This window comes from Acinetobacter sp. ACIN00229, assembly GCF_016106645.1.
Lineage (GTDB): Bacteria > Pseudomonadota > Gammaproteobacteria > Pseudomonadales > Moraxellaceae > Acinetobacter > Acinetobacter oleivorans.
Genome location: NZ_JADWOM010000017.1, coordinates 57,672 through 108,223, shown reverse-complemented (window position 1 = coordinate 108,223; position 50,552 = coordinate 57,672). Strand labels below are relative to the sequence as shown.

Here is a 50,552-nt window from a genome sequence, read left to right as displayed (position 1 = left end):
CATTATTAATATCAAACATAAACCTTTAATAAAAACTTCTTTATATGCTAGATTAGATTAAGAATTACCCAACCTAAGGGTAAATTCATACATTACAAATAATCAAATATAAGAATATTAAACATGACAAGGATTTAAAATCATGAAGAGAAATTATTATATTTTAGGAACTCTATTGTGTGGTATGAGCTTAACGACTCATGCTGACTCACTACGAATGAGTGCCACGGAGTTTGCAAAAGATCCAGCCAAAGTAAGCGCATTACAAAAGGGTCTGGAAAAAATGCGAGCAAATAATAATGCTCCCCCTTTATCACCGGAGTTTCGTACAAGCTTTAATTACTGGGCCAATACACATGGCTATTTTGGTACAGGTAAACATGCAACAGACAAAGATTATTATGTTAATCAATACCGTATGCCACAGTGTTTGGAGGTATATAGTAAAGCAGTATGTGACAGTTATTATAAGCATATTCAAAATTCACCAGTCCCAAATGATGGCTTTACCGATGAAGTTTGGGGTACATGCCAACATGGCAATCTAAATTTCTTACCTTGGCACCGTATGATGCTTTATTTTTATGAGCGAACAGTACGTAAATATGTTGGGCAAGATTACTCTCTTCCTTATTGGGACTATTACCAAGAAAAAGCTGCTAATGGTAAAGGCTTAGCACTCCCTCAATTGGTCCGCGGTAAACAAGCAGGTACCTTATATGATCAGTTTCGTACACCGGGTTTAAATGCAAATATCAGCGCCATAGATCCAGACAATGCCAGCGCTGCTCAAGCCTTTAAATGGGATAACTTCACAGATTTCTCTAACCAATTACAGTCTCAACCCCATGGTGTCATGCACTGTGCAGTCGGTAAAAACTGTGTGCTACCGGATATGGGATTTGTACCTATTGCAGGCTTAGACCCCGTATTTTATATGCACCATGCAAATATCGACCGCTTATGGCAATGTTGGTTAAATAAAAAAGCAAATGGACAACCAATTACGCTTGAATGGGCTAAGAAAAATTTAGGTATGCCTGATAGTTGGTATGACACCCGATATACTTTTGCAGATGAAAACGGCAACAAAGTCACCATGACCATTGCTGATGTATTCACCCCCGGTAAAATTCCAGTGCGATATACCAATGAAAATGCTTGTAAAGTTGAAGCTACGGTCATGAGTAGTAAAGGTGCTGAAAAAGCAAACCTATTTAAAATGAATCATAAACCAGTCAGCAGTAATAAAAGCATTAGGCTTATGGGTGTAACTCAAAAAGTAGCTTTAGCCCCTCAAACTGCAAGTTTCCTAGAGAACTCAAGTCAACTTACTCAAACAAAGCTCTCATCAGGACAAACCTATTTGATCTTAGATAATGTCCAAATGATTGGTAATCCAAATCTAACCTATAAGATTTATCTATCTCCAAAAAATAAACCAGACCAAAAAATTTATGTTGCCACAATTAACTACTTCGGTGTGTTAGATCATGACCACGGCGGACACCCAGGTCATATTGGTCAATTGGTCTACCAAGTCAGTGATCAAGTTAAGCAATTGGGAATGGCTGCTGAAGACTTAGAAGTTCAGTTTGTTGCTACTGATTTGACGCTTGATCAAGTGAAAGAAAAAGTAAGCTCTCAAGGCTTGAGTATTTCTCAAGTTCGCTTAGAAACTTCAAAATAATAATTAAGGGAGAGGCCTGATTTTTTCAGGCCTTTCTTTAGACCAAACAATATGCCTAAGAGCTACTCAAATAATTTAATACTGGTTACAGCTCAATCAGCATCAAGATAAATAAGTCGTTATAATCCGCCCACCACCTGACAAACATTCTTTTCTGATGCTGACCCAATCATCCTTCTGGCGTAGTCTTTACCGTTTAATTCATATTTATGCTGGTATTTTTATTGCGCCATTTATCTTGTTCGCAGCAATCACTGGTTTACTCTATGCCATTACGCCTCAAATAGAGCAAGCGATTTATAAAGATGTTCTATATGTTGAGCCACTGAAGCAACCGCCACATATGCTGAGCCAGCAAATTGAAGCCGCAAAGCAAGTAATGCCTAAGTCTGCACAGGTGATTGAAGTTAGGCCAGCCCCAAGTGCTGACCAAACAACTCGTGTAATTTTCTCAGATCCTATACATGATTTTACGAGTGAAGCCGTTTTTATTGATCCTTTTACACTTAAAGCCAAAGGCCATCTAGCGGTTTATGGTACCAGTGGGGTTCTGCCATTTCGAACGACACTCGACCAGCTACATAGCAATTTATTACTAGGAAAATGGGGTCGCTTTTATAGTGAACTGGCAGCAAGCTGGCTAGCTATTTTGACTTTAACTGGACTATATAATTGGTGGAAACGTCGCCAAAATCTTAAAATCAGACAAACAGCAAAAAATAAATTATTGAAATGGCATAGCACGTTGGGTTTAGCGTTATTCCCTCTCTTATTAATCATCGCCATTACAGGTCTTACATGGTCTGAATGGGCTGGAGATAATATTCGGGTTGCTCGTCAATGGCTTAGCTGGAAAACCCCAACATTGGCAACTTCGCTTCAAGAAGATAATTTACCTACAGTGATGCACCATGAACATCACGAGATGCCACATAGTGAAAACCTTAATTTAAATATTATTTCGACTGAGTACGATAGCGCTCTTTCAATAGCAAGAGCACATGGCATTGATGCAGCACAAATACAAATCAAACCACCAACTAGTGGAAATCAAGCTTGGACGATAGCCGAAATTCAGCGCAAATGGCCAACTCAAGCAGACAGTATCGCAATTGATATGGAACAACATAAAGTCATCGATCAACTTGCTTTTAAAGACTATTCACTGGTGGCAAAGCTCACTCGTTGGGGAGTTGATGCGCATATTGGTGTTTTATTTGGCTGGATAAATCAATTGGTACTGGCACTTTATGCTTTCGTGCTGTGCATTATGATTATTTATGCATATAGAGCTGCGTTTAAAAACTCGAATTTAAAACTCATGACGAGCCACTTTGTTGGGCAAAGCCTATTAGTTTGGAACCGTGCAACTGGCTCACAAAAAATAGGGTTAATATTGGTGGGTCTCGTGTTAGGGCTAAGTTTACCTGTTTTTGGTTTCAGTATTTTATTTACGCTATTTATCTTTGCTCTGCGTAAATACATTCCTTCTAAATCATAACACTCACATTGGTATTAAACTTTTGAGCTGTGCACACTACTCATCGTATGCACAGCCGAAGTGACGACTAAATTAATCTTCAGACAGTGTTTTCAGATCAATCACAAAACGATACTTCACGTCGCTCTTTAGCATACGTTCAAAAGCTTCATTAATGTTTTGCATATCAATCATCTCTACTTCAGACACAATATTATGCTCACCACAAAAATCGAGTAACTCTTGTGTTTCCTTAATTCCACCAATCACTGAACCTGCAATTGATTTTCTTCCTAAAATCATAGGTACTGAATTTGCGCTAATTTCACCTAAATATCCAACTAACACAATTGTTCCATTTAAAGCTAGTGTTGGAATATAAGGCTTCAAGTCATGGTTATAAGGCACCGTATCAATAATTAAATCAAATTGATTTAACACTGATTTCATTTGAGCCTCATCTGTTGATAACACAACATGATGTGCGCCAAGTTGTTTTGCATCATGTTCTTTATTTGCTGAGCGGGTAAATAATGTCACTTCAGCACCTAGCGCATTGGCAAGTTTAATCGCCATGTGTCCTAAACCACCTAAACCGACTACAGCGACTTTACTGCCCTTTCCAACATTCCAGTGACGTAGCGGCGACCAAGTCGTAATACCAGCACACAGTAGTGGTGGCACAGCTCGAGCATCCAGATTTTCAGGTACTTTTAATACAAAATCTTGGCTACATGTAATGCTTTGTGAATATCCACCATAGGTTGGTCGTTGATCATGGCGATCTACGCCGCCATAAGTCTGAATGTTACCCTCCTCACAATATTGCTCTAGCCCTGAATGACAAGCAGAACAAGTACGGCATGAATCGACCATACAACCAATGCCGACTAAATCACCGACCTTATATTTTGTGACTTTAGGACCAATTGAGGTGACACGCCCGACAATTTCATGGCCCGGAACGATAGGATAAGCACTAAATCCCCAATCATTTTTAGCTTGATGTAGATCGGAATGGCAAACACCACAATATTCAATTTGAATGACAACATCATCTTCACGTGGGGTTCTACGTTCAAACTTAAACGGAACTAAAGGAGTTTCTGATGACAGCGCGGCATAACCTAAAACTTCAATTGTCATATTTTTTCTCTCATGTTTAATGTTTAAATAAAGACGATTTCTTTGCTGGACATTCATTGATGGCTATAGATTTTGAAAATCCATAAATAGGTTTTAGAACGTTTTGGTTCACTAAGTTCCAACTCATCGACGTTGTGCCATATTGATCAGTATAAAAATGAAAAGCGTAAGCTGTTGTTCAATTCCTCTCACAGATTTGCCTAATCCTCCGAATTGTTGCACTTCTCACTATTTTTCTTATTTGAAATGCCTACAATAAAAACACAGAGGATAATCGGTGGAATCTGAATGGCGAATAGGTCTCTAAACCATAATCAAGAATTAGCTCAACTTGTCGATCAATGGACCCGAGAAAAAGGTACATTCGAAACACCTATTATGGGACTGACTTTATATCGTGCAGAAACATTGACCCAACCAAGTAGCAGCATGATGGATGCAAGTCTATGTATGATTGCTCAAGGGAAAAAACAGGTGATTCTTAGCGAAGAAACCTATACGTACGACTCTAACCATTTCCTTTTTACTGCAATTGACCTGCCTGTAATTGCTCAAGTTCTTGAAGCTTCAGTTGAACGCCCCTATCTTTCGATAGTGCTACGGCTAGATCCTTATGTACTCGCCCAAATCATGCTTGAAGCCCATATTCCTTTTAAAGATGTAAATACTGAGAAAAAAGGAATGGCTGTTGGAGTAGTCAATTCAGAGCTAAATGATGCTTTTATACGGTTAATAAAACTACTGGATACACCACAAGACATCCCCATCTTGTCACCCCTGATTATTAAGGAAATTTTTTATCGTTTATTGATGAGTCCACAAGGCGATCGACTTAAACGCATTGTGGCGGCCGGAACTACCGGCCATCGAATTGTGAAAGCGATTGAGTGGCTGAAAACAAATTTTGCAAAATCCTTTAGCGTTGAAGAACTGGCAAGCACAATGGGTATGAGTGCTTCTAGTTTTCATCAACATTTTAGGGATATTACTTCAATGAGTCCCTTACAGTATCAAAAGAGAATGAAGTTAACCGAGGCACGCCGCTTATTAATGACCGAAGAATATGATATCTCAACGACCAGTATTCAAGTCGGTTATGAAAGTTTGTCGCAATTTTCCCGAGAATATAAACGTTTTTTTGGGGTTTCTCCGTCAGTAGATATTAAGAATATATAAAAGTGACACGTACGGACTATTAAGGTTATTTCAAAGTATTAGCATCAAGCATAAAAAAAGCGGTACCTGATTATGTCTGTCATCAAATACCGCTAAATTTAAATCAAAGTAACATCACACTGAATTCATTCGCTCAAGTTCACGAATTAAACCAGAATGATCCAACTCACCATCTCCGGCAGCAAGCATATTTTCAAATAATTGGCTGACTTGTTGGGCAACAGGTAAATTTAACTCTAAGGATTTAGCATAACTAACGGCTGTATGAATATCTTTATGCTGGTTTCGAGCAGTGCCACCCGGTTTAAAATCTCGATTTAGCATACGTTCACCATGCTGCTGTAAAATTGGGGAATCGGCAAAGCCTCCTGTGAGTGCCTGTTTTAGTTTAATAGGATCAGCGCCTGCTTTACTGGCCAGTAATAAGCCCTCGCTTACAGTTGCAATGGTAGTTGCTACAATCATTTGATTCACAAGTTTTGCGAGCATTCCACAACCAACACCACCAACTAAAATTGGGCGCCCCATTGCACGTAAAATAGTTTCAGCCTGTGAAAATGTTTTAGCTTCACCGCCTACCATAATAGCAAGACTTGCGTTTTGGGCGCCTTTTTCTCCACCAGAAACAGGAGCATCTAAATATTTAAACCCTCTTTCTCTGCATTTTTCACTTTGTGCTTGTGCAACTTCCACAGGTATTGAACTCATGACAATGACCGTACTTTCAGGTTTTAGCTGTGAAGTCGCGCCGTGTTCTTTAAACAGGATTTCATCACAGGTTTTTCCATCGCTGAGCATACAAATCAAAAAATCTACATCTTTTCCGACTTGTTCAAGGTCAGAGCAAACTTGGGCACCAGCTTCTTTTAAACTATCTGCTTTAGATAAAGTTCTATTCCAAACCTTAATGTGATGGCCTGCTTTTAGTAAATGCATAGCCATCGGTAGTCCCATAATACCTGTACCCACAAACCCGATGGTCGCCATTATTTTATCTCCGCAGCAGTTCGAACTTTAAGTTGCTGCTGTTCTACTTTTAAACTATTCGATTTTAACTTTGCTAATAACAACAAACCCAAACCACCCATTGCTACAAAGCCAGCAATCGCAAGAAATGCGAATGTATAAGTGCCTGTGGTCGTATATAAATATCCAGTTAAATATGGGCCAGTAAAACCACTTAAATTACCCACCGAGTTAATTAATCCAATTCCAGCAGCGGCTCCCACCCCCGTTAGAGTTTGCCCAGGAATAGTCCAGAAAATGTTAATTGCGCTAAATACACCAATCGCGAGCAGAATAAAGCCCACAATAATTGCCCAAGGTTGATTTACAATTAGTGCAATCGCAATTGCAAAAGCCGCCATAAGTGCAGCACAAGCACCGTGTTTATACCGCTCTTGTTTACGGTCAGAACGGCGGCTCCATAAAACCATACCAACAGCTGCAAATGCATATGGAATTGCTGTAAGTAAACCATTTTGAATAAGGCTAATTTGCATACCAAATGTATTACGGAATGACTCTAAAACACTTGGTAAGAAGAAAAACATTGCATTTGAACCAGAGGTGATTCCAAAGTAAACAATTGCCATAATCCACACTAAAGGATTTTTAAACACTTGTTTGATCATTTCTCCTTTTGTTAAAGCAACATCGGCAGATTGCTCTTTTTCTCTTTCTTCGCGCTCTAATGTAGACATTAACCATTGGCGCTGCTCAGCCGTTAACCATTCTGCTTCTTTTGGGTTATTGGTTAAATATTTTAGACAGATTAATCCCAAAATAATGGATGGAATACCTTCTAGGATATACATTAAACGCCAACCTTCATAACCAATGGTATTGCCCCATTGCATAAGACCGACTGAAATTGGTGCTCCAATAATTTGAGCAATTGGTAATCCAAGATAGAACATGGCAAAAACACGAGCGCGATATTTTGCAGGAAACCACAAGGTTAAATAAAAGATCACACCCGGAAAGAAGCCCGCTTCAGCAATTCCAAGTAAAAACCGTAAAACAATAAACTGCGTACCGCTATGAATAAAACCCATGAGTCCAGCAATAATTCCCCAAGTAATCATGATTCGAGCAATCCAAATTCGTGCTCCAAAACGATGAAGCAAGATATTACTTGGCACTTCGGCAATAAAATAACCTAGAAAAAAAACTCCCGCACCTAGACCAAAAATGGTTTGAGTAATTCCAAGTGCATCATTCATGTGTAATGCAGCAAAACCAATATTGGTTCTGTCTAGGAATGCCATAATGAATAGAATAATGAGAAACGGGATAATTCGATTCGAAATACGTTTGATTGTCTGCTCTTCGAGAGCACTTACATTTTTGATATCTTCCATAATAACTCTCACATCAACTGGCGATCACTGCCATTAATTTTGGGTATCTTCTATATGTGCCTGAATCACGCTTTCAAAATTTTTATCTGCTTGGAAACCTAGAGATTCGGCATATTCAGCTTTCACCTGAACAGGCCAACTTTGAACAATACGTTGAATGGTTTTGTCTTCTTGCCATTGCACCAAATCAGTTGCTTGTTTGCCTGCAACTTTTTCAAGCGCCTCAAGCATTTCTTTAACCGTGACTGTTAATCCGGGTAACGGAATAATTCGGTTATCTTGAAGTACATCTGAAGAAATTGATGCAGCTTTAATCATTGATTCAACACAACGTCGTGGTGAAGTAACAAAAACAGGTGTATCTGACTGGACTGGGCAAACAGCCGTTTCACCTTTTAACGGTTCGCGGATGATCGAACTAAAAAATGTTGATGCAGCTTTATTAGGTTTACCTGGACGAACCACAATAGTCGGTAATCTTAAAATACGGCCATCAATAAAGCCTTTTCTTGAGTAATCTGAGACCAGCAATTCTCCTACTGCTTTTTGCATGCCGTAAGAAGACTTTGGTGTAACCACTGTCTCATCTGTCACAACTTCTGGTAATTGGCCACCAAATACAGCACAGCCGCTAGCAAAAATGACTCGAGGAGTAGTTTGTTTCTTTCTTAATTCTTCTAATAAATTTAAGAGTCCATACAAATTAACATCCATACCTAAATCAAAATCGGCCTCTGCTGCTGAGCTCACCACAGCAGCCAAATGCCAAACGACATCAATATTTTCTGTAATATGAGCAACTGTAATTTTATCGGTAATATCACCGACAATCACTTCAACTCTTGGATCTTGCGGTAAATCATCACCAGCAAATGCATCAAACAGAATAATTTTATCGATGGGTTCAGGTTTATTGTCATCTAAAGTCAAACTGCCAGATTTTAAGATCTCTTTAGCAATTTGTTTTCCAATAAAACCTGTTCCACCAGTGATTAGCACATTCATACAGAGGTCCTTTCCTAGTTTTTATTCACTTAAAAACTTTTGTAATTGTCGTGAATTAAACGATAAGGACTCCTTTCAATAATTTCCAATGAATAATTTCTAAATATTGATAACTTTTTAATATCAGTTTTATATTTATAAATTTACTAAACAAAGTAGGTTTTTCTTTTAATTTTAAAGCCTCAAATCTAATCATGGTTTGAGGCTCGGTCGTTTATTTACGTTTCGCATTTTTAAGCAAGATATTAATAAATGCCGATGCAATATCAGAAACTGGTTCATTTTTACGCGTCAAAATACCATAATCCTGTGCATCTAAAATTAGATCTGTTTCTAAAATCTGTAATTGCCCTTCTTTTACCTGATCAATCACCATCGCTTCGGGCAACATCCCCACCATAGGTGCCCCTTTTAATATCTGTAAGAAGGTCTGCATCGACATGGTATTAACCGTATTTAAAGGAATTTTGACTTTTGCTCGGGCAAATGCGCCTTCCATACGTTGTCGAATTGGCGTGCCCTTAGGATAGAGTACCCATGGCCAATTTAATAATTCTTCTAATGTACAAAACTTTTTCTTGGCACATGGATGAGCATTATTAACAACAATGCAAAACGGCTCCGGGCCTAAAGGTTGGAAATCAAAAAACTGGCTTTGCGTCACATCTGTAAAACGGCCAATAGCTAAATCTAAAGTGTGTTCACTTAGCATTTCCATTAAATGGTCGCTGGTCTGTTCAACAACATCAATAGAAAGTAACGGCCATTGTTTTTTAATCTCAATAATTGAATTTGGTATCACCACCGCGGTTGCTGCAAAAATACCACCTACTTTTAAAAACCCGTGACCGCCTAACCGTAAAATTTCAATATCTTCGACAAAATGCTTTGCATCGTTTAATACACGCTGGGCATATCGAATGACATGTTCGCCTAAAGCCGTTACTGGCATATTTCGAGGTAGTCGTTCAAAAACAGGAAAGCCCAGTAAACCTTCTATTTCCTTTAGCATTTTACTCACCGCGGGCTGACTCAGGTTCATCTGCTCGGCTGCCAAATGCATGTTATTGGTTCTCGCCAAAGTTTCCAACAACACCAGGTGTTTGAATTTCAACCAATTATTTAAACTTGCGTAAGTTAAATCCGCCATTTTCAAAAATCCTTTTCGATAACTTTTCGTTATTAATAATTAAATTATTACGATTGGTGTTTATTAAATAAGAAACATATCATGATTTCAAATAAAAGAAGGATGCTTTAAATGAACTTTACGTTAAATTCCCAGAACTCATTACCAGACGACGCTACCCAAGGATGTTTAATTGGTCGCGCGTGGATTCCAAATCAAATTTCCGGTCCATCTCCGATTCTTTTAAAAGGCGATCAGGTTTTTGATATTTCTGAAAAGTTCCACACGATTTCTCAGTTACTTGAAAGTTCGGATCCTTTAAAAGCTTTATCTGAAATTGAAGGAAAATTAGTTGGGTCAATTGATGAGTTATTTGCCAATACTGTCACTGAGCCAGATACAAATAAGGCATATTTTTTAGCCCCTATTGATTTACAAGTGATTAAAGCAGCTGGTGTTACTTTTGCGGCAAGCATGTTAGAGCGCGTAATTGAAGAGCAAGCAGGTGGTGATGCACAAAAAGCTCAATCGATCCGTGCAGTTGTACAAGGCGTAATTGGTGATAATTTAAAAACAATTGAACCCGGTTCTGAAAAGGCACTTCAACTCAAAGAATATTTAATTGAACAAAAAATGTGGTCTCAATATCTCGAGGTGGGCATTGGTACCGACGCTGAAATTTTTACTAAAGCACCTGTCTTAGCAGCTGTAGGAACAGGTCAAAATATTGGTATCCACCCAAAGTCTGAGTGGAATAACCCAGAACCAGAAGTCGTATTAGTTGCAAATAGTCACGGTAAAATTTTAGGCGCGACTTTAGGTAATGATGTTAATTTACGAGACTTTGAAGGTCGTAGTGCTTTGTTATTAAGTAAAGCAAAAGATAACAACGCATCTTGTGCAATCGGCCCGTTTATTCGCCTTTTTGATCATACTTTTACTTTAAATGATATCCGTGCTTGCGATGTTGAACTGCAAATTCAGGGGACAGATAACTTTGTGCTCAATGGCATTAGTTCTATGTCTCAAATTAGTCGTGATCCCGAAGATTTAATTCAACAAACGCTGAATGAAAACCACCAATATCCAGACGGTTTTGTTTTGTTTTTGGGTACTTTATTTGCGCCTACCCAAGACCGTGAACAAGCTGGTGCAGGCTTTACCCATAAAGTCGGTGATGTAGTTCGTATCCATTCACCAAAGCTCGGCACTTTATACAACACGGTCATGACCAGTGATAAAGCGATGCCGTGGAATTTTGGCATAAATGCTTTGATGCACAATTTAAAACAACGCGAATTACTATAAATTTCACGTATTATCGACTGGTTTAACCGTAATATTCAGCACTTGAAAAATTAAATTACTGAGCGAGATCAGTAGAAGGATCTAAAAATGAATGATCAAGATAAACGGATTTTTTTACGTAGCCAAGAATGGTTTGATGATCCTACACATGCTGACATGACCGCACTCTATGTCGAGCGTTACATGAATTATGGCCTGACCCGTGCCGAGCTACAATCAGGCCGCCCTATTATTGGTATCGCACAAACTGGTAGTGATTTAACCCCATGTAACCGTCATCACAAAGAGCTTGCTGAACGTGTGAAAGCAGGCATTCGTGATGCTGGCGGTATCCCGATGGAGTTTCCGGTTCACCCGATTGCTGAACAGTCTCGCCGACCTACCGCTGCACTCGATAGAAATTTAGCTTACTTAGGTTTAGTTGAAATCTTACATGGTTATCCACTTGATGGCGTGGTACTGACAACTGGCTGTGATAAAACGACACCTGCTTGTTTAATGGCAGCCGCAACAACAGATATACCGGCAATCGTGTTATCTGGTGGGCCAATGTTAGATGGTCATTTTAAAGGTGAGTTAATTGGCTCAGGTACGGTACTTTGGCATGCAAGAAATTTACTTGCCACAGGTGAAATCGACTATGAAGGCTTCATGGAAATGACGACTTCCGCCTCACCTTCAGTTGGACATTGCAACACCATGGGTACTGCACTTTCAATGAATGCATTAGCAGAAGCTTTAGGTATGTCTTTACCGACATGTGCAAGCATTCCAGCACCTTATCGCGAACGTGGGCAAATGGCCTATATGACTGGAAAAAGGATATGTGAAATGGTTTTAGAAGATTTACGTCCATCTAAAATCATGAACAAACAATCATTTGAAAATGCCATTGCAGTAGCCTCAGCATTAGGCGCATCAAGTAACTGCCCTCCTCATTTAATTGCAATTGCTCGTCATATGGGTATTGAGCTGAGTTTAGAAGACTGGCAACGCGTTGGAGAAAACATTCCGCTCATTGTGAACTGTATGCCTGCGGGTAAATATTTGGGTGAAGGTTTTCACCGTGCTGGCGGTGTTCCTGCTGTTTTGCATGAATTACAAAAGGCCGGCGCTTTACATGAAGACTGTGCATCAGTCAGCGGTAAAACGATGGGAGAAATTGCTAAAAATGCAAAAACCTCCAATGCAGATGTCATTTTTCCATATGAACAACCATTAAAACATGGTGCAGGTTTTATTGTGCTTAGTGGCAATTTCTTTGATAGCGCCATTATGAAAATGTCTGTTGTGGGTGAAGCATTTAAGAAAACCTATTTATCTGACCCAAATGGTGAAAATAGCTTTGAAGCTCGGGCGATCGTTTTTGAAGGACCAGAGGATTACCACGCACGAATTAATGACCCTGCCTTAGACATTGATGAACATTGTATTTTGGTCATTCGTGGCGCTGGCACTGTTGGTTATCCGGGCAGCGCAGAAGTTGTAAATATGGCTCCTCCCGCAGAATTAATTAAAAAAGGAATTGACTCTCTGCCTTGCCTAGGCGACGGCCGTCAAAGTGGAACATCTGCTAGCCCTTCTATCTTAAATATGTCACCTGAAGCGGCGGTAGGTGGTGGCATTGCTTTATTAAAAACAAATGATCGTTTGCGCATTGATCTCAATAAACGTTCCGTAAATGTCCTCATTTCAGACGAAGAGTTAGACAAACGCCGTCAGGAATGGAAACCCACTGTCTCTACATCTCAAACGCCTTGGCAAGAAATGTATCGCAACATGGTTGGCCAATTATCAACGGGTGGCTGTTTAGAGCCTGCAACTTTATATATGCGTGTGGTCAATCAAAATAACCTTCCACGGCATTCTCATTAATTTCAGGATTTTATTATGACCATTATCGGACACAACTTTATTGGCGGTTCACGTAGTGCACAAAGTTCCACTTTACTAAAAAGTGTCAATGCAACGACTGGCGAAACTTTGCCTTATGAATTTCACCATGCAACCGAACAGGAAATCAATCAGGCTTGTGACGCAGCAAGTCAAGCCTTTAAGACTTACCGTCATACATCACCTGAACAGCGCGCTGCCTTTTTAGAAAACATTGCTGACGAACTCGATGCATTAGACATAGATTTTCTAGAAATTGTTTCCCAAGAAACTGCTTTACCGCTGGCACGTTTGCAAGGTGAGCGTGGCCGTACCAGTGGACAAATGCGTTTGTTTGCTAAAGTTTTGCGCCGTGGTGACTTCTTAGGGGCCCGTATTGATACTGCCTTACCTGAGCGTCAGCCTTTACCTCGCCCAGACTTGCGTCAGATTAAAATCGGTGTTGGTCCTGTTGCGGTCTTTGGGGCAAGTAATTTCCCCTTAGCATTCTCAACTGCGGGTGGTGACACTGCTTCGGCACTGGCAGCAGGTTGCTCTGTAGTGGTGAAAGCTCATAGCGGACATATGGCGACAGCCGATTTTGTAGCTCAGGCAATTGAACGTGCTATAGAAAAATCAAATATACCTAAAGGTGTATTTAACATGATCTATGGTAATGGTGTCGGTGAACCTTTAGTGAAGCACCCTTTAATACAGGCTGTAGGTTTTACAGGTTCACTTCGTGGTGGTCGCACTTTATGTGATATGGCCGCAGCCCGTCCACAACCGATTCCCGTATTTGCTGAAATGAGCAGCATTAACCCGATGCTGATGTTGCCAGAAGCATTAAAAAACCGTGGTGAAAAAATTGCACAGGATTTAGCAGATTCAGTTGTTTTAGGCTGTGGTCAGTTCTGTACCAATCCGGGTTTAATTTTAGGCATTAAATCAGCCGAGTTTACTCAGCTCATTAGTAACCTGACTGAAATTATGGGCGCTAAGCCTGCGCAAACTATGCTCAATGCCGGAACTTTAAAAAGTTATACCGCTGGTCTTGAGCATTTAACGGAGCATCAAGGTATTAAGCATTTGGCAGGTCAAACCCAGCAAGGCAATCAGGCGCAGCCGCAACTGTTTAAAGCGGATGTTGAGTTGTTACTGGCAGGTGACCAACTTTTACAAGAAGAAATCTTTGGGCCAACTACAGTCATCATTGAAGTTGAAGATAAAGCCCAACTCATTCAAGCCCTACAAAGCATGAATGGTCAGCTGACTGCGACTTTAATTGCCGACGAAGCAGACTTAACTGAATTTGCAGATGTGGTTCCAGTGTTAGAAGAGAAAGCTGGGCGATTACTTATAAATGGCTATCCAACAGGTGTTGAAGTGTGTGATGCCATGGTACACGGTGGACCATATCCAGCCACTTCAGATGCCCGAGGAACTTCTGTTGGAACCTTGGCAATTGACCGTTACTTAAGACCTGTGTGTTACCAAAACTATCCGCAGAGTTTATTGCCAGAAGCTTTAAAAGACAGCAATCCATTGCAAATTTTAAGGTTGGTGAATGGTGAGATGACTAAAGCAGCTATCTAATCAATTAAAAAAAAGAGACCACTAGCTGGTCTCTTTTTAACTTCTACATTCAGAGCTGATAAATAGAATAAAATTCCCAAAATTAACCGGGTTTGTAATTTATATTTTTCATAAATAAATCAACTGCAAACTCAACCCAAGTACTAATTTCACTATCAGAAATTGCATAATTAGGATGTGTCAGACACTTTAGATGGGCATCACTTCGTAATAATGCCAAGAAGATATTTGCTGCTATATCAGCAGACGAATTTAACTCAATCTCTTTATTCTTTTGAGATTTTTCAAGATAACCCGCAATAATATTTGCAAGCTTTTGCGGACCTACTTCAAAGAATTTTTCAGATAACTCAGGAAATCTAACTGCTTCTGCAATACAAACTCTAAAAAATGCCAATCCTGAATGCGACAATATGAAACACAGATAGGTTTTTCCCATCTCGGTTAAAGCTGACCGTAAATTTTCAGCTTTTGTCTCGACTAAAATAATTTGCTCTTGCATGTTCCTGCATTGACGTTCAATCACCGCTGCAAACATCGCTTCTTTATTCTTATAGCAACCATACATTGTTGCTTTTGAAACCCCCGCTTCCTTTTGAATCATGTCGGTCGTTGTGCCACTAAAGCCGTGGATCAAAAAAAACTTTGTTGCTGCATCCAGAATTTTTTGATCTTTTTCATGAGCTTTAGTTGAAACTGACATATTGACCTTATAAAAATTTTAGCGATTTCGTTCTAAGTGTAACTCATCAAAAAGTTCAAAATCGAGAATTGACGGAAATTTAATTAGAGAGTAGAGTACCGATCGGTACAGTACAGCAAATATCTGCTCCGTGCAATGAATGGATGTTTAAGACTTAAGGTAAAAAATGAATACAAAGCCACTCATCGGTTTAGCAGGTGCAATTTTTGCTGCAATGACTGTTGAATTTAATAACCGAATCACGAGCATTACCTTAGTCGACATTCGTGGCGCGATGGGAATTAGTGTTGACTCTAGTTATTGGGTCAACAGTATTTACGCGAGTGCCATGATTATTGGCATGATTCTGTCTACCAGTTGGGCAGTCATTTTTTCTATGCGCAGAGTTCTGCTTTTTGCTATAGGACTCTGCCTCTTTTCTAGCGTTTTAATTCCTTTTAGTCCAAATATCGAAATATTTTATTTATTGCGTGGCTTACAAGGGCTCGCCAACGGCTTAACCATTCCTTTGCTCATGGCCTGTGCGCTTAGATTTTTAGGACCTGACATTCGGCTATGGGGCCTCGCCTGCTATGCATTAACTGCGACATTCTTTCCCAACTTAAGTGCCGCCCTCTCTGCGTTTTATTTAGATGTAATTGGCTGGAAAATGATATTTTTCCAAACCATTCCTTTTTGTGCGCTAAGTGCTGCACTGGTGTACTTTGGGATTCCCCAAGATCCATTGAATTATTCAAGAATAAAAACTTACGATTGGATGGGTGCCATTTTAGCGATTATTAGCTTAGCCAGCCTGAGCACCATGTTGTTGCATGGCAACCATTTAGACTGGTTCCATTCTCAATTAATTTGTGTATTAGCCTTAATTAGTGCAATTACTTTACCTTGGTTTTTCATACATGAATGGCGTTATCCGTCACCACTCATTAAACCGCAAATGCTCGAAATCCGAAATTTTGCCTACGCCGTTATTGCCCTGTTTTGCTTTGTCATTATTGGTATGTCCACCAGCACATTACCACTGAATTACTTAAGTGCTGTGCATGGCTATAAACCCACTCAGACCATGTGGATTGGCTTACAAATTGCGGCATTGCAATTTATCTATATTCCTATTGTTGTGAAGCTTTTAAATCAAGCTTGGGTGGATAGCCGATATGTTCACGGGTTTGGTTTACTTCTGGTCATTGCGGGTTGCCTAGGTGCAAGCCAACTTGATACTACATGGAATCAAGATCAGTTTTATTTTTGGCATGCAATCTCATGTTTGGGGCAAACCTGTGTCGTGCTCTCGCTCTTAATGATGGGAACAAACAGCGTTCACCCAACCATGGCAATTTATGCATCACCAATGATTAATACTCCGCGTGCGATTAGCGGTGTACTGGGTGTATGTATTTTGGATTGGATCAATCGAGTGCGTGGTGAATACCATTCAACACGATTAATTGAAAATACCGCCCAACATGTTTTCCAAAATATTCAAGGCCCTGTCATTAATCCACTTACTCCCCCTGTGCTTAACGCAAATGGTACAGACCATGTTTCAGGTGGTTTATCTGCCCTAAATTCTGCGATTCAAGCGCAACAATCTGTTTTAGTGATTAGCGATCAATATCTCATCTTAGCTGGCCTTACCGCTATTTTGTTCATCGTGATGTTGATTTTGCCAGTTCGAACTTATCCGCCACGTATTGCTCTCATTAAGTTAATGAATAGTCATAACTCAGGAAAATCTTTATGAGTACTCTCGAAGCCCAAGATACTATCCACACCGAACCACCTAAGTTAACAAAGGTGCAATATCTCAAAAAGCATTGGGTTATGGTTATTGCGTTCATTATTGTCTTAGCATCTATTTTGTGGGTTTTAAAACTTATATTTTTACCATCTTCGACTATTGAAACAGACGATGCGCGTGTGGATGTAGAATACTCAACCATTGCCCCTAAAGTATCTGGCAATATTGAAGAAATTTATATTAAAGATCATCAGACCGTAAAAAAAGGCCAACTTTTAGCAAGGATTGATGCACGTGATTATCAAGCTGCTTTGGCTGAGGCTGAATCGAATTATGCAAAAGCACAAGCTGACGTGAGTGAAGCGATGCTCGCAGTTGATAGACAACCGACTGTTATTCGAGAAACCGAAGCACAGCTGAGAAAAGTAGAAGCTGGAATCAAACTCACAAAAGATAATACGGCGCGTTATGAGCAACTACAGGCACTTGGAGCGGAGTCTAGATTAATTACACAGCAATCTAAGACGACTTTGACTGAACAATATGCTGACTTAGACAGTAGTAAAGAAAAAGTGATTGATGCACAGTATCAGCTCAACCAATACAAGATTCAGGTACAAGCCAAACAAGCTGCTCTTAAACAAGCACAAGCGGCACTTGATAAAGCAAAACTGAATTTGAGCTATACAGAAGTTCGTGCACCTATTGATGGCATGATTGGTCAAAAGTCAGCTAACGTAGGTAACTTTGTGAGCGCTGGTAATCCACTCATGGTGGTTGTGCCTTTAGACCAAGTCTATGTAGAAGCAAACTTCCGTGAAATTGAGCTAAAACAAATTAAGATCGGACAACCTGTTAATGTCTATGTAGATGCTTATAACGTTGAGCTAAAAGGCGTTGTAGATAGTTTCTCTCCATCTACTGGCGCATTTTTCTCTCCGATCTCTGCGACCAATGCGACTGGTAACTTTACCAAGATTGTTCAGCGTCTACCTTTACGAATCAAGCTTGTTGAAAATCAAAAAGACGTTAAATTATTACGTCCTGGTTTATCTGTTTTAGTCTCTATTGATACGAATAAATAGATAGTCTAGATTTCAAAATATGAGAGACAAAGAGACCATTTACGGTCTCTTTTTTAATGATGAACTTTAAAAACGTCTTTAAAACTTTTTGGTGTAGTTTACAAACAAGCGATCTTCGCCAAAATCATTGCCATGTTTTACGTTGTAATCAATACGAATGTATTGAAGAGCGACGCCTTTTAAGAATGGCTGTTGAAATGCATAGTTTAAAATCACATTCGACTCAGTTTCGTGGTTTTTCTCACCATTCGCTGCTTTGAAATCATGGCCGTAAACATATTTCACCATTGCATTTAGGCCCGGTACATAGTCTTTAAAGTCATAGCCGTACATGACATGGTAAGACTTTTCGTCTTCTTTAAAGAATCCGGTGGCATTCCAGTTAATGAAATAAGTCTCTGGCAAAAAGCCATCCGGTAGAGGGTAAGCCGACTCACCCATAATTTGTTGATAACCTAAACCAAAGGTATGATTTTTTACTTTGAGAGTTTCTAGCACCCCAATGTTTTGCGCATCAATATCAAAAGTATTGCCGTCATCCTTTGCATTGAAGTATTTAAACTTAGAGGTGAGGGCAAAATTAGGTTGTTTCCAATTATGCTCAAGTCCAACATAGTGTTTGTTGTAGAGGTCTTCCAAGTTACCAAAGTAGTATTCGCCCTTGAGTGACGGCGTAAATTGATAGCGCAGATCTATATAATTTAAACCATCAGATTCTTTAGTGACCCCATTTGATGTGAAAGAAAACTTTTTAAAATCTTCTTCATTTCGTGGTGAGACTTTTTCCACTCGGCCAATTTCAGCATAGAGCTGATCTGAAAGTTGCGACTTAAGATTGGTTCCCCAATAAGAGGCAAGTAATTGTCGGCTGGCATCCACAGCCGTTACGGGTAAATCTAGCCAGAGTTCACCGACACTTAAAAGGGTTTTGTCGTAGCCCAGTTTTAAAGTTGCACCGTATTTTAAAAAGTCGGATGCTTGTGACTGAGTTTCTTTATTAAAAGGCAAAACCGTGTCCGCAACGTGTTTGTCTGAACTCAAGCGAACGGCGTATTGAACAGAAGCATCGGCACCAATCGTAATGGGCTTATCTGCAATTTGCAGAGGGGTGTCATGCATTTTCGATTTATAAAATAGTGATGCTGCCTGAGACCAGCTACCAGTATCTTTGAGTGCATCATTATCAAAATTACGGTTAATATAGGCGTTTTTTAAAGTGAATTTCCATTCATCTTCGCTTTGTTGAGCTGTATCTGCTGCCCACAACAATGAATGACCACTACAGATAAATAAAAGAGTAGAAAACTTTAAATATGGTGTTTTTAAATATTTCATGAAACAAATCATCCTTTAATTATTGTCTGCGCCATCCTTTGGTACAGACATATATTTGTTCAGTGGAATCGTGTTATCTCAATTCGAAGTGACTAAAACTTGAGACCGATTTTTCTTTAAACGTTTAATGAGTAACAACGAAACCGCGGCACAAAATGCAGGTATCGCTAAAATACTTAAAATTTCAAAACTGGAGAGATTTAACGACATTAACCAGCCGCCCATAATCGATCCCACAATCGAACCTGAGCGTCCTACTGCATTGGCCCAACTTACCCCTGTTGCACGACAATGTGTTGGATAAAAACTAGATGCAAAAGCATTTGCTCCCACTTGAGAACCACTAATTCCTGCACCTACCCCAAACATAGCAAACATCAATAAAGCCGTATTTGCCTGTTCAATTCCAAACCCTAAACAAATCAGGAAAAAACCACCAAAAACATAAGCCGTACTTAAAATTTTGGTTGCATCCATCTTATCCATTAGTAGGCCTAAGACAATCGCACCAATGGTTCCACCTATTTGGAAAATTGAAGTAAGCCATGATGCGTTGGATAAATTAAAGCCTTCATTGGTCAATAAAGTAGGCATCCAACTTGAAATCATATAAATAATGAGAAGGCTCATAAAAAAGGTAAACCAAATCAAAAAGGTGCCTAGAGCAAAGCCTTTATTAAACAAGTCTTTCAAGCTTGATTTTTCGACTTCATTGACTGTTGGAACCAACGTAGGAATACGATTTAAATGCGGTGCGATACGGTGAATAATCTTTTCAATTTTTTCGGTGCTCTTCTTTTTAAGCACTAAAAATCGAATAGATTCAGGTAATAAAAAATATAAGAAAGGTACGGTCGCTAAAGGCAACACTCCCCCAATGAGCAAAATACCGTGCCAACCAATATGAGGAAGTAGCTGAGCCGAAAAAATACCACCAAGAGCAGAACCCACTGTAAAGCCACAAAACATCATGGTTACAAGATTAGAGCGACGAGATGTAGGCGCATATTCAGAGGTTAAAGTAATTGCATTGGGTAAAGCCCCACCTAAACCCAAACCAGTTAGAAATCTCCAAATAATTAGGGTTTGTAAATCTGCTGAAAAAGAGGCAAAAACACTGGCAATTCCAAACATAATCACCGAACCAATCAAAATCGGTTTACGGCCTAATTTATCGGATAACGGTCCAAAAATGAGTGCACCTGCCATCAGTCCAAATAAGCCAGCGCCAAATAAAGGTGCCAAATCAGTTGCTTGCAACCCCCATTCTGCCTTTAAAGCAGGTGCAATAAATCCAACTGCTGCAGTATCAAAACCATCAATCGCAACAATCAAAAAACACAACCACATGATTAATTTTTGCAAAGACGATAGCGGTATTTCATCAATGAAACTTTGTACGTCTATAGAATTTTGAGACATGAGAGCTCCTTTCGCCAATACATTGGCGTATATGCAATCCTTAGCAAAGGTGCCCAACTGTATTTTTTATTTAGGTTGAGCACCTATTTCAATAAATCAGTTCAATTTGATTTATTTCACATTCACCGTAATTCCAGTCAGTCCAGTAATGTCTGCACGCATAACATCACCTTTCACTACAGCACCCACGCCTTCTGGAGTTCCTGTAAAAATCAAATCACCTGCTTTTAATTCAAATAACGTAGATAAATTGGCAATCGTTTCGGCCACAGACCAAATCAGGTGACTGACATCGCTGTGCTGTTCAGTTTTACCATTTACCGTTAAATGAATATCGGCATTATTGATTTCACCCGTTTGAGTAATCGGATGAATTGGGCCAACTGGTGCAGAAAAATCAAAAGCTTTACCGATTTCCCATGGGCGACCTTTTTCACGCATTGCCATCTGTAAGTCACGGCGGGTCATATCTAAACCGACGGCATAGCCATAGATATAGTTCACTGCATCCTCAACCGAGACATTCTTGGCATCTTTACCAATTGCAACGACTAATTCGATTTCATAATGAAAATTTGAAGTTTCAGATGGATATGGAATATCAACCGCATCTGTATTTACCGGAACAATCGACTCAAGATCATTTGGCTTACAAAAGAAAAATGGTGGTTCACGGTCTGGGTCAAAACCCATTTCACGTGCATGAGCAGCATAATTACGGCCGACACAATACACACGGCGTACTGGAAATTTATGCGCTGAGCCGTGAATAAATAGACCCGCAGTGGTCATTGGTTCAAAAATAAATGACATGTTAAATTCCTTCTATTAAGTTAATCACGACTCAAAATGCGTCAGCCTGCTGTTCAGGTGCTGCTTTTTGAAATGCTTCTAAGGTCATGCAATGTTGATAAATTTCATTAATGTTTGGATAAGCCGATAAATCGACTTTAAAACGCTCGGCAGAAACGACTTGTGGAACTAAATAAGCATCTGCAATGGTCGGTTGCTTGCCATAGCAGAACTTTTCGCGATTCTGGTCTTGTTCCAAAATATGCTCCAAAGCCGTAAACCCATCCTGAATCCACTTAGCACACCATGCATTGATTTGTGCCTCATCCAGCCCTAAGTTCTGGCGTAAATATTCAAGAACACGTTTGTTGTTTAAGGGGTGAATGTCACACCCAACTAAAGCAGCAATGGCGCGGACTTTTTCACGACCCAATGCATCTGTAGGCAATAAAGCTGGTTCGGGATATTGTTCTTCTAGCCATTCGATAATGGCTGGACTTTGCAACAAGTTCCCCGATTCAGTTTCAAGTACTGGTACAAACCCTTGCGGATTTAAGGCTTTAAAAGCAGCTTGATGGTGTTCATTTTTAGCGAGCGAGATATAAGTTGCTTCGTAAGCCAAACCCTTTAGGTTCAACACAATGCGAGTTCGATGCGATGTACCGCTACGGAAAAAGCTATAGAGTTTCATGCTACATTTCCTTGATAATTTTTCACTGCATCAAGGCAGTTATTGACATTCCAGCCATATAACCATTCCATTGCATCATAAAAACGTTCAGTAGGACGTCCACGCCACAAATCGTTTCGAACCAAGCGTTGTACACCTTTGGCATGGTAAATTTTGCCCATTTCACGTGAAGACAAAACAATACGTGCTGTACGTGCCACACGTGCTTTTTGGTAAATATCAAAAGCTTTTAAAATGTCATGGTCGGTAACACGTAACGCTTCACCTAAAGTTACGGCGTCTTCCATCGCCATACATGCACCTTGCGCCATATATTGCGTGGTTGGATGTGCTGCATCGCCAAGTAATGTCACACGGCCAAAAGTCCATGTTTCAATCGGTTCACGGTCTGCAGTTGCCCAGCGGCGCCAACTTTTAGGTAACTCAATCAATTGACGAGCTTTCGGGCAAATTCCTTGAAAATAAGACAGCACTTCTTCTTTAGAGCCGTCGGTTACACCCCACTGTTCTTGCTCACGACTATGGAACGTCACCACAACGTTATATTCCTTTCCGCCGCGTAGTGGATAATGCACAAGGTGACAATTTGGTCCGACCCAAATACTGGCTGCATTCCATTTCAAGTCTTCAGGAAACTCGCTTTCAGGTACAACAGCACGGTAAACCACATGACCTGTAACTAATGCAGGGTCACCCACATAGGTATCACGCACAACGGATTTAACCCCGTCAGCACCAATAAGTGCCTGACCATGATATTGCTTACCATGTTGATCGGTAATCGTTACGCCAGCATCATCTTGGTCAACTTTTTGAATATGACAATTAGTGATAATTTCCAAGTTGCCGTATTGTTTAGCACCTTCGACCAATGAACCATGAATATCGGCACGGTGAATCACCGCATATGGGTTACCGAAACGTTCACGGAATTTTTCATCGGTTGGAATTTTGCCAACCTGATATTCATCAATCGCATCATGCATAACCATATAGTCGGTATAGACTGCTTTACTGCGAGCAATCTCACCAATTCCTAGCGCATCAAAGGCATGAAATGCATTCGGCCCTAGTTGAATACCTGCACCGATCTCACCAATTTCAGGTGCTTGTTCAAAAACCTGTACCTTAAAACCTTGTTTTGCCAAAGCGAGTGCAGCTGCAAACCCACCAATGCCGCCACCAGCAATTAATATCGGTTGTTGAGTATTTGACATGATTTATATCCTTATAAAATATTCTATTTACTGGCGCTCACGCACAGAGTACAAACCCAGTTTCCGTTGTAAGGGCGCTTCATCTGCAATAAACAAATAGCATGGTTGATCAGAGGTATTGATTAAATCAATATGAGAAAAACATGGCGCACATGCCGTATCAGCATTATTTAAATTGAAATCTTTCTGATCAATTTTGACTTGGAGCTGACCATCAATCACATGAAAAATTTGGGCAGTAGAGCGCGGTTGGAGCTGTAACGTTTCATTTGGTCTGAGCATTAAAGCGGAGTAACCAATAATATTTTGACAGTCATCGCCGGTTTCAGGATTGATGTAAGTCACCTGAATTGGTGCTTGATGATTTTCATCATCTGCAAGTGCATGCAAAACTTTTTTGGTTTCTTTCCAAGAGTAACGCATGATCGGATACGAGGCATTTTCACGGGTAAAATGTGCTGTTGGTACGATGCCCGTTCCATAATGATGAGCATTTCCGGCACTGGTCACTTTTTGGATTTCACCCGGTTGTACATAAGAAGCTTCCATGTAATAAACCAAAGGTAAATCCAGTACATCTAACCAGATCACAGGCTCATCGCCATCATGTCCATGTTCATGCCACAGCCCTGATGGTGTAAGGATTAAATCCCCATGCTCCATCATGCATTTTTGACCTTCAACCGTCGTATATGCACCTTCACCCTCAACAATCAGACGTACTGCATTTGGGGTATGTCGATGTGATGGTGCCCACTCTTTTGGCAACAAAAGCTGCATGCCAAGATACATAACCGAACTGGCTTTCATATTTTCCAGACCATGTCCGGGATTTGCTAAAACCAATACACGGCGTTCAGCTTTTTCAATTGGTGTTAACTCACCTGCTTCGAGCAATAAAGGTTTAATATTCTGAAAATACCAAGCGGTTGCTACGGTCTGCGGCATCGGTTTATGCGGAGGTAATACATTGCGTAAACTTGGCCATAAAGGGACTAAATTTGATTCTTCAAGTTGACCAAGATAACGTTTCGGTAAGTCATCTAGCGTTGCTAACTGTTCCATTTCAGATCCTCTATTTAAGGCCAATTGGTACAAGAATGCTTTGTACTTTTACGGCCTATTCTTCCTTGATCATCAATGTAACAATCGAAAATTGTTGAATCCATGCACAAAAAACAATAGTCTGTATTGATAAAATCAATACAAGGAAATTAAAGTGTTTGATCTTGATACTCGGCTTTTACAAATTTTCTTTGAAATTTATAAACATAGTAGTGTGTCTAAAGCTGCCGAACAGCTTGAAATTGGACAACCAACTTTGAGTATTGCTTTAAATAAATTACGTGAGCATTTTCAGGACCCACTTTTTGTCCGTATTGAAAATAAGATGCAACCTACTGAGTTATCTAAACAAATATATCCGCTGGTTGTAGAAATTCTGAACCGACTAAAACTGGTTCAAAACTACAATATTGAATTCGATCCACTGACTTCAAATTATCAATTTAAAATCAGCATGACTGATATTAGCCATCTGGTTTTATTACCTAAACTGATCAATTATTTACGTGCCCATGCGCCTAACATTCGCTTGGAAATTGTCCCCATTGATGCCAATACACCAATCATGATGTCAAATGGCGATATTGATTTAGCCATTGGTTTTTTACCTCAGCTCGAAGCAGGTTTTTATCAGCAAACACTTTTCCAGCAACGTTATATTTGTATTGCCAGTAAAGAACACCCGAGGCTTACAGGCACAACGCTTTCAGACCAAGAATTTCGCCAAGAACTACATGTCGATATTTTTGCAACGGGTGGACACTACGTGCTGGAGCATGAGTTACAAAAACTGGGAGTAAACCGAAATATTCTGGTTCGTTTGCCAAGCTATTTAGGGGTTGGCTTGGTTGTTCAAGACACCGACGCGATTGCGACTATTCCTCATTATTTAAGTCAGGTGCTTTTAGTCAGAGGTGGCTTAAAAGTTTTAGAACCGCCTTATCATTTTCCGACTTATAGCGTAAAGCAGCATTGGCATGCACGAGTTCATCAAACACCAAGCAACCAATGGTTAAGAAGAGTATGTTTTGAACTTTTTTCTGAATAGAAAATTTAAACAGACATCATTAAAAATCTAATAAAAACAAAAAGACTTTGCATAGATGAATAAAATTTCACTAGACAAAGTCTTTATAAACTCTTTTTTAATTAATCTAAATTCATGGCAACCGATCTGGTTGCTTTACGCTTTCGCGTGACAAACAACCCGCAAATGACCACCAATAAAGTTACGCCTAAAGATAAAGTGGTTTCATAACTATAGGTTGGAGATAAGAACATATAACCTAAAACAGTCATAATCACTAAAATCACAAACCAAGTTAACCAAGGGAACAGCCACATTTTAAAAGATATAGCTGCGCCCTCTTTTTCCAATTTATGTCTTAAACGTAATTGTGAAAATGCAATCACAAGGTAAACGAGTAAAGCAATTGAGCCTGTGGTGGATAGCAAGAATCCAAAGACTTGACCTGGGAACATATAGTTAACCGCACAGCAAATCACGCCAACCAAAGTCGATAAAAACACAGCTGAAGTCGGTACGCCTGCTCTATTAATTTTTGTCACAACACTCGGTGCTTCGTGGCGTGTACCTAAAGCAAATAACATTCGAGATGAGGTATAAACTGCGGCATTCATACAGCTTGCAACCGCAATAAAAACGACGGCATCCATAATCAGTTTAGTCTCAGGTACATTTAAACTCATTAATACAAACTGGAAGGTACCAAATTTTTGTAAGTCTGGTGAACGCCAATCGACCAAAGCAACTGCAAGGAAAATAGAAACAACAAAGAATAAAATAATTCGATAAAGTACTAAATTCGTTGCACGTTTAATTTTTTCTTCTGGATTTTTAGATTCTGCCGCTGCAATAGAAAGAATTTCTATTCCAAAAAATGAAAATGCTGAGATTAAAATTGCTGATAAAACACCGCCCATTCCGTGTGGCATAAAACCACCATTTGAAAATAGGTTGCCAACCCCACTGACATTTGTTGCTAAAGGCCACATTCCAAATACGGCCATTGCTCCAATGATAATAAATACTACAATCGCAATGACTTTAATGAGTGCAAACCAAAACTCAAATTCACCAAAGCTTTTGGTACTAAAAAAGTTAGCTAGACTGAGTAAAATAATAAAGGCAAATGCATAAACGGCACTAGAAATTTGCGGAAACCAAGCATGTAAAATTTCAGCTCCAGCAATGGCTTCAATTGGAATCACCAACACCCAAAACCACCAATATAACCACCCAATGGTAAACCCAGCCCAAGGGCCAATGGCTTTACGGGCATATGTAGAAAATGAACCTGTATCGGGTTGTGCGACCGCCATTTCACCCAGCATGCGCATAACCAGAAAAACTAAAATACTTGTAATTATATAAGCGAGTACGGCAGCAGGCCCTGCTTTAGCAATTGCCGCAGAAGAGCCTACAAATAAACCTGCACCAATAACGCCACCAATACTAATCATGGTGACATGTCGATTAGAAAGTCCTTCACTTAATTTTATTGTTTTATCATTGTTCATATTCGATTCCTTCAAATTGACAAACTGATTTTAAAACCGTCTTAAAAATGTACTTCTCCAACTTGTACGAAACAAAAAAGGGAAAATCAGAGTTTTCCCTTTTTATTGATTAATTTAATGTAGGCATCGCAAATTGTTTGGCTTCACGAAGCTGAGTTGAAGGCCAACGTTGGGTAATGGTTTTACGGCGTGTATAAAAACGCACACCATCTGGACCATATGCATATAAATCACCGAACAATGAACGCTTCCAACCACCAAAGCTATGATATGCAACTGGTACAGGTAATGGCACATTAACCCCAACCATACCAACTTGAATATTGCTAGTAAAATAACGTGCGGCTTCGCCATCACGAGTGTAAATACACGTTCCATTACCATATTCATGGTCATTAATCAGTTGCATTGCATCTTGCATGGTTTGTACACGAATGACCTGTAAAACAGGGCCAAATATTTCTTGCTGGTAACTTGTCATGTCTGGTGAAACTTGGTCAATTAAAGTCGGCCCAACAAAAAAACCGTTTTCATAACCTGCCGGTTTTGCATCACGACCATCTACAACAATTTTAGCACCTTGTTGCTCTGCACTTTGAATAAAAGCTTGTACTTTGTCTTTATGTGCTTGCGTAATGAGCGGTCCGAAGTCATTACGCTCATTTGCATAGTGCCCAAACTTCAATTGTTTCATTTCTTGTTTTAATTTTTCGATCACAATATCAGCAACTTCATCACCAATAGCAACTGCGACTGATAACGCCATACAACGTTCGCCAGATGAACCAAATGCAGCACCTAATAAAGAAGTCACGACGTTATCAATATCGGCATCAGGCATAATAATCGCATGATTTTTTGCTCCGCCTAAAGCTTGGCAGCGCTTACCACTCGCCGTTGCCGTACGGTATATGTACTCTGCAATAGGCGTTGAACCAACAAAGCTAACCGCTTGAATTTTATGATGATGTAGCAACGTATCAACCGCCTCTTTATCGCCATTTACAACGCTAAAAACACCATCAGGTAAGCCTGCTTGTTTTAAAAGCTCCGCTAGAAATAAAGCAGCCGAAGGCGCTTTTTCCGAAGGTTTTAAAATAAAACAGTTACCGCAAACTATTGCCATTGGGAACATCCACAACGGAACCATTGCAGGAAAGTTAAACGGTGTAATACCTGCAACTACACCTAGCGGTTGGAACTCGCTCCATGAGTCAATATCTGGACCTACATTTTTTGAATATTCACCTTTTAAAAACTCAGGCGCACCACATGCATATTCAACATTTTCAATGCCACGTTGTAATTCACCTTTAGCGTCGTGGCAAATTTTTCCGTGTTCTTCACCAATGAGTTGGCAAAGCTTGTCAGCATTTTCTTCAAGTAATTGCTTGAATTTAAACATCACACGCGCACGTTTAATCACAGGTGTATCACGCCATGCAGGAAAAGCCTGCTCTGCAATTTGAACCACTTTGTTGACCAGTTCTGCATCTGCAAGTGCAACTTCTTTTGTACTCTCACCTGTCGCTGGGTTATAAACAGGTTGTTTTTTGGTGGTTTTGGTGACGAGTCCACCATCAATAAAATGCCCTACTACTTTAACGGTTTGCTGACTTGAATCGGTGGCTGTATTGGCAACCGTGTTACTGTCAAAATTCTCTAAAGTGTTCATCTTGATTCCTTGTGTCTATTCATCTTTTCCAGTTAAGTTCTAAGTCGATCAGTGTTATTTCACTTGATAAATTGCCTCACCCACGGCATTCATGAGTCGTTGCAACTCTGCCTCTGTACTATTAAACATTGGACCAAACTGAAGCGTATCTCCGCCAAAACGGACATAGAAACCCGCTTTCCAAAGTTGCATGCCAATTTCAAAACCACGAATCGTCGCATCGCCATCACGCGGTGCTAATTGCACAGCACCAATCAGCCCGCAGTTGCGTATATCAAGAATGTTTGGAGCACCTTTTAACTCATGTAAAAGCTTTTCAAAACTTGGAGCTAAAGCAGCCGATTGATGGATTAAATTTTTCTTTTCTAAAACATCGAGTGTTGCTAAAGCAGCCGCACAAGCCACCGGATGCGCCGAATAGGTATAGCCATGGGTAAACTCAACCGCATGTTCAGGTAAATCTTGCTGCATAAAGGCATCATAAATTTCATGGCTTGCCACCACGCCACCCAGTGGAATAGCGCCGTTAGTAATTTGTTTAGCAAAATTTAAAATATCTGGCGTAACATCAAAATATTCTGAAGCCGTCCATTTACCCATCCGCCCAAAACCAGTAATGACTTCGTCAAAAATAAGTAAGATATCGTGTTGATCGCAGATTTCTCTTAAGCGTTTTAAATAACCAGTCGGCGGCACAATACATCCTGCCGAGCCAGAAACAGGCTCTACAATAACGGCAGCAATATTCGAAGCATCATGTAGCTCAATTAACTTAAGCATTTCATTGGCAAGCTCTACGCCACCAGTTTCAGCACAGCCTTTAGTAAAACTTAAATCGGGTTGTAAGGTATGCGGTAAATGGTCTACATCCATAAGCTGACCAAACATTTTACGGTTACCACCGATACCACCAAGACTTGTCCCCGCAACGTTTACACCATGGTAGCCACGTGCGCGACCAATCAACTTGGTTTTGCTTGGTTTGCCTTTAATTCGCCAATAGGCACGCGCCATTTTAATTGCGGTGTCGGCAGACTCTGAACCTGAGTCGGTAAAGAACACATGCTGCAATTTTTCAGGCATAAGCTGAATAATTCGTTCAGCCAATTGAAACGACAATGGATGACCAAACTGGAATGCTGGTGAGTAATCCAGCTTTGCCAACTGAGTACTTACGGCTTGCTGAATTTCAGGAAGCGTATGCCCAGCACCACACGTCCATAGACCTGATAATGAGTCATAGACCTCACGGCCATTGCTATCAATTAAATATGATCCTTTAGCACCGACAATCATCCGTGGATCTTTATGGAAATTACGATTTGCAGAAAATGGCATCCAATGCGCTTGATAATTTAAGCTCATCTGAGCATTTGATTGAACGGTTTCCGATGCTGCATCGTCATCAGTTAATTTGTCGATATCAAACATAATCACTCTTCTTGTTTTGAGGCTATTTTTTGAGTGTACAGAGCGATATAGTTTTGATAAATTCAAATTATCTTGAGTTTAGATTTAAAAAAACAAAACTAAATGAAACCTAAAAAATTAAATCAAGTCACTGATTTTGATATTAAATTACTTAAAGTATTTAAAACGGTTTGTGACTGTCACAGCTTTACATCTGCCGAAAGTATTCTTGGCATTAGTCGTTCTGCAATTAGTTTGCATATGAGCGATTTAGAAAATCGTCTGGGCATTCGGCTATGCCAACGTGGCCGCGCAGGGTTTGCATTAACTGATGAAGGTCGTGAAATTTTAGAATATATAGAAGTGCTCACCGCTTCTATCGAAGACTTTCGCTCTAAAGTTAATCAAATGCACAACCGTCTAAAGGGTGAGTTTAATATAGGTATTATTAATAACCTTGTGACCATGCCAAGTGGCTACATTACCAATACGCTGGCACAACTCGCCGAAGAACATTCTGAAGTGATCATTAACATTAGCATGAGCACCCTTTCAGATATTGAGTGCCGTGTGCTAGACAACCGTTTACATGCGGGAGCAATTCCCCTTGTGACTCCGCTGTCTGGCCTAGACTATTTTGATTTATATAGCGAAAGTTCATTTTTATATTGCGGTAAAAACCATCCCTTGTTTGGTAAATGTAGCAAGATGGATTTAGAGGAATTAAAAAAATGGCAAGCTGTACTTCCTAATTATGCAATCACACCTGAAGCAGCAAAGTTGCATCAGCTTTTAGACTGTAAAGCGACAGCAAGTGACCGTGAAGGAATTGCATTTTTGATTTTAACCGGAAAATTCTTGGGTTTTTTACCCGACCACTATGCAAAAAAATGGGTTGAAGATGGTTTTATGCAAGCCGTTTCAAAGGAGAAAATGCATTACAGCACACCCATTTGCTTAATTACTCACAAAGGCAAAAACCATAATATTATTTTAAAAACTTTTATGGAGATGCTTGAGAAGCGGATCGTGGGGAGTTAAAAATCTTTGTTTTTTAATTTATTAAGCTCAAACATCGCATTTTTATATTCAAGATATGCCTTTTCACTGATTAGAACCACAGAGTCTTTCTCTTTTCGTGTAATTTTTACGGCGTAACCTAACAGCACTCTTTCCATGACTTTTGAAAATTGTGATCTTGCATTTGCATAATTAATTTGTTCCACAATATTAGTCCTAATCAGATAAAAGAAAGCCACTTTGATATTAAAGTGGCTGTGATTACATTAAAAATTGTATCGACCTAATAAATTGATTCGAGACAACTTTCCTTCTAAATCTGAAAAAGTTTCTCTCTTGCCATAGGTATATTCAACACCAAGATCGAGTTTCTCTACAGGCGTCCAAAATAAATTGACGCTTGCATTGATTAGCCTTTTATTTTGATCAGGGTTATTTTCTGAAAAATTTGAATCTTTATAGATAAGGCTACCAGCGGACAAAGAAGAGCGTAAATTTTCATTCCATTTACGCATATACCCTAACTCGACAGAATCAAATTCACTTAAATACATTCGATTTTGATCAAAGTAGTACGCATCATTATCTTTTGAATACAGCATGTAACGGTTATCACCCGCTATGTGATAGTAATTAAATACAAGTGAGTCATTTTCAGAAAGCTTATACTTTGTGCCTAATCCAGCACCCCAAGCAAGTTTAGTTTGCTCTTCATTCGTATCAGAGATTGCTCGATTTTCATGAAGCATACCGTGCAATTGAACCAAAAAATCTGGATTCTTAAATTCATATCGCATGGTTAATGCAGGAAAACGGCTGCCGCCTTCTACATTTTTATTTTCAACATCACCGCCTTCCAAAGCGACTAATAATTTTTGTTTGGCATCAACAACGTGCTGATAACGGATTTGGATATTACGCTGAGTTCCTGTACCCATCGCGCCTGTAAAATCAACCAAACTTGGAGCTGTATCACTATTCACAAAAGGTGAAGTCGTTTGGCCAATCAACCAATTTCCTAATGAAATATAAGCATGTCTAACCCGAACAGAACCATTACCGTTATCTCCGCCACTTCCCATAAAATCGGCTTCTAGCTTTCCAACCAAATCTCCTTTCGAGGTCGGCTTGACAATATCCACCCCTACACGTGAAGTTGCAGCAGAAACATTTAATGATTTACTTGGTGAGTTTGAATTGTCTAATGGTATTGACCCTGTTTTATTCGCAATTGAACGCGTTGAACCTTCAAAATCATATGCGGCATCAACCCGTATATTTCCATAAAATTTAATTTTAGTTTGGTCAGCCGTAACGGGCATTTCGGTGTTTGATGTTTTGTTTTGAACCAAATCAGGTACTTTGTTTAATCCATTATTTTTATTTAAATTCTGCTGCTCCATCAAATAATCTATTTGCTGTTGTAATTTAATTATTTTTTCATTTAGCGCTGAGTTATCTTCGCTTTCAGCTTGGGCTTGCTGCAATGTAATGCTCATTAATAACGATAAATAAATAATCCCTTTACGTTTCATGTCCTTTTCCTTTAGACGAAATTATCTAGACCAAATTGAAATTTCCTATTTTTCAATTAGCGACCTAATAATTATTGAGTTAACTTTAAAGAGGCTAACGAAGCTCAATCATTGACTTCGCTAGTTTTGTTCCTGCTCGAATATTTTTGAATGACCTTATTCGGGTAATTCACATCCTTTTTGTTTTAAGCTGTTGATCACCCAGCTCCGGTCATTTTCACCTACGGCGATTTGCTCTAATTGCTTTTGTTCAGCGGCATGTTTGGCACTTGCCTTCAGATAAACTTCTTCTACTTCTGCATACGGCACGCTTAAAAGCCCATCTTCATCCCCTAAAATCAAGTCTCCCGGTTCAATTACCATTCCATTGATTGCGATAGGGACATTAATTTCCCCCGGTCCGTCTTTATAAGGTCCTCGATGTGAAACTCCTGCCGCAAAAAGTGGAAAATCTCCCTCTCCAATTACAACTGAATCACGTATCGCGCCATTAATAACAATGCCCGCTATACCTTTTTTAATGGCATAAGCAACCATCATCTCTCCAATTAATGCATTGGTTAGATCGCCACCTGCATCAACCACAATGACATCTCCCGCTTGGGCGATATCAATAGCGTAGTGCAACATCAAGTTGTCACCCGGACGCGCCTTAACAGTAATGGCAGGTCCACAAAGATATCCCTTTTTATGCATTGGTCTTAATTGAGCCCCACCTGAAGTCATTCGATTCATTGAGTCACTGACATTAGCGACTGGTAGATCTCGATATTGCTCAATCCATTTTTGCTCAACTTTTCTGTCGTTTTTTAGCACTCTAAAACCAATTGCCATAACTTTTCCCTTACATCAGTTTTCTTGTGCAAATTAATATGACAGTATTTTTTTGAAATATCATTTCATTTTTAAATTTAATTTAACTAAAATTCACCCAATTTTTAAATTTAATTTTTACTATTGACTATTTTTTTGAAATGTCGTTTTAATAATATGAATTATTAAGGACGTATTTTGTTCAAAATACTTAAATGGAGTGCAAGTCAAAATGAAACGTAAAGTTCTTATCACGGGGCCAACATTAACTTCAGATGCGTTACTGTATGCTACCGCCCATGATATTCAGTTGATTCCAACTGAACCCTACATGGCAAAAGATGAAATGGAAAAACTCATCCATGATGAACAACCTGATGCGATCATTGTTCGAACAGGCAAACTTTCTAGGGATATGATTTTTGCTTCAGATAATTTAAAAGTCATTGCAAAACATGGTGTTGGCTTTGACACAATCGACACTCAAGCTGCTGCTGAACGAAAAATTCCTGTCACTATTGCAGTAGGCGCAAATGCACAATCTGTTGCCGAACACGCTTTTGCACTCATGTTTAATGTTGCTCGACAAGTCACATGGTTAGACCAACGTATTCGAGAAGGTCATTGGGACAAAGCAAGTGCAAATGGTGTGGAGCTTTATGGCAAAACGTTGGGCTTAATTGGTTTAGGGGCCATCGGTAGCATACTCATGAAGTTAGTGGCTCCCTTAAACATGAAAGTAAAAGTATATGATCCGTTTCTACAAAATCTGCCAGAGCTTGATTATGTAGAACAAGAGCATGACTTTGAAAAACTCTTAGAAACCAGTGACATTATTAGCCTACACTGTCCACTCACAGCAGAGAATAGACACTTATTTTCTCATGCCCAATTTGAAAAGATGAAACGCTCAAGCATCTTAATTAATACAGCACGTGGTGAATTAATTGATCAAGCTGCATTAGTTGATGCACTAAAAAATAATAAAATTGCTGGTGCAGGTTTAGATACTTTTTCTTCAGAGCCACCTGAAAAAGATAATCCATTATGGGAATTACCTAATCTAGTTGTTACTCCTCACATAGGAGCAAACACAACAGATTCACGTAATCGCGTTGGTCTCTTAGCACTAGAACAGATTGTGAGTATTTGGGATGGTCAACTATTAAACCCACGAGCTATCGCTAACTGGAAGTTACTCAATAGCTAATCATGGAACTCAATTGTTTCTAAGCTTTTAGATGCGAGAACAATTAAAATATTGAATATAAAAAAGGATTTTTTTATGTCTACAGAATATTCTCAAGTAAGTGCGATAGAACGCGAAACGATGCGCAAGGTGGCATGGCGATTGCTGCCTTTTTTAACACTTTGTTATGTGATTGCTATTATTGATCGTGGCAATATTGGTATGGCTTCATTACAAATGAATGAAGACCTTGGATTAACAGCTACTGCCTTTGGTTTTGCCAGTAGCTTATTTTTCTTTGCATATTTTCTATTTGAAGTACCCAGCAACCTCGCCATGCAAAAATTTGGAGCAAAAGTATGGATTGCCCGAATTATGGTGACTTGGGGGGTAATTTCAGCTGCAACAGCATTCGTTGAAAGCTCCACATCGTTATATATTATGCGCTTTTTGCTAGGCGCTGCCGAGGCTGGTTTTTTCCCTGGCGTGATTTTATATCTAACTTATTGGTTGCCCGCCAATTATAGAGGCCGAATGATTGCTATATTTATGGTGGCAATTCCAGGTGCAAACTTTTTAGGTTCACCATTATCTGGTTTTTTGTTATCCCTAGATGGTTTGATGGGCATGCGCGGATGGCATTGGCTATTTATTTTAGAAGGTATTCCTGCGATTTTACTGGGCATCGCTTGCCTATTTGTACTCACAGATCGACCAGAACAGGCAAAATGGCTCAATAGCGAACAAAAAGCTTGGTTAGTTGAAAGACTACAATTTGAACGCCAACAAAAAACTCCGATTGGTCATATTTCACTATGGCAACTTCTAAAGAATAAATATATTTGGGCTATGATCATTATTTATTCTGGTGCTTCTGCTGCTGGAAGTACAATGAGTGTTTGGGCACCTCAATTAATTAAATCATTTGGTTTGAGTAATTTAGAAATCGGTTTAGTAAATGCGATTCCTTATGGCTTAGCTTCTATTGCCATGATTCTTTGGGGTCGTAGCTCAGATCGTAAAAATGAACGCCTTTGGCATACAGCAATCGCTCTATTAATGATCTCAATTGGTTTATTAATTGCTTTGTTCACGTCTTCACTTATTGGCACAATGTTTTTACTCAGTATCGTTTTAATTGGTGCTTATTCTGTGAAAGGTCCATTCTGGGCTTTAGCATCCTCATGGATGTCACCGACTACAACGGCGGCTGGACTAGCAGCAATTGGCGCATGCGCTAACCTGATTGGTGGCGGCATGATGGTGAATATCTATGGCGCAATCCATGATGCAACAGGAAGCCATGCTATAGCCCTACTTCCACTTGCAGCCTTAAATCTCGTATCGGCTATTATGGTTTTCATTATGTCTAGAAAGAAAGCCGTTTTGTTTAACCAACCACAAAGCACTTCGTAAATAACACGAATAAAAAAGGGGCTAAATCATTAGCCCCTTTTTTATATTTAAAATATTAGAATTAATTACGAATACTCTTACCACCTAAACTTTTCGTTAAATCATCTGCAATTTTGAAGAAAAAATCCCCGACAGATTTTGCAATTTCCGAAGTAAAACGACTTGATGGCCCAGAAACGACCAATGCGCCAACCACATCATTTTGAGCATCAAACACAGGCAATGCCATTGAAGCTGCGTGGGGTTCTGTTACACCCGTTGAATAAAAAGGATCAGTTCTTGATAAAACTTGTTCATGTGTTGACCGCAATGCTTGAGCACCTGCCGCACCATCCATTGGTCGAACTTCACCTGGCTGAATATGAACACGCAATCGATGGGTAGAGTTTATTCGATATTGGCAAAGGCGATATGCCCCATGTTTAACATAAAAAGAAGCTGTCTCACCAATTTCATCTACAAGTTGCTGTAAACAAGGCACAACATGTCGTTCTAAATCTAAAGCATCTTGATAAATTGTATTTAAACGCATGACTTCACTGGCAAGCGTATATCTGCCATCTGAAAGACGGTTAACAAAACCAAAATCTTCTAGCGAAACGATTAAGCGCATGATGGTTGCTTTATTTAATTCTGTTCTTTCAGCGAGTTCTGCTAGGGTTAAAGATTTATCACCTATTCTAAAAGCAGTTAACAAAGTTAAAAGGCGATCAGCCGATGCATTTCCGCTTGTTGCTGGGTGAGGTTTAATTTTAACCATGTTTTTCCTACAATAGCTTGATATCAATTTTAATGTATTGAATTAGGTTTTTAACTTTACCATATTTCTTATATTTTAATTTAATCTCTCAAGTGACCTTCGGTTTTTCTTTACCCAATCATATAAAGCTTAGTTCTTTCAGATATTTATCATAAGAATTCACAAACAGACCACTACACTGCTTTGCCTATATCAGGCATATTCAACTGTCAGCCCACGGAAAGTTTCTTTAGAATTAAGTCGAATAGCACTTAATTTTTGATTTTTTTGTTCCTCACTATCAGGGCTTAGTGAAGATGCTATTAAGATGAGTGCCTTAACTTTTTCAGGAAATTATTCCGCTATAGATCTGGCAATATATCCAAGTGAGAAACCAATCAGTACAAAGTTTTCAGGTACATTTTCAGCAATTTTTTGAACAATTTCCTTTATTGTGCATCCGTCTTTTAAAGTAGCACGAAATATTTTCCACTCTCTAGGCAAGACATTTACCAATTCATCCCAGAGAGACTCATCAAGCATAAAGCCAGAGATTAAAACAACAGAAAGAGATTTCTTATTCATAAATCAGTTAGCACCTTCTCCAATGTTCTTCAAAGGTCATTTAAACATACCTCCACATCAGACATATACGCTAACTTCGTTGGTACACATCTGTATTTTTAAATCTTAAATTTAAAGTAAAAAATACCTAATTACTTGCATACTGAAGTTCCTCAAGGACCACGCGCTGGCGCGTTATAGCTTCTTAGGAGATACAGGTAATATTTTACTATAATAATATAGCTATGTTATTATAGGTAAATGCCGTTTGAGGCTGCCAATTTATGTCATTAACCAGAGGCCATACATTGTGAATACTGCTCTGATCGCACTTGACTACATTTTAGATATTTCACATCCCGAAGGAAAAATTGCACGCTCAGCACAGCAAGTGCTGGAACGCAATGTCATCAGCCATGCCAATCGAGCATTGACGCTGGCACAACAGAAGGACTGGCTACGCATTCTGGTCAAGGTCGGCTTCGCCACTGGCTATGTTGACCAGCCCAAACACTCTCGTATGTTTGGCCAAGTAGATAAATTCGGTGCCCTAGCACTAGATCAGTCTGGCACAGCATTTCATCCCGATCTGGCGTCCGAATTGGGAGAATTAGTAATCATCAAACCACGCATTAGCGCCTTTTATGGCACCAACCTTGATGCTGTGCTGCGAGCACGAGGTATCGAGCGGTTGATTATCTGTGGTGTCAGCAGTACTTGGGCGGTACAAAGCACGGTACGCGATGCGCATGATCGAGATTATCAAGTATTGGTACTAGAAGAAGCTTGCGCGGCAGCTACGCTTGAAGAGCATCAGATATCGATGGAGACACTTGCTCACATCTCCGAAATTGTCACTCTAGAAAATCTAAAGGGTCGTTGATGCCTCAGGTGCTATCAGCATTAACATCAGAAATTGATCTGCGGTCATTAAAACGTGCTGCTTGGGTGTTAGCACCTTTGCTAGCACTCACATTACTGACGGGTGACACCAATTGGCTGAAAGCTTCTATCCTGACCATTTCACTCTTCATCACCTATGAAAGAACCGAATTGGCGCCGCTGGGTGTAGCATGCCAAGCCCTAGCCTTTTTGCTAGTATTTCTAGCGTTATTATTCGCCATGGGCCAACCCGTCATTTTTGTACTGGTATGTGCCCTGGTCGCGGCTGCGGCGGTGGGGGTATCAGCCTATGGAGGCAAGCTGAGGTCTCTTGGAAACTTCACCTTTATTCCTGCGCTCTATCTAGCATGTGAGACTGCGGAAGGAATCGCCCCAGCGCAATACTCCCAGCACGCTCTTGTGCTATTGCCCTTTCTGATGGTGGCTGTGCTGCCGGTGTCAGTGATCTCACTTGTTGAACATATACAAATCAGCCACGGTTTGCGTCATATATTTAGGTTGCATCGTACCGGTGATCTCGGTAGGCGAGCTGTATATGGCGAAGCTGTGGTGACTGTGTGCCTCGCCGTAGCGTCGGCTGCAGCAATTGTCGAGTGGCGCCAACTGGATTATGGTCAATGGGTGATCTGGTCAGCCACCAGCGTAGTGACTGGCGACATGGCAACAGCACGCCAGAAGTTGTATCAACGTGGAGCGGGAGCCTTGGTTGGCGTACCGCTTGGCATGCTGCTAGGCTATGCTATGCCACATAGCCTGCTGATGTATGAACTTTTAACCGTTACTGCCATGCTCACATTGGTGTCTTTCTCACACTATATATTGGGTTTTGGTGCTCGCTGTGCCTGCATCGCCAGTGCGATGATAGTAGTTGGCCAAACTCCAGATATCGCCGCAGAACGAGTACTCAATGTATTACTAGGAGGAGGTATCGGTCTGCTGTTCGTTTTTTTGCTGCATGTCGTCATTGCTATCAGAACCCGCGCTCATATATAACGCTAACCTCAGTGTTTTACCAATTTAAGTTGACCGCATAATCCTGTGGTGCAAAAATATGAATAGATATAGCTATTTATAAATAAAGATGAAGAAGAATCCTGAAGAAATAACACAGTTACGTACGCAGTTAATGTCCTTGGTCCGACGTATGCGGCGCGAGGCACGCAGTGACGAAAAATCTTGGGCACAGCTGCTTCTGCTCGGTGCCATCGATCGCCATGGTGGGATGGCAACCCCTTCGGTGCTGGCTGAGTCTGAAGGTATGCGTTCTTCCAATCTGGCCGCTGCGCTGCGCACTCTAGAAACTGATGGTTTGCTGAAACGTATACCTGATGCTGAAGATCGACGTAAGATCAGGGTAGTATTAACTCAGGAAGGATTAAGCCTACTACATGAAAGCCGTGCGCGGCGTGAAACCTGGCTTTCTAATGCCATGGAACATTGTCTCACTGCCGAAGAGCAGACATTGTTAATCGCAGCAGGGAGTTTAATGGCACGTATTGCCAACTCGCCTCCACTAAAAGAGAATTCTTATTAATCCTATAAAATGTGCATTCTTTTAGCAGAATGCACATTACTATCTTTTTAAATATCTACCCAATTTGCATGAAAACCTAAAGGCACTCGTACAGGTAAATCAATAGTAGCTTGGGGTTCTTTGCCAATTTTTTTGGAGTCGAGTATTACGACTTTACTTGGCTTTATTCCGTCTAAAGCATGGATATACGAAATTAACCAACCATCGCCCTCTTCACTCTCAGATTGTTTTGGTAAAAAAATCACTTCACCAGTAAAATAGTCATCACCATATGAATGCTTATAGGATTCACCTTTGAGTAAATCATGGACCAATAAATTATTTGCTTTTAAATTAATATTATCTACTGGCTCACCTTCATTTCCGACAGAAATTGAATAAGCAAAGCGATAGGGTTGCCCAACAAAACGTTCATCTAGACGAGGAAATTCTTGAGGAATCTTTGAAATTACTTCCCGTTTTAGAGTTTGAGTACCAAATTGCAAAGTCCATCTTTCAAACTGGATGAACTGCTTATCTACTGGTCCCTGAATAGAGTCAGTAAAGGTCTTGGTGTGAACGCAAGCATCAAAAATGATATCGCCATTTTCAAGATCATATGCATTAAATGAATGAAAAATAATACATGGATCTACATCAAACCATTTTATATCCTGTGCATCACCATTTTTTGGTAAGACACCTATTCGCGCAGGGTGCTTTTCATTCCATGAATAGGGTAATTGCATCCCTTGTAACATTCTCTCGATTGAAAAAGTTACAGGGAAATCTAGAACTAGCATTTTAGTTTTTGTCATACCGCAATCATGCATCATTGGCCCATGCTTAACAGGGATACTGACCCGCTTCTTAACTTGGCCCGATTGATCAATCACCTGATAATAGACTTGCATTGGCAGTAAAACATCATAGCAAATCGCATGTAATTCTCCCGTATCTGGGTCAACATGGGGATGAGCTGTAAAAGGATAATTATCTTTGCTGTTGAATAAACCATATTTAAGGCTATTTAATTCATGATCTAAAGCGACTGGAAACGGCCCTGATTCTGTTATTGTCCAGATTTTTCCTGCATGACCAATAATATTCGTATTTGCGACATCAACTGGACCTCGAGGCTCACCTTTTATTTTCTCTCGCCCTAATTTTTTATGTATGTGATGCGTCCCTACATATCGATTTTTATACCATAATGCTTGACCATCTTTTAACCTTAGGCCATGTACCATCCCATCGCCCATAAACCAATTATAGTTTGCAGGGTTTTCAACTTCTAATGGATTTGGACCCATTCTTAAAAAAATGCCATTTAATGAAGATGGTATTTCTCCATGCACAACCAAATCACTTGAAAAAACCTCTTCAGTAACTGGTGCAAAGGGACCTACAAGAAAAGGATTATCTGGGCTATAGGGAACTCGGCTTTGATGGAAACTCAGAAACTTCCCTACTACGGAAGAAACCAGCTTATTGTTAACAATTTCATTACGGATACTTGTCCTGTTCATTCGATTACATCCTACCTGTTGATTAATTTTTTGTATAATTCCAGTATGTATCAACAAATGTATACACTGTATACTTAATTAAAATTACACGAGGATGTTTATAGTGTCAACATCGAGCATAAATCCAACTTCTAGCTATCACCATGGTAATTTGAGAGAAGCTTTACTTATTAATGGCTTACAATTATTAGAGTCTAGTCAGGGTGTTGATTTTAGTATGCGAGAATTGACCCGCATGATTGGAGTATCCCCAAATGCGGTTTACAGGCATTTTGCAAATAAAGAAGAACTACTGACCGCTTTAGCCATATATGGTTTTGAACAATTAATAGAAGCTCAAGCGCATGCTATTCATAATGCAACCAACCCCAAAGCGGGTTTTTTAAACTCAGGTAAAGAATACATATATTTTGCTATTAAAAACCCATCTTTATTTAGACTGATGTATAGCCAGTTTGCTGTTGCTCAAGATGATGAAAAATTAAAATCTATGACAGATTTATTCTATACAGGAATGCTATATGCAGCGGCAACAGCATTTCAAACCTCTGTCGATACTGAACAAAGTCAAACGATGGCAAGATTAGCTTGGGGCATGGTTCATGGTCTAAGCTATTTAATTATTGACGGACAATTTAGTCATTTGAGTAATGATGAACTCAACATCATGATCGATAATGTGCTAGAAACAGCAATAGCTGTATCAGGAAAATAGCTGCTTTTAGATTAAAACAACAGCAAGATATGATGAATCAATGTTTTCCTATTCTTATACGAAAACCATGAGGATTTTCATCCGTAATTTTAATTGTATAAAGATATTTAAGCTGTTTTTGATCTTTCCTCATATCAATTTTAACTACCCCATCAGCCTTCTCGCCAACTATATCAACTTTATAAGTATAAAGTGGTCGTTTAGGGATAGAATAATTGATACCAACATATCATACGTTAAAAAAGAAAAACCCCACCAATACTTGATATTTGGCAGGGCTTTCTATGCATAGAAAATACGACAGGTTAAATCGTAAATTTTCCTAAACGAAAGATTAATATTTAAATGAGGATATTAAAAACGATAACCCACACCTAGATATGTAATTAAGGGATCAATATCAACTTTGGTTGAGGCATGAATTAACTGCTTACCTGTTTTGCTATCAATCACATCAATATTTGCGCGGTTATTTAACTTTGCATAGGACACTGAACCAACGGCATACCAATTTGGCGTGATGTCATAAGTAGCGCCTAGACTCACAATTGGGGCAATCGCATCCGTTGCTTTAACCCGAACATATGGATTTGCACTTGAAGTTTTACCATCTAATGCAGCGCCAGCATTGTTATCTAGTACATTCTGAATCATATGCCCCGCAGCAATTAAGTCAGAATTAATTTGGTCGTTTAACTTAATATTAGAGAAGCGTGAATACATAATTCCAGCACCAATATATGGGCGCAATTTATTTACTCCTGCCTTACCAAACTGATATTGAGCTTCTAATGCTGGAGTCCATGCACGTACCGTAGCAGCTTTCGATTTATTACCAAGGTTAGTGATCGGAATATCTTGTAATAAATCAAGTTTATCCCCGATAACCAAAGCAGCTAACCCTTCAGGATTTGCAAAACCAGATAACGGCGCGTTGATTTCTCCTTCCCCCTTAATATCAACTTTTGGAGGAATCCCACCAATTAACTGTAAAGACACATTCTCATTCACATAGTAATTAAACATTAAACCCAGAGTGTCTACGTCTTCTGCTTCAAGCCCTGTGCCTTTACCTTCCCATTGTTCTAGACCTTTAATGGTTGCTGTACCCGTAATATCTGGCGAAACCATGTCATTTTCATCTACAAGCCCTAATAACTGACCAACCGATTGTTGTTGATTGCCGTTTTCATCGACTGGATGACTAAATACCATATCAAGAACTTCTTTGGCATTTTCCCCAGTTGATAATGTTGCATTAGGGTCTATTGATTTCATAAATGCTGAAGTAGAAATAGTTCCGACTTTGGCAGTGGTTCCATTTGCTACAGCAGTATTTATATTGAATGGATTTGCTTTCCCTTGTGGCATGACATGCAACCACCCAGCAGATACAGAAAACCGTTTAAATTCTGCATGTGCTGTTTGAGTTCCCGTTACAAAAGCCACGGCGAGCAGATTTCCGCCTATTAATTTTAAAATATCCATTTTATTTCCTTTATTTTATTTAAGAGGTTTCCATTAACCTCTTCATTTAAAATAAAGATTTTTTTAACTTTTGGTAAAATTTTCCGACAAAAAGCATTATAAAACAATATATTAATTTTACTTAATTTATTTTAATTGATTGAAAAATATACAATATAAGTGAATTTTCTATGGAAATTTATAAATTAAAAAAAGCCCATCTTCCGATGAGCTTTTTATTTAATTAAAATTAACGGTATGTATTGGCTTTAAATTCTGCTAATACTAGGCTTATAAAATCTATGATTTAAATACAACGACTATTTATTAAAAAAAAGAGCACCTAAGTGCTCTCTTGTTCTTATTGATTTTTGGATAAGGCAAAATTTATTGCCCTGTCATATGCGTGTTCTTGTAACTCGGTATATACATAGAAATGCTGTTCTGCCTTGGTAACAGGATTAATGAGTTTCATTGCTTCATAACTATGAGTATTTAAATCATTAGGATCAACATCAAATGCTTCTAATTGCTGCTCTCTCCACTCGCCACTTAGAACACCACCCACACAAAGCCATTTTGTTGAATTGTCTGACATATCATGTTTACTCTATATAATAGCTGTTGCCATCGGAACTGTTAAAAACCAAATTTAAAGTAGGGTAAATACATTCACCTTTTAACAAAATATATTCAACTTTGGGTCTCTGAACTCTAGATGAATGACCGATTTTATTAGTATCTACTTCTGTATAGTTTGCGTGCGCTCTTTTTTCTTTACCTTGGAAATCAATAATTGTAATTTCTTTTAGCATTAATATGCTCCAATTTAATCATACATATTATGCCCAACGATATTTTTATACTATCAATATTTTGTAGACACTAGATTGAATTAATTTTTAAAAAACTATCAATCCAAAACGTGGAAAAAATTTATATATGTGTACTTTGTGTACCCCTACTTGAAAGTTGGATAAGGTAATTTCAAAATTTAAAGGATAAGACTCAACAGGTTATATATAATTGATTTTATTTATGAAATAAGTTGTCGAGATAAAGATCCTTTCTTGGACAAATCAACACACATGAGTCTTAAAACTACCGCAATGTAAAGGCCTTTAAAGTGTACTATCAACTCTCCCTAATGAAGATAAGAAGATAAAAATGTCAGGTTTTAAAAGTTTTTCTCAAAATACAACTAACCACGCTAATATCATCAAATCTCAAATGAACAAGCATCCTGCAACACCACCTACTGAAACTCAACCTTCAGAAGTTCCAGGCACAGTAAAAGATCTGCCTGAGAATAATGAACAACCTGATCCTAATAACAAATAATTTCTTATTAACAGTGCCTTGGACGTTGTTTTGAGGCTCTGCTACTATAAAGAATAAATTAGTGCACTGATTTATTATACTATTAACTACTTTTATCAATTTGATTTGTTTAGTTATTTAAGAAATTACAGCCATTCATTCCAGAAAATTGATATGACTAGTCTCTCAGATATGAGGGGCTTTTTTAATTGTTTTTACTTAACTCGTATTTAGCCGACTCCGCCTAGATAGATTAAGCCCACCATAATTGGCGGGCTTATTTTTTAATATGTGAATTATGAAAGATAGGGATGTTTTTGCGCCAAGTGATCATTCGCTATTTTTGTAATTTCAAAATAAGATAATTCTGCACAAAGCCAAAAACGATATATATTTTCGCCCACTAAGTAACTCTGGCGGTTGTATGTTGATTGTTTACTTGCATCTATTTCACTGGCTTCAAAGTAAGTACCTTCACGGTCATATACAACTTCACCATCTAAATCACCGCCAATACAAATGAACATTGTAATAATCCATAAATTTATGAAGATCAGCTTAACACATATAGAAAAAATCCCCCCAAAATAAGGATACTTTGCGGAGCTTTATTTACTGTAAACAGTCAGGAATTTTTAGTCGTATTGGTTAGGGTAGATAAGCTTTATTAATCGAATATCAGCTCTTGATTGAACTTTCTATTTGAATTTTATACTTAATATTTTTCTCCTCATCAATATAGGATAGTAAATGTTCATCCCTTCTTTTCCTTAATTTTCCAATTTCTGAATCAATTTTTGCAGTAATCAACGATTCCTCTTCTTGCTCCTCATTAGGAATGTACTCACTTATTGATTTCATACTTTAACACTCCTGTTTTACTGCATTGTTAGTTTAGAACAACTAAATAAACAAGTGCATTAGAGTGTTTTTTATTATTAAAAGAAAATTTGAAATCTATAAAACAAAAAAGCTCACCTTCCGATGAGCTTTTATTTAATTAAAATTAACGGTATGTATTAGGTGTTAAATTCTGCTAATACAAAGTTTTTTACTATTTCATCAAAATTAGGTTTCAGAAGAGTTAGCTTGCTATCTTTTATAGTTTTATACCAATAACTTGCTGCAACTCCCATACTGAACAAAGCTAACAATTTCATTGCTCACCTCACTTATTGGGAAGAGTGAAACTTAAAGTATCATTCGCGTTTGTAGCGTTCCAACTCGTTTTAGCGAGGTTTCTGTATATATTTTAAGCAATGTGTAATAAAAAAGGCCCATATCTTGGTGAGCTTTTTTCCTTTAACACTATGTATTTATACTAAGAATAATTAATGATCATCATTGAATTTTAAGATAAAATTAAATTCTTTAAATATTTTTCATTTTTCATAATAAGTTAAAATTATCGCAAAAAACAATTAAAATTTGAAATAAGTCTCATTTATTATTGCTGACCCTTATATCATTTGTCAAAATAAAGATATTTCAAATATTAATAATTTTTAGATATGGCAAATCAGACAAGTGGCTTTTTAGAGATTTTAGATAGACTCGGTTTACCTGAAGACATAAAGAAAAATCTTATAATCGCATTTACGATTATTGTAGGTATTTCAATGCTTCTTTCTGTTTTAGAGAAGTTAGGTATTATTAAGCTTTTTTCACTATTTTTTTCTAAACTTTTTTCTAGTCAAAATCCAACTGAAGAAGATATTAAAGTTTTGAATGAACTAATAAACTTTGAAAATTTAGGTTTAGAGCAAACCAAGAATAAACCCTACGCTTTGCAAGCTAACTTACTTAAAGAATTGGCTCTTTTAAACCGTTATTTCCAAATCAATTTGACAGATATTTTTACTTTAAGATTTTTATTTACACGTGAAGAACCTAAGCGAGCCAAAAGACTTTATTCTCCAAAACTTGATAAATATATTGAAAAATCAGGAGACAGATATATTCTGAAAAAAAAGATAAGTTTCTGGGTAGTATGGATTCCATTATGTTTATGGATTGCTATTTATTGTTATAGTGCCTATTTTTTATTAGACATCTTATTTAGTTCAAGAGAATTTAAAAATGGTGAACCTATTGCTTTTTTATATTATGTCTGCATTGTTATAGTCGTTTTTATAATCGCAGGAGTAACAAGTTTTCTTCTTCGGCCTTGGCAAGCCAAAATTTTTACCCAACTTAAAAGTAGCAATCCAAAATTACGATTGCAAAGAAAAATACATAAAAAAATAGATAATTAGCTTAGGAGTTAATAAATGAAACCAGCAATTGTTATCGGCAATACCACTGATCACGGTGGTATAGTTAGTACTGGAGATAGTACATATTTAATTGATGGTAAGGCCGCCCATGTCGAGGGCATGACTCATTTTTGCCCTAAATGTAAAGTTACTGTCACCGCTCTCTCAAGTAGCCCGCTTGTTGTGATTAATGGTCGTGCAATAATTGTCGCTGGTGATAAAACTAGCTGTGGTGCAACCTTCTTACCAAGTCAGAATTTATTAGTTCGTGATCAAGGCAGTTCAAGCGGATCTGGGAGCTCTACAACAAACGATAGCTTGGTTCAAAATACAGAAAAAGAAAATAGTGTCATTTTCAAATTTAAAGATCCGAATACAGGCAAACCATTAACCGATTTTCCATATATTCTTACTCTTCCGAATGGTGAACAGATAGAAGGTAAAACTAATAAAGCAGGAAAAACGGAACTTACTGTGACTGGCGTAAAACCTGAACAAGTCAAAATCGAAACCTTAGATCTTTCAGAACCAATGCCACCTTTGGAGTAAGAATTATGGGTAATCAGCCAATTACTAAGAATATTCCCCCTAATAGCAAAGCTTGGGACGGCTATCCTTCTAAAGTTGAAAGCTGTAATGTTCCTAAGCCGTTCTGTTATTTACAGTTTGATCGACCAATTGCGATGCCTTACACCTTCATGATGTCTTTACAACAATGGGAATATGTAGAAAGAAGGAATAAATTAGAGTTTTTATTGGCAGTACGATTTGGCATGGAATATGACATTGCCAAATTAAACGAAGACGTTTTAATTTCTACGGGCTTTCATACTGGAATGTATGTAAAGTTTCAAAATTATTTAAGAAAACATTATGAAAAAGATGCAGCTGTTTTAATGGCAGTTTTCCAAAGTAATGCTTTCACTACCCGATTTGGAACATCTTTTGCGATTGAAGATTTAGTTGGTCTAAAAGGTGCTATCGATGATTTACGGATTGACGATATCATGACTGGGGCACATATGATTTCACGGAAAAATGGTTATGCTACACAAATTAATAGAAAGATGTATCGACAAAACTTTAACCAAGACTACAATCCTACTATGTTAAAAACCTTAGCTGCTCAGGGATTATATCCTGACGAAATCGAAGGAATCTTCTAGAATGAAGAAATATTTATTAATTTGCCTTTTGCCAATTTTTACTACTGCTTGTAGTGCTAAGCCAACCCCACAAGAAGAACTAGATATTCAAGCTACCTTTTTACCTACTGTATTCAATCTTGATGCAGGTACTTATGCTTTAGCACCAAAAGAAGTCCCTACTGCTTTAACCAAACAATTGTACGATGATGCTTTATTTAAGCTTGGTTTATTAAAAAGATATGATGACCAAGCAAGTGCAGAGTCAAAACTTGAAAAGTCTGTAAGACCTGTTGCTTTAAATACTTTATGTTTAATGAGTAAGTTTGTTAATAACCCAACTTATGTAAAAGCTGTAAAGCATAGTATTGAGCAAGAGCCTGATTTAAATAAATGGCTCAAAGAAAATCAACCAAAATGGCAAAAAGCTTTAAGTAAGGAAAATCCAGAAATTTTTGACTACCCATGCAATATAACTATAAAGCCACTTTAAATGGCTTTATAGTTATACATAGATTTAACTTAATTATGACCTGTTAATTTCCCTTGATATTGGTCAATATAAAGTTTACCTAGTTTTCCTCCTATTTCAGGAGTATACTCTGGATTATCCATTCTATTTAAAACATCAATTAATTTTCTTACAACATCATTCCATGCTTTGTTTTTATCTGCATACTCACTTACTTCCATAGCTTTTTGGGGAGCAGCTTGGAATGCAGATAAGCTATTGATACGCCCCCATAAGCAAGGTTTAATTATTATAGGAAAAATAACAATGTCTTTTCCTTGAGAAAACCTTTTAAATTGCTCTTTTCTTTCAATAGCTACACTTAATTCTTTATTAAAAATATATTCATTTGCAAGCCAATTTGGACTAATTAACATACAAATAATATCGCTCTCCCAAAGTTTTTCTTGAATAGAAGAATCCCATGTATCTCCAGCTACAAGTTGGCTACAATGCCAATGATCAATTAATCCCTCTCTCTTTAAAGGACTTAAGTGAGTAATAAAATCTTGTACCTCTTGATAATCCTCAGTAGAGTGAGATATAAAAATTTTTCTCATTGCGAGTTCTTTATTAGTGAATAAGCTAAAATCTGCTGAACGATAAACTCTATTATTATAACTAAATAAGCCTGTGGGTTTACCATTATAGTTTAATAAATTATCATTTATATTATCCACATCAATATAATCAATTTGGTTTGGTGCTAGAGCAAACTTTTTATAGTTATACCCAGCTAATTGATCATCTAAAAATTTAATTACTTCCCCAACAAAAGAATGGCTTGCGGAGAATTTATTTTTATTATAAGTACTAATACGAATAGCAGGTTTTTTTACTTCCTCATTATCATCAATTTTTATCTTAGAATCAAAATCAAGTATCTCACCCAAATCAAATTCTAAATAAAGTAAAGGCTGTTTTTTTATCTTAATAGACTCTAAATTACAGTCATTTACATTTTCCAATTTTTCAAATAAAATTGCTTTATTTTTCCAAAGTAAATAATCAATAGATTTTAAGGATTTTTTACTAATAAGATTTTTCTTAAATCGAACTAAAACTTCAGTAAATATATTAACATGATAAAAATCTTCAAATCTGTATTCAATAATAGGATAATCAAATGAATCTAAAAAAATTTCTTCCGCTAGAGACAAATTATCCTTTAAATAATTTGGTGCAATAAATACTTTTTGACCATCTTCTTTATCTGGGGCCTCAAACCAAATTTTATTATATAACATAAAAGCAGAGATATATTCTAAGAATATATCTTCTTTATCATTACCCCATACTGAAAAAAGAGTTTCTTTATCATAGTATCCTTCTCTATTTTCATGATATGTTTCCGAAACCAAAAAATCATGTATTACATCATTAACTCGTGACAAATTAATTACTGCATATTGATTTAAAATATTTTTTTCATTATCAGAAAGAAAATTACTCCCCTTTGACAATAGAAAATTATAC

The 50,552-nt window shown here is 38.4% G+C and carries 48 protein-coding genes and 2 pseudogenes (1 of these 50 only partly in view); 21 read left to right on the top strand and 29 right to left on the bottom strand.

Annotation, left to right across the window (positions count from 1 at the left end; translation table 11 throughout):
• Positions 1–142: 142 nt before the first annotated feature.
• Together I7H67_RS15650 and I7H67_RS15645 are read left to right on the top strand one after the other, a co-directional pair.
• Positions 143–1,690, top strand: a complete 1,548-nt coding sequence (locus tag I7H67_RS15650) for a tyrosinase family protein (RefSeq protein ID WP_198308271.1) — start codon at positions 143–145, stop codon at positions 1,688–1,690.
• 157 nt (positions 1,691–1,847) lie between these two features.
• A complete protein-coding gene (locus I7H67_RS15645; protein WP_198308270.1) occupies positions 1,848–3,191 on the top strand; it encodes a PepSY-associated TM helix domain-containing protein in 1,344 nt (447 codons plus the stop codon).
• A 72-nt stretch (positions 3,192–3,263) separates the two neighbouring features.
• Here I7H67_RS15645 and I7H67_RS15640 read toward each other — a convergent pair whose 3' ends face one another.
• Positions 3,264–4,316 (bottom strand): NAD(P)-dependent alcohol dehydrogenase, encoded by a 1,053-nt coding sequence (locus tag I7H67_RS15640; protein ID WP_198308269.1) that lies wholly within the window; start codon positions 4,314–4,316, stop codon positions 3,264–3,266.
• A gap of 288 nt (positions 4,317–4,604) precedes the next feature.
• Here I7H67_RS15640 and I7H67_RS15635 point away from each other — a divergent pair, with 288 nt between their 5' ends.
• Positions 4,605–5,492, top strand: a complete 888-nt coding sequence (locus I7H67_RS15635) for an AraC family transcriptional regulator (RefSeq protein ID WP_151828084.1) — start codon at positions 4,605–4,607, stop codon at positions 5,490–5,492.
• A gap of 114 nt (positions 5,493–5,606) precedes the next feature.
• On the opposite strand, the gene I7H67_RS15630 is transcribed toward I7H67_RS15635, so the two are convergent.
• From I7H67_RS15630 to I7H67_RS15615, 4 genes are all read right to left on the bottom strand, one after another.
• Complete coding sequence (locus tag I7H67_RS15630) at positions 5,607–6,479, bottom strand: NAD(P)-dependent oxidoreductase (RefSeq protein ID WP_198308268.1); 873 nt, start codon at positions 6,477–6,479, stop codon at positions 5,607–5,609.
• The gene (locus I7H67_RS15625; RefSeq protein ID WP_198308267.1) at positions 6,479–7,855 is read right to left on the bottom strand and encodes an MFS transporter; all 1,377 of its coding nucleotides are present in this window, start codon (positions 7,853–7,855) and stop codon (positions 6,479–6,481) included. The genes I7H67_RS15630 and I7H67_RS15625 overlap by 1 nt, the downstream gene beginning before the upstream one ends.
• A gap of 33 nt (positions 7,856–7,888) precedes the next feature.
• Positions 7,889–8,860 carry a D-erythronate dehydrogenase gene (denD, locus tag I7H67_RS15620; protein WP_198308266.1) on the bottom strand — a complete coding sequence of 324 codons (972 nt, stop codon included), beginning with the start codon at positions 8,858–8,860 and terminating at the stop codon, positions 7,889–7,891.
• Between the two features lie 214 nt (positions 8,861–9,074).
• Complete coding sequence (locus I7H67_RS15615) at positions 9,075–10,010, bottom strand: LysR family transcriptional regulator (protein ID WP_005305546.1); 936 nt, start codon at positions 10,008–10,010, stop codon at positions 9,075–9,077.
• Positions 10,011–10,121: 111 nt separating this feature from the next.
• On the opposite strand from I7H67_RS15615, the gene I7H67_RS15610 reads away from it, so the two are divergent.
• The 3 genes from I7H67_RS15610 to I7H67_RS15600 all read left to right on the top strand — a co-directional run bounded on the left by I7H67_RS15610 (position 10,122) and on the right by I7H67_RS15600 (position 14,765).
• Positions 10,122–11,297 (top strand): fumarylacetoacetate hydrolase family protein, encoded by a 1,176-nt coding sequence (locus tag I7H67_RS15610; RefSeq protein ID WP_198308265.1) that lies wholly within the window; start codon positions 10,122–10,124, stop codon positions 11,295–11,297.
• 87 nt (positions 11,298–11,384) lie between these two features.
• Positions 11,385–13,172, top strand: a complete 1,788-nt coding sequence (locus tag I7H67_RS15605; RefSeq protein ID WP_198308264.1) for an IlvD/Edd family dehydratase — start codon at positions 11,385–11,387, stop codon at positions 13,170–13,172.
• 15 nt (positions 13,173–13,187) lie between these two features.
• Positions 13,188–14,765 carry an aldehyde dehydrogenase (NADP(+)) gene (locus tag I7H67_RS15600; RefSeq protein ID WP_151767574.1) on the top strand — a complete coding sequence of 526 codons (1,578 nt, stop codon included), beginning with the start codon at positions 13,188–13,190 and terminating at the stop codon, positions 14,763–14,765.
• Positions 14,766–14,847: 82 nt separating this feature from the next.
• On the opposite strand, the gene I7H67_RS15595 is transcribed toward I7H67_RS15600, so the two are convergent.
• On the bottom strand, positions 14,848–15,468 hold the full coding sequence (locus tag I7H67_RS15595; protein WP_198308263.1) for a TetR/AcrR family transcriptional regulator: 621 nt from the start codon (positions 15,466–15,468) through the stop codon (positions 14,848–14,850).
• A 166-nt stretch (positions 15,469–15,634) separates the two neighbouring features.
• On the opposite strand from I7H67_RS15595, the gene I7H67_RS15590 reads away from it, so the two are divergent.
• The gene (locus I7H67_RS15590) at positions 15,635–17,212 is read left to right on the top strand and encodes an MFS transporter (RefSeq protein ID WP_198308262.1); all 1,578 of its coding nucleotides are present in this window, start codon (positions 15,635–15,637) and stop codon (positions 17,210–17,212) included.
• Complete coding sequence (locus I7H67_RS15585) at positions 17,209–18,294, top strand: HlyD family secretion protein (protein WP_198308261.1); 1,086 nt, start codon at positions 17,209–17,211, stop codon at positions 18,292–18,294. Before I7H67_RS15590 ends, I7H67_RS15585 begins: the two co-directional genes overlap by 4 nt.
• Before the next feature lie 78 nt (positions 18,295–18,372).
• Here the strand turns inward: I7H67_RS15585 and I7H67_RS15580 are convergent, their stop codons facing one another.
• The 6 genes from I7H67_RS15580 to I7H67_RS15555 all read right to left on the bottom strand — a co-directional run bounded on the left by I7H67_RS15580 (position 18,373) and on the right by I7H67_RS15555 (position 24,816).
• The gene (locus I7H67_RS15580) at positions 18,373–19,629 is read right to left on the bottom strand and encodes an OprD family outer membrane porin (RefSeq protein WP_198308260.1); all 1,257 of its coding nucleotides are present in this window, start codon (positions 19,627–19,629) and stop codon (positions 18,373–18,375) included.
• 78 nt (positions 19,630–19,707) lie between these two features.
• Positions 19,708–21,051, bottom strand: a complete 1,344-nt coding sequence (locus tag I7H67_RS15575) for an MFS transporter (RefSeq protein ID WP_198308259.1) — start codon at positions 21,049–21,051, stop codon at positions 19,708–19,710.
• Positions 21,052–21,162: 111 nt separating this feature from the next.
• Positions 21,163–21,864: a fumarylacetoacetate hydrolase family protein gene (locus I7H67_RS15570; RefSeq protein ID WP_191017430.1), complete on the bottom strand. Its 702-nt coding sequence runs from the start codon at positions 21,862–21,864 to the stop codon at positions 21,163–21,165.
• A 31-nt stretch (positions 21,865–21,895) separates the two neighbouring features.
• Positions 21,896–22,534, bottom strand: a complete 639-nt coding sequence (gene maiA / locus I7H67_RS15565; RefSeq protein WP_005305574.1) for a maleylacetoacetate isomerase — start codon at positions 22,532–22,534, stop codon at positions 21,896–21,898.
• The gene (locus tag I7H67_RS15560) at positions 22,531–23,751 is read right to left on the bottom strand and encodes a 3-hydroxybenzoate 6-monooxygenase (protein ID WP_013197795.1); all 1,221 of its coding nucleotides are present in this window, start codon (positions 23,749–23,751) and stop codon (positions 22,531–22,533) included. The genes maiA and I7H67_RS15560 overlap by 4 nt, the downstream gene beginning before the upstream one ends.
• 27 nt (positions 23,752–23,778) lie before the next feature.
• Positions 23,779–24,816, bottom strand: coding sequence for a cupin domain-containing protein (locus I7H67_RS15555; RefSeq protein WP_013197794.1), 1,038 nt, complete (start codon positions 24,814–24,816; stop codon positions 23,779–23,781).
• Positions 24,817–24,970: 154 nt separating this feature from the next.
• Here I7H67_RS15555 and I7H67_RS15550 point away from each other — a divergent pair, with 154 nt between their 5' ends.
• Positions 24,971–25,864 (top strand): LysR family transcriptional regulator, encoded by an 894-nt coding sequence (locus I7H67_RS15550; protein ID WP_005305581.1) that lies wholly within the window; start codon positions 24,971–24,973, stop codon positions 25,862–25,864.
• A 101-nt stretch (positions 25,865–25,965) separates the two neighbouring features.
• Here I7H67_RS15550 and I7H67_RS15545 read toward each other — a convergent pair whose 3' ends face one another.
• From I7H67_RS15545 to I7H67_RS15535, 3 genes are all read right to left on the bottom strand, one after another.
• Positions 25,966–27,357, bottom strand: a complete 1,392-nt coding sequence (locus I7H67_RS15545) for an amino acid permease (protein ID WP_005305585.1) — start codon at positions 27,355–27,357, stop codon at positions 25,966–25,968.
• A 109-nt stretch (positions 27,358–27,466) separates the two neighbouring features.
• The gene (locus tag I7H67_RS15540) at positions 27,467–29,032 is read right to left on the bottom strand and encodes a CoA-acylating methylmalonate-semialdehyde dehydrogenase (protein WP_198308258.1); all 1,566 of its coding nucleotides are present in this window, start codon (positions 29,030–29,032) and stop codon (positions 27,467–27,469) included.
• Positions 29,033–29,086: 54 nt separating this feature from the next.
• Positions 29,087–30,469: an aspartate aminotransferase family protein gene (locus I7H67_RS15535; protein ID WP_198308257.1), complete on the bottom strand. Its 1,383-nt coding sequence runs from the start codon at positions 30,467–30,469 to the stop codon at positions 29,087–29,089.
• A 96-nt stretch (positions 30,470–30,565) separates the two neighbouring features.
• On the opposite strand from I7H67_RS15535, the gene I7H67_RS15530 reads away from it, so the two are divergent.
• On the top strand, positions 30,566–31,483 hold the full coding sequence (locus I7H67_RS15530; RefSeq protein WP_198308256.1) for a LysR family transcriptional regulator: 918 nt from the start codon (positions 30,566–30,568) through the stop codon (positions 31,481–31,483).
• On the opposite strand, the gene I7H67_RS15525 is transcribed toward I7H67_RS15530, so the two are convergent.
• The 3 genes from I7H67_RS15525 to I7H67_RS15515 all read right to left on the bottom strand — a co-directional run bounded on the left by I7H67_RS15525 (position 31,480) and on the right by I7H67_RS15515 (position 33,831).
• Positions 31,480–31,668, bottom strand: a complete 189-nt coding sequence (locus tag I7H67_RS15525; protein ID WP_016138054.1) for a type II toxin-antitoxin system Phd/YefM family antitoxin — start codon at positions 31,666–31,668, stop codon at positions 31,480–31,482. The two genes, I7H67_RS15530 and I7H67_RS15525, sit on opposite strands and share 4 nt — an antisense overlap.
• Before the next feature lie 60 nt (positions 31,669–31,728).
• A complete protein-coding gene (locus tag I7H67_RS15520; protein WP_198308255.1) occupies positions 31,729–32,997 on the bottom strand; it encodes a DcaP family trimeric outer membrane transporter in 1,269 nt (422 codons plus the stop codon).
• Positions 32,998–33,153: 156 nt separating this feature from the next.
• On the bottom strand, positions 33,154–33,831 hold the full coding sequence (locus I7H67_RS15515) for an RraA family protein (RefSeq protein ID WP_151283108.1): 678 nt from the start codon (positions 33,829–33,831) through the stop codon (positions 33,154–33,156).
• 199 nt (positions 33,832–34,030) lie between these two features.
• On the opposite strand from I7H67_RS15515, the gene I7H67_RS15510 reads away from it, so the two are divergent.
• Positions 34,031–35,020 carry a hydroxyacid dehydrogenase gene (locus I7H67_RS15510; RefSeq protein WP_198308254.1) on the top strand — a complete coding sequence of 330 codons (990 nt, stop codon included), beginning with the start codon at positions 34,031–34,033 and terminating at the stop codon, positions 35,018–35,020.
• Positions 35,021–35,095: 75 nt separating this feature from the next.
• Positions 35,096–36,415, top strand: coding sequence for an MFS transporter (locus tag I7H67_RS15505; RefSeq protein WP_198308253.1), 1,320 nt, complete (start codon positions 35,096–35,098; stop codon positions 36,413–36,415).
• Between the two features lie 61 nt (positions 36,416–36,476).
• On the opposite strand, the gene I7H67_RS15500 is transcribed toward I7H67_RS15505, so the two are convergent.
• Positions 36,477–37,175 carry an IclR family transcriptional regulator gene (locus tag I7H67_RS15500; RefSeq protein ID WP_013197779.1) on the bottom strand — a complete coding sequence of 233 codons (699 nt, stop codon included), beginning with the start codon at positions 37,173–37,175 and terminating at the stop codon, positions 36,477–36,479.
• A gap of 207 nt (positions 37,176–37,382) precedes the next feature.
• Positions 37,383–37,739 (bottom strand): annotated as a pseudogene (locus I7H67_RS15495) (alpha/beta fold hydrolase); the annotation flags it as partial.
• Between the two features lie 289 nt (positions 37,740–38,028).
• On the opposite strand from I7H67_RS15495, the gene I7H67_RS15490 reads away from it, so the two are divergent.
• The 3 genes from I7H67_RS15490 (at position 38,029) to I7H67_RS15480 (ending at position 40,155) form a co-directional block, all read left to right on the top strand.
• On the top strand, positions 38,029–38,601 hold the full coding sequence (locus tag I7H67_RS15490) for an isochorismatase family cysteine hydrolase (RefSeq protein WP_198308252.1): 573 nt from the start codon (positions 38,029–38,031) through the stop codon (positions 38,599–38,601).
• A complete protein-coding gene (locus tag I7H67_RS15485; RefSeq protein WP_198308251.1) occupies positions 38,601–39,614 on the top strand; it encodes an FUSC family protein in 1,014 nt (337 codons plus the stop codon). The genes I7H67_RS15490 and I7H67_RS15485 overlap by 1 nt, the downstream gene beginning before the upstream one ends.
• 88 nt (positions 39,615–39,702) lie before the next feature.
• A complete protein-coding gene (locus I7H67_RS15480; protein WP_198308250.1) occupies positions 39,703–40,155 on the top strand; it encodes a MarR family winged helix-turn-helix transcriptional regulator in 453 nt (150 codons plus the stop codon).
• A gap of 47 nt (positions 40,156–40,202) precedes the next feature.
• Here I7H67_RS15480 and I7H67_RS15475 read toward each other — a convergent pair whose 3' ends face one another.
• A complete protein-coding gene (locus I7H67_RS15475; protein ID WP_198308249.1) occupies positions 40,203–41,663 on the bottom strand; it encodes a carotenoid oxygenase family protein in 1,461 nt (486 codons plus the stop codon).
• Between the two features lie 103 nt (positions 41,664–41,766).
• Between I7H67_RS15475 and I7H67_RS15470 the strand changes: the two genes are divergently transcribed.
• Positions 41,767–42,378, top strand: coding sequence for a TetR/AcrR family transcriptional regulator (locus I7H67_RS15470; protein WP_005305621.1), 612 nt, complete (start codon positions 41,767–41,769; stop codon positions 42,376–42,378).
• 37 nt (positions 42,379–42,415) lie between these two features.
• Here I7H67_RS15470 and I7H67_RS15465 read toward each other — a convergent pair.
• From I7H67_RS15465 to I7H67_RS15450, 4 genes and pseudogenes are all read right to left on the bottom strand, one after another.
• Positions 42,416–42,595, bottom strand: a pseudogene (locus I7H67_RS15465) (hypothetical protein); the annotation flags it as partial.
• A 137-nt stretch (positions 42,596–42,732) separates the two neighbouring features.
• Positions 42,733–43,866, bottom strand: coding sequence for an OmpW/AlkL family protein (locus I7H67_RS15460; RefSeq protein ID WP_198308248.1), 1,134 nt, complete (start codon positions 43,864–43,866; stop codon positions 42,733–42,735).
• Between the two features lie 340 nt (positions 43,867–44,206).
• Positions 44,207–44,443 carry a hypothetical protein gene (locus I7H67_RS15455; RefSeq protein WP_198308247.1) on the bottom strand — a complete coding sequence of 79 codons (237 nt, stop codon included), beginning with the start codon at positions 44,441–44,443 and terminating at the stop codon, positions 44,207–44,209.
• Positions 44,444–44,450: 7 nt separating this feature from the next.
• Entirely contained in the window at positions 44,451–44,660 is a 210-nt protein-coding gene (locus tag I7H67_RS15450) for a hypothetical protein (RefSeq protein WP_005305637.1), read from the bottom strand.
• A gap of 352 nt (positions 44,661–45,012) precedes the next feature.
• Between I7H67_RS15450 and I7H67_RS15445 the strand changes: the two genes are divergently transcribed.
• Positions 45,013–45,186 carry a hypothetical protein gene (locus I7H67_RS15445; RefSeq protein ID WP_005305641.1) on the top strand — a complete coding sequence of 58 codons (174 nt, stop codon included), beginning with the start codon at positions 45,013–45,015 and terminating at the stop codon, positions 45,184–45,186.
• Positions 45,187–45,461: 275 nt separating this feature from the next.
• On the opposite strand, the gene I7H67_RS15440 is transcribed toward I7H67_RS15445, so the two are convergent.
• The 3 genes from I7H67_RS15440 to I7H67_RS15430 all read right to left on the bottom strand — a co-directional run bounded on the left by I7H67_RS15440 (position 45,462) and on the right by I7H67_RS15430 (position 46,325).
• Complete coding sequence (locus I7H67_RS15440; RefSeq protein ID WP_005305644.1) at positions 45,462–45,692, bottom strand: hypothetical protein; 231 nt, start codon at positions 45,690–45,692, stop codon at positions 45,462–45,464.
• Positions 45,693–45,843: 151 nt separating this feature from the next.
• Positions 45,844–46,026, bottom strand: coding sequence for a hypothetical protein (locus I7H67_RS15435; protein WP_005305647.1), 183 nt, complete (start codon positions 46,024–46,026; stop codon positions 45,844–45,846).
• A gap of 158 nt (positions 46,027–46,184) precedes the next feature.
• The gene (locus tag I7H67_RS15430; protein ID WP_013197772.1) at positions 46,185–46,325 is read right to left on the bottom strand and encodes a hypothetical protein; all 141 of its coding nucleotides are present in this window, start codon (positions 46,323–46,325) and stop codon (positions 46,185–46,187) included.
• Between the two features lie 351 nt (positions 46,326–46,676).
• Here I7H67_RS15430 and I7H67_RS15425 point away from each other — a divergent pair, with 351 nt between their 5' ends.
• From I7H67_RS15425 to I7H67_RS15410, 4 genes are read left to right on the top strand one after another with little or no spacing between them, the layout of a single operon-like run.
• On the top strand, positions 46,677–47,420 hold the full coding sequence (locus I7H67_RS15425) for a hypothetical protein (protein ID WP_198308246.1): 744 nt from the start codon (positions 46,677–46,679) through the stop codon (positions 47,418–47,420).
• 15 nt (positions 47,421–47,435) lie between these two features.
• The gene (locus tag I7H67_RS15420) at positions 47,436–47,969 is read left to right on the top strand and encodes a PAAR domain-containing protein (protein ID WP_014206865.1); all 534 of its coding nucleotides are present in this window, start codon (positions 47,436–47,438) and stop codon (positions 47,967–47,969) included.
• Positions 47,970–47,974: 5 nt separating this feature from the next.
• Positions 47,975–48,586, top strand: coding sequence for a hypothetical protein (locus tag I7H67_RS15415; protein WP_014206866.1), 612 nt, complete (start codon positions 47,975–47,977; stop codon positions 48,584–48,586).
• A gap of 1 nt (position 48,587) precedes the next feature.
• Positions 48,588–49,058, top strand: a complete 471-nt coding sequence (locus I7H67_RS15410; RefSeq protein WP_198308245.1) for a hypothetical protein — start codon at positions 48,588–48,590, stop codon at positions 49,056–49,058.
• Between the two features lie 29 nt (positions 49,059–49,087).
• On the opposite strand, the gene I7H67_RS15405 is transcribed toward I7H67_RS15410, so the two are convergent.
• Positions 49,088–50,552, bottom strand: partial view of a translation initiation factor IF-2 associated domain-containing protein gene (locus I7H67_RS15405; RefSeq protein WP_198308244.1) — the end only. It continues 2,048 nt past the right edge of the window; only the last 1,465 of its 3,513 coding nucleotides appear in the window; its start codon lies beyond the right edge, outside the window; it ends in the stop codon at positions 49,088–49,090.

Bases quoted from the DNA above. Each gene is read 5' to 3' on its own strand.
- I7H67_RS15515 (WP_151283108.1), bottom strand. From the start codon at position 33,831: ATGGCAATTGGTTTTAGAGTGCTAAAAAACGACAGAAAAGTTGAGCAA.
- I7H67_RS15570 (WP_191017430.1), bottom strand. From the start codon at position 21,864: ATGTCATTTATTTTTGAACCAATGACCACTGCGGGTCTATTTATTCAC.
- I7H67_RS15610 (WP_198308265.1), top strand. From the start codon at position 10,122: ATGAACTTTACGTTAAATTCCCAGAACTCATTACCAGACGACGCTACC.
- I7H67_RS15410 (WP_198308245.1), top strand. From the start codon at position 48,588: ATGAAGAAATATTTATTAATTTGCCTTTTGCCAATTTTTACTACTGCT.
- I7H67_RS15645 (WP_198308270.1), top strand. From the start codon at position 1,848: ATGCTGACCCAATCATCCTTCTGGCGTAGTCTTTACCGTTTAATTCAT.
- I7H67_RS15530 (WP_198308256.1), top strand. From the start codon at position 30,566: ATGAAACCTAAAAAATTAAATCAAGTCACTGATTTTGATATTAAATTA.
- I7H67_RS15555 (WP_013197794.1), bottom strand. From the start codon at position 24,816: ATGGAACAGTTAGCAACGCTAGATGACTTACCGAAACGTTATCTTGGT.
- I7H67_RS15540 (WP_198308258.1), bottom strand. From the start codon at position 29,032: ATGAACACTTTAGAGAATTTTGACAGTAACACGGTTGCCAATACAGCC.
- I7H67_RS15505 (WP_198308253.1), top strand. From the start codon at position 35,096: ATGTCTACAGAATATTCTCAAGTAAGTGCGATAGAACGCGAAACGATG.
- I7H67_RS15600 (WP_151767574.1), top strand. From the start codon at position 13,188: ATGACCATTATCGGACACAACTTTATTGGCGGTTCACGTAGTGCACAA.
- I7H67_RS15585 (WP_198308261.1), top strand. From the start codon at position 17,209: ATGAGTACTCTCGAAGCCCAAGATACTATCCACACCGAACCACCTAAG.
- maiA (WP_005305574.1), bottom strand. From the start codon at position 22,534: ATGAAACTCTATAGCTTTTTCCGTAGCGGTACATCGCATCGAACTCGC.
- I7H67_RS15480 (WP_198308250.1), top strand. From the start codon at position 39,703: ATGAAGAAGAATCCTGAAGAAATAACACAGTTACGTACGCAGTTAATG.
- I7H67_RS15575 (WP_198308259.1), bottom strand. From the start codon at position 21,051: ATGTCTCAAAATTCTATAGACGTACAAAGTTTCATTGATGAAATACCG.
- I7H67_RS15425 (WP_198308246.1), top strand. From the start codon at position 46,677: ATGGCAAATCAGACAAGTGGCTTTTTAGAGATTTTAGATAGACTCGGT.
- I7H67_RS15450 (WP_005305637.1), bottom strand. From the start codon at position 44,660: ATGCTAAAAGAAATTACAATTATTGATTTCCAAGGTAAAGAAAAAAGA.
- I7H67_RS15650 (WP_198308271.1), top strand. From the start codon at position 143: ATGAAGAGAAATTATTATATTTTAGGAACTCTATTGTGTGGTATGAGC.
- I7H67_RS15595 (WP_198308263.1), bottom strand. From the start codon at position 15,468: ATGTCAGTTTCAACTAAAGCTCATGAAAAAGATCAAAAAATTCTGGAT.
- I7H67_RS15455 (WP_198308247.1), bottom strand. From the start codon at position 44,443: ATGTCAGACAATTCAACAAAATGGCTTTGTGTGGGTGGTGTTCTAAGT.
- I7H67_RS15520 (WP_198308255.1), bottom strand. From the start codon at position 32,997: ATGAAACGTAAAGGGATTATTTATTTATCGTTATTAATGAGCATTACA.
- I7H67_RS15435 (WP_005305647.1), bottom strand. From the start codon at position 46,026: ATGAAATCAATAAGTGAGTACATTCCTAATGAGGAGCAAGAAGAGGAA.
- I7H67_RS15580 (WP_198308260.1), bottom strand. From the start codon at position 19,629: ATGAAATATTTAAAAACACCATATTTAAAGTTTTCTACTCTTTTATTT.
- I7H67_RS15460 (WP_198308248.1), bottom strand. From the start codon at position 43,866: ATGGATATTTTAAAATTAATAGGCGGAAATCTGCTCGCCGTGGCTTTT.
- I7H67_RS15445 (WP_005305641.1), top strand. From the start codon at position 45,013: ATGTCAGGTTTTAAAAGTTTTTCTCAAAATACAACTAACCACGCTAAT.
- I7H67_RS15560 (WP_013197795.1), bottom strand. From the start codon at position 23,751: ATGTCAAATACTCAACAACCGATATTAATTGCTGGTGGCGGCATTGGT.
- I7H67_RS15420 (WP_014206865.1), top strand. From the start codon at position 47,436: ATGAAACCAGCAATTGTTATCGGCAATACCACTGATCACGGTGGTATA.
- I7H67_RS15475 (WP_198308249.1), bottom strand. From the start codon at position 41,663: ATGAACAGGACAAGTATCCGTAATGAAATTGTTAACAATAAGCTGGTT.
- I7H67_RS15500 (WP_013197779.1), bottom strand. From the start codon at position 37,175: ATGGTTAAAATTAAACCTCACCCAGCAACAAGCGGAAATGCATCGGCT.
- I7H67_RS15545 (WP_005305585.1), bottom strand. From the start codon at position 27,357: ATGAACAATGATAAAACAATAAAATTAAGTGAAGGACTTTCTAATCGA.
- denD (WP_198308266.1), bottom strand. From the start codon at position 8,860: ATGAATGTGCTAATCACTGGTGGAACAGGTTTTATTGGAAAACAAATT.
- I7H67_RS15485 (WP_198308251.1), top strand. From the start codon at position 38,601: ATGCCTCAGGTGCTATCAGCATTAACATCAGAAATTGATCTGCGGTCA.
- I7H67_RS15430 (WP_013197772.1), bottom strand. From the start codon at position 46,325: ATGAAATTGTTAGCTTTGTTCAGTATGGGAGTTGCAGCAAGTTATTGG.
- I7H67_RS15605 (WP_198308264.1), top strand. From the start codon at position 11,385: ATGAATGATCAAGATAAACGGATTTTTTTACGTAGCCAAGAATGGTTT.
- I7H67_RS15415 (WP_014206866.1), top strand. From the start codon at position 47,975: ATGGGTAATCAGCCAATTACTAAGAATATTCCCCCTAATAGCAAAGCT.
- I7H67_RS15630 (WP_198308268.1), bottom strand. From the start codon at position 6,479: ATGGCGACCATCGGGTTTGTGGGTACAGGTATTATGGGACTACCGATG.
- I7H67_RS15635 (WP_151828084.1), top strand. From the start codon at position 4,605: ATGGCGAATAGGTCTCTAAACCATAATCAAGAATTAGCTCAACTTGTC.
- I7H67_RS15640 (WP_198308269.1), bottom strand. From the start codon at position 4,316: ATGACAATTGAAGTTTTAGGTTATGCCGCGCTGTCATCAGAAACTCCT.
- I7H67_RS15590 (WP_198308262.1), top strand. From the start codon at position 15,635: ATGAATACAAAGCCACTCATCGGTTTAGCAGGTGCAATTTTTGCTGCA.
- I7H67_RS15625 (WP_198308267.1), bottom strand. From the start codon at position 7,855: ATGGAAGATATCAAAAATGTAAGTGCTCTCGAAGAGCAGACAATCAAA.
- I7H67_RS15440 (WP_005305644.1), bottom strand. From the start codon at position 45,692: ATGTTCATTTGTATTGGCGGTGATTTAGATGGTGAAGTTGTATATGAC.
- I7H67_RS15615 (WP_005305546.1), bottom strand. From the start codon at position 10,010: ATGGCGGATTTAACTTACGCAAGTTTAAATAATTGGTTGAAATTCAAA.